General features: G+C 66.2%; 30 protein-coding genes and 2 other RNA genes (1 of these 32 running past the window's edge). 20 read left to right on the top strand and 12 right to left on the bottom strand.

Annotated elements, in window-relative coordinates; all coding sequences use genetic code 11:
• Positions 1–117 precede the first annotated feature (117 nt).
• A non-coding RNA gene (locus QRM60_RS13910) (sX9 sRNA) lies at positions 118–192 on the top strand.
• Between the two features lie 22 nt (positions 193–214).
• Here QRM60_RS13910 and QRM60_RS13905 read toward each other — a convergent pair.
• The 4 genes from QRM60_RS13905 to QRM60_RS13890 all read right to left on the bottom strand — a co-directional run bounded on the left by QRM60_RS13905 (position 215) and on the right by QRM60_RS13890 (position 3825).
• Positions 215–859, bottom strand: a complete 645-nt coding sequence (locus tag QRM60_RS13905) for an ABC-type transport auxiliary lipoprotein family protein (protein WP_115539609.1) — start codon at positions 857–859, stop codon at positions 215–217.
• Complete coding sequence (locus QRM60_RS13900; RefSeq protein ID WP_011035876.1) at positions 856–1782, bottom strand: MlaD family protein; 927 nt, start codon at positions 1780–1782, stop codon at positions 856–858. The genes QRM60_RS13905 and QRM60_RS13900 overlap by 4 nt, the downstream gene beginning before the upstream one ends.
• 2 nt (positions 1783–1784) lie before the next feature.
• On the bottom strand, positions 1785–2627 hold the full coding sequence (locus QRM60_RS13895; protein WP_042596446.1) for an ABC transporter ATP-binding protein: 843 nt from the start codon (positions 2625–2627) through the stop codon (positions 1785–1787).
• A gap of 85 nt (positions 2628–2712) precedes the next feature.
• Entirely contained in the window at positions 2713–3825 is a 1113-nt protein-coding gene (locus QRM60_RS13890; protein WP_042596444.1) for an ABC transporter permease, read from the bottom strand.
• Positions 3826–3990: 165 nt separating this feature from the next.
• Between QRM60_RS13890 and QRM60_RS13885 the strand changes: the two genes are divergently transcribed.
• Positions 3991–5250 carry a threonine/serine exporter family protein gene (locus QRM60_RS13885; protein ID WP_042596442.1) on the top strand — a complete coding sequence of 420 codons (1260 nt, stop codon included), beginning with the start codon at positions 3991–3993 and terminating at the stop codon, positions 5248–5250.
• A gap of 62 nt (positions 5251–5312) precedes the next feature.
• On the opposite strand, the gene QRM60_RS13880 is transcribed toward QRM60_RS13885, so the two are convergent.
• The 3 genes from QRM60_RS13880 to QRM60_RS13870 form a co-directional block, all read right to left on the bottom strand.
• The gene (locus QRM60_RS13880; protein WP_011035880.1) at positions 5313–5780 is read right to left on the bottom strand and encodes an H-NS family nucleoid-associated regulatory protein; all 468 of its coding nucleotides are present in this window, start codon (positions 5778–5780) and stop codon (positions 5313–5315) included.
• A gap of 277 nt (positions 5781–6057) precedes the next feature.
• The gene (locus QRM60_RS13875; RefSeq protein WP_285446405.1) at positions 6058–7752 is read right to left on the bottom strand and encodes a proline--tRNA ligase; all 1695 of its coding nucleotides are present in this window, start codon (positions 7750–7752) and stop codon (positions 6058–6060) included.
• Between the two features lie 113 nt (positions 7753–7865).
• Positions 7866–8264: a DUF4124 domain-containing protein gene (locus tag QRM60_RS13870; RefSeq protein ID WP_012439261.1), complete on the bottom strand. Its 399-nt coding sequence runs from the start codon at positions 8262–8264 to the stop codon at positions 7866–7868.
• Positions 8265–8399: 135 nt separating this feature from the next.
• Between QRM60_RS13870 and pssA the strand changes: the two genes are divergently transcribed.
• The 6 genes from pssA (at position 8400) to QRM60_RS13840 (ending at position 13774) form a co-directional block, all read left to right on the top strand.
• The gene (gene pssA / locus QRM60_RS13865; protein WP_042596438.1) at positions 8400–9173 is read left to right on the top strand and encodes a CDP-diacylglycerol--serine O-phosphatidyltransferase; all 774 of its coding nucleotides are present in this window, start codon (positions 8400–8402) and stop codon (positions 9171–9173) included.
• Positions 9170–9637: an alanine acetyltransferase gene (locus QRM60_RS13860; RefSeq protein WP_115555358.1), complete on the top strand. Its 468-nt coding sequence runs from the start codon at positions 9170–9172 to the stop codon at positions 9635–9637. The genes pssA and QRM60_RS13860 overlap by 4 nt, the downstream gene beginning before the upstream one ends.
• On the top strand, positions 9634–10116 hold the full coding sequence (gene rimI, locus QRM60_RS13855; RefSeq protein ID WP_164496916.1) for a ribosomal protein S18-alanine N-acetyltransferase: 483 nt from the start codon (positions 9634–9636) through the stop codon (positions 10114–10116). The genes QRM60_RS13860 and rimI overlap by 4 nt, the downstream gene beginning before the upstream one ends.
• Positions 10117–10816: 700 nt before the next feature.
• The gene (locus QRM60_RS13850; protein ID WP_076056659.1) at positions 10817–11950 is read left to right on the top strand and encodes a pectate lyase; all 1134 of its coding nucleotides are present in this window, start codon (positions 10817–10819) and stop codon (positions 11948–11950) included.
• A gap of 236 nt (positions 11951–12186) precedes the next feature.
• Complete coding sequence (locus QRM60_RS13845; protein ID WP_103702047.1) at positions 12187–13329, top strand: pectate lyase; 1143 nt, start codon at positions 12187–12189, stop codon at positions 13327–13329.
• Between the two features lie 196 nt (positions 13330–13525).
• On the top strand, positions 13526–13774 hold the full coding sequence (locus tag QRM60_RS13840; protein WP_238595348.1) for a hypothetical protein: 249 nt from the start codon (positions 13526–13528) through the stop codon (positions 13772–13774).
• 132 nt (positions 13775–13906) lie between these two features.
• On the opposite strand, the gene QRM60_RS13835 is transcribed toward QRM60_RS13840, so the two are convergent.
• The 4 genes from QRM60_RS13835 to QRM60_RS13820 form a co-directional block, all read right to left on the bottom strand.
• Positions 13907–16741, bottom strand: coding sequence for a valine--tRNA ligase (locus QRM60_RS13835; RefSeq protein WP_285446404.1), 2835 nt, complete (start codon positions 16739–16741; stop codon positions 13907–13909).
• Between the two features lie 222 nt (positions 16742–16963).
• Positions 16964–17389, bottom strand: coding sequence for a DNA polymerase III subunit chi (locus QRM60_RS13830; RefSeq protein ID WP_070691797.1), 426 nt, complete (start codon positions 17387–17389; stop codon positions 16964–16966).
• Positions 17390–17396: 7 nt separating this feature from the next.
• Complete coding sequence (locus QRM60_RS13825; protein WP_285446403.1) at positions 17397–17759, bottom strand: hypothetical protein; 363 nt, start codon at positions 17757–17759, stop codon at positions 17397–17399.
• Positions 17759–19231 carry a leucyl aminopeptidase gene (locus QRM60_RS13820; RefSeq protein WP_285446402.1) on the bottom strand — a complete coding sequence of 491 codons (1473 nt, stop codon included), beginning with the start codon at positions 19229–19231 and terminating at the stop codon, positions 17759–17761. Before QRM60_RS13820 ends, QRM60_RS13825 begins: the two co-directional genes overlap by 1 nt.
• A gap of 107 nt (positions 19232–19338) precedes the next feature.
• Here QRM60_RS13820 and lptF point away from each other — a divergent pair, with 107 nt between their 5' ends.
• From lptF to QRM60_RS13805, 3 genes are read left to right on the top strand one after another with little or no spacing between them, the layout of a single operon-like run.
• On the top strand, positions 19339–20421 hold the full coding sequence (gene lptF / locus QRM60_RS13815) for an LPS export ABC transporter permease LptF (RefSeq protein WP_012439255.1): 1083 nt from the start codon (positions 19339–19341) through the stop codon (positions 20419–20421).
• Positions 20418–21524, top strand: coding sequence for an LPS export ABC transporter permease LptG (lptG, locus tag QRM60_RS13810; protein ID WP_076039678.1), 1107 nt, complete (start codon positions 20418–20420; stop codon positions 21522–21524). The genes lptF and lptG overlap by 4 nt, the downstream gene beginning before the upstream one ends.
• A 41-nt stretch (positions 21525–21565) precedes the next feature.
• A complete protein-coding gene (locus tag QRM60_RS13805; RefSeq protein WP_285446401.1) occupies positions 21566–21859 on the top strand; it encodes a hypothetical protein in 294 nt (97 codons plus the stop codon).
• A gap of 202 nt (positions 21860–22061) precedes the next feature.
• On the opposite strand, the gene QRM60_RS13800 is transcribed toward QRM60_RS13805, so the two are convergent.
• Complete coding sequence (locus QRM60_RS13800) at positions 22062–22529, bottom strand: RDD family protein (RefSeq protein ID WP_228417654.1); 468 nt, start codon at positions 22527–22529, stop codon at positions 22062–22064.
• 87 nt (positions 22530–22616) lie between these two features.
• Here QRM60_RS13800 and xerD point away from each other — a divergent pair, with 87 nt between their 5' ends.
• The 9 genes from xerD to gspE form a co-directional block, all read left to right on the top strand.
• A complete protein-coding gene (xerD, locus tag QRM60_RS13795; RefSeq protein ID WP_285446400.1) occupies positions 22617–23588 on the top strand; it encodes a site-specific tyrosine recombinase XerD in 972 nt (323 codons plus the stop codon).
• A 251-nt stretch (positions 23589–23839) separates the two neighbouring features.
• Positions 23840–24634, top strand: a complete 795-nt coding sequence (locus QRM60_RS13790; RefSeq protein ID WP_011035896.1) for a DsbC family protein — start codon at positions 23840–23842, stop codon at positions 24632–24634.
• 333 nt (positions 24635–24967) lie between these two features.
• Positions 24968–29014, top strand: coding sequence for a phosphoribosylformylglycinamidine synthase (gene purL, locus QRM60_RS13785; protein WP_285446399.1), 4047 nt, complete (start codon positions 24968–24970; stop codon positions 29012–29014).
• 191 nt (positions 29015–29205) lie between these two features.
• Positions 29206–29274, top strand: a non-coding RNA gene (locus QRM60_RS13780) — sX9 sRNA.
• Between the two features lie 576 nt (positions 29275–29850).
• Positions 29851–33798, top strand: coding sequence for a YadA-like family protein (locus QRM60_RS13775; RefSeq protein ID WP_285446398.1), 3948 nt, complete (start codon positions 29851–29853; stop codon positions 33796–33798).
• A gap of 105 nt (positions 33799–33903) precedes the next feature.
• Positions 33904–35781, top strand: coding sequence for a S8 family peptidase (locus QRM60_RS13770; RefSeq protein ID WP_285446408.1), 1878 nt, complete (start codon positions 33904–33906; stop codon positions 35779–35781).
• Positions 35782–36313: 532 nt separating this feature from the next.
• A complete protein-coding gene (locus tag QRM60_RS13765; protein ID WP_285446397.1) occupies positions 36314–42835 on the top strand; it encodes an ESPR-type extended signal peptide-containing protein in 6522 nt (2173 codons plus the stop codon).
• Positions 42836–42993: 158 nt separating this feature from the next.
• Complete coding sequence (locus QRM60_RS13760) at positions 42994–44877, top strand: S8 family peptidase (protein WP_042595171.1); 1884 nt, start codon at positions 42994–42996, stop codon at positions 44875–44877.
• A gap of 131 nt (positions 44878–45008) precedes the next feature.
• Positions 45009–46536 carry the 5' portion of a type II secretion system ATPase GspE gene (gene gspE, locus QRM60_RS13755; RefSeq protein ID WP_192884101.1) on the top strand. The gene runs 200 nt beyond the window's last position, so only the first 1528 of its 1728 coding nucleotides appear in the window; the start codon lies at positions 45009–45011; its stop codon lies off the right edge, out of view.

Genomic DNA, 46536 nt, shown 5'->3' with positions numbered 1-46536 from the left:
AGGACGTACTTGCAGCGTGTCCCGCGATGGTGGGCGGGCAAGGGCCCTGCAGCCAGGCCGCAGATCAGTCGCTCTGCGGCAGCCCTCAGGCGGGCGCGGCCGGTGCTCGGAATCAGCATGTACCACTCATACACTCCGGTTTCTGCGCGCCGTCCGCGCCCACTTGGCGACTGCTCGCTACGTTTTTTAGCCGCTCTAAGTCTGTCGCTCGCGCTTACAACGCACGCGGCAGGTTCTGGCTGTCCTGTTGACCGGTGATCAAGGTCCAGCCCACCAGCTCGGTGGTGACCTGCGTCATCGCCTGCTCGAAGGCTGCGGCGACCGTCTCGGTGTCGGTACCCGTGGACGGGCGTGCAACCAGGAAGGTACGCGAGGCCACCACGCGCTGATCGGAGGAATGCAGCAGCTTGGCGTTGAGCTCGATGGTGGCAGCCGGCAGCGACTGGCCGGCATAGTCGGACTCGAAGCGGCGCACGTCGATCGCCAGTTTGTAGTCCGAGCGGATCCCGGCGCCGATGCGCGCAACCGCGGCGATCTTGCCGGAGTCTTCGAACGCACGCACCACGCTGTCTTCCAGCATGTCGGTGGCCGGTTGCGCCCAGCCGGCGCCGTGATAGACCTGCAATTCGCCGGGGGTCGGGCGCACATTGATGCGCGGGCTGTCGATGATACGCGCGGCGCTGGGCTTGGCCACCGAGAGCTGCCAGCTGACCTGCGGCCACGCCGGATTGGGCGTGACGCGCGCGGTGGGGGCGTAGATCGTGGCCGGTTTCTGGTCGCCACCGGTCAGGACCGAGCAGCCGCCCAGCGCCAGCAACGAGACGCACAGCAGGGGACGCAACAGGCGCATGGCAGTCATTTCGGTTCGAACTCCTTGGGTGCGTCGCGGCCGAGCAGGTAGCGCGCAGGGTTGTTGTCCAGTTTGTCGCTGACCCGGCGCAGATCGCGGATCAGGCCGCGCAACTCGGTGAGCGTGGGGCCCAGCTGACCCAGGCCGTCGTTGGCAAAACTATTGATGGCCGCGCGGTTCTCGCCAAGGATGTTGTCGGCGTTGCCGGCGGCCGAATCCAGCTTGACCAGGGTGGCGTCGAGTTTTTCCAGGATGCCGGGCAGCTGCTGCACCAGGTTCTGGTCCAGCCGCTTGATGGTGCCGTTGGTGGTAGTCAGGGTGGTGTCCAGATTGCGCGCGGCATCGCGCGCGCTGACGATCAGCGCCTGCATGCCCTCGTCGCGATCGGCGATGCCGCCGCTGATCTTTTCCAGGTTCTGCAGCGTGGCGGTGATGCTGGCCACGTTCTTGTCCGAGAGCATCTGGTCCATGCGCTCGACGATGCGGTTGGCGGTGTCGGTGATGTTCTGCAGCGCCGACGGCGTGGTCTGGATGATCGGCGCGTCGCTCTTGTCGATGGTGGTCAGCGACGGTGCTTCGGGCGTGCCGCCGGAGAGCTGGATGATCGACGGGCCGGTCAGGCTGGTGATGGCCAGCTTGGCGCGGGTGTCGCTCTTGATCGGCGTGGTGGAGTTCACCCGCACATGCGCCACGACCTGGCGCGGGTCGTTCGGCGCCAGTGTCAGCTCGGTGATCGAGCCCACCGCGATGCCGTTGTACTGCACCGGGCTTCCGACCGACAGGCCGGTCACCGCCTCGCGGAACACCACCCGGTATTGCTGCCAGGTGCGGTCGGAGGAGTATTTGGCGGCCCACAGCCCGAACAGCAGCAGGGCCAGGCCGGCCACGATGGTGAAGGCGCCGATCAGGACGTAATTGGCTTTGGTTTCCATGCTCAGGCGGTCTCGGTGGAGGCTGTCTTGGCCTGGCGCGCGGCACGCGCACGGGGGCCGTGAAAATATTCCTGGATCCAGGGGTGATCGACCTGTTCGATTTCGGCCAGCGGGGCGTTGGCGATCACCTTGCGATCGGCCAGCACCGCGATGCGGTCGCAGATGGCGTACAGCGTATCCAGGTCGTGGGTGATCAGGAACACGGTCAGGCCCAGGGCCTGCTGCAGGGTGCGGATCAGCCGGTCGAAGGCGGCCGCGCCGATTGGATCCAGCCCGGCGGTGGGCTCGTCCAGGAATAGCAGCGGCGGGTCCAGTGCCAGCGCCCGCGCCAGTCCGGCGCGCTTGCGCATGCCGCCGGACAATTGCGAGGGCAGCTTGTCCAGCGCGTCGGCGGGCAGGCCGGCCAGCTTGATCTTCAACAGCGCCAGTTCGAAATACCAGCGCTCGGGAAACTCGCCGTGATGCTCCTTTAGCGGCACCTGCACGTTCTCACCGACGGTCATCGACGAAAACAGCGCGCCGTCCTGAAACAGCACGCCGGTGTTGCGGGTGATGTGCTGGCGATCGACGAAACGGCCCGAGCGCGCATCCGCGCCCAGCACCTGGATGCTGCCGGCATCGGGTTCGCGCAGGCCCAGGATGCTGCGCATCAACACCGACTTGCCGGTGCCCGAGCCGCCGACCACGCCCAGGATCTCGCCGCGGCGCACGTCCAGGTCGAGCTCTTCGTGGACGACCTGGCTGCCGAACCGGTTGGTCAGCCCGCGCACGGAGATTGCCAGCTGGTCGTCGTCGGAGTCGGTCTCTGTGCCGGGATTTGGGATTTGGGATTCAGGATTGGTCACAGCACAGTTCTCCCGAGTGTCAGGGCGCTCGCTACGCCTCTGCTTTGTACGAATCCCGAATCCCCAATGTCGAATCCCGGCCTCATCACCACCCCATCTTCATGAACCACAACGCTGCAATCGCGTCGAGGATGATGACCAAGGAAATCGTCTGCACCACCGAAGAAGTGGTGCGTTCGCCCACCGACTGCGCGGTGCCGCTGACCTTCAAACCCTCCAGGCAGCCGATCAGGCCGATCACCAGCGCAAACAGCGGCGCCTTCGACAGGCCGACCAGGAAGTGCCGCAGCTGGATGGTGTCGTGCATGCGTGCCAGATACATCTGCGGCGGAATGTCCAGATCGAACGCGCCCACGGTGACGCCACCGGCCAGGCCGGCGATCATCGCGATGAAGGTCAGCAGCGGCAAGGTGAAGATCAGCGCGAGCAGGCGCGGGATCACCAGCAGGTCGATCGGGTCCAGCCCCAGGGTGCGGATGGCATCCACTTCTTCGCGCGATTTCATCGCGCCGATCTGCGCGGTGAACGCGCTGGCGGTGCGGCCGGCCAGGACAATGGCGGTGAGTAGTACGGCAAATTCGCGCAGGAACGCGATCGACACCAGTTCCACCACATAAATCTCCGCGCCGAAGTCGCGCAGGATCGTCGAGCCCAAAAACGCGATCACCGCGCCCACCAGATACGACAGCAGCACCACCAGCGGCACCGCATCCAGCCCCACCTGTTCCATGTGGTGCACGGTGGAGGTGAGCCGGAAGCGGCGCGGTTCGTGGATCAGTCGCGCGATCTTGACCAGGTTCTCGCCCAGGAAGCTGTTGAGCTCCAGGATGCCCTGGCCCACGCCGTGGGTGGTGCGGCCCAGGCGATCGAGCGCGGCGACAAAGCCGTAATCGCGCTTGGGCTTGGGGCGCTCGTCGTTGAGCTCCTCGATGGTGCACACCAGTGCCTGGTGCTCGTCGCGGAAATCGATGGCGTCTTCTTTCAGGCCCATGCGGCTGGCAAAGCGCAGCAGCTGCAGCACGCCGGCCGAATCCAGTTGCTGGATGCCACGCGCGTCGATGCGGCGCACCCCGTCGGGAACGGCTTGCAGCAGCTCGGCCTGGGGCAGGGCGGTGGCCAGGACCCAACTGCCGGCGAGGCGTACCTCGGCATGGTCCTGCGAGTCTTGTTCGATGCGTGGCGGTTGCGGTTTGATCATGGGCGGCCTGTCCGTGGCGTCAGCATACAGTGGCTGGCGTGAGCGAATGATGGGGAGTGACTGCGCGCATGGCGACAGCCACCGGCGATGGCGACCACGGGCCACGCGTGCTGCGCATACACTGGCGTCCTCGCCCAGGCGCCGCTTCGATCCGACCCGCCACGCATGTCTGCTGCCACCGTTGTTCCATCGTCCGCCGGCGCAACCTACGCGCAACGTGTCGCCTTCGTGTCGGAAATCGCCGGGCGCCTGCATTCCTATGGCACCACCGCGCAGCGGCTCGAGGCGGCGGTGATCGGCCTGTCGCAGAAACTGGGGCTGGATTGCGAGCCCTGGTCCAATCCCACCGGCATCATCCTGAGCTTCAGCGACCCGACCAAGTCGATCGGCTCCAGTGACATCACCCGCGTGATCCGCCTGGCGCCGGGCGAGAACGACCTCTACAAACTCAGCGTCGCCGACTACGTGGCCGACAGCGTCGCCAACGGGCGCATGAGTATTGCCCAGGGGCACACGGCCCTGCGCCGTCTTGACCGCGAAACCGACCGGCGCGGCAAGGCCCTGCAGGTGCTGGCGTTCGGCCTGGCCGCGGCCGGGGTGGCCGGGCTGTGGAAGCTGCCGTGGCTGGACATCGCCACCGCCGGGGTGATCGGCATGTCGATCGGGCTGCTCACCCAGTACACCGACAAGCGCCCGGCCACCAAGGAGGCCGGCGAAGCACTGGCCGGGCTGCTGGCCGGCGTGGTCGCTGCGCTGGTGGCGTCGCTGGTCGGCCCGCTCAATCTCAATACGGTGATCATTGCCTCGCTGGTGGTGCTGCTGCCCGGTATGTCGCTGACCAATGCGTTCAACGAGTTGGCCAGCCAGCATTGGGTGTCGGGCACGGCGCGCCTGGCCGGTGCGGTCACCACGGTGCTCAAGCTCACCGTGGGCGCGGTGATTGCGGTGACGTTGACCCAGCTGGTGGGCTTGAACCCGCAGGTCGCCGCGGTGCGCCCACAGGCCGGCTGGGTGGAATGGGCCTCGCTGCTGGTGGCCGCGTATGCGTTCGCGGTGCTGTTCAAGGCCAATCGCCGCGATTATCTGTGGATCATGGCGGCGGCCATGTCCGGGTATGTCATTGCGCGTTATGCCGGGCATGCCTGGGGCGGGCCGGCCGGCGTGTTCGCATCGGCGATGGCATTGACCGCTGCCGGAAATCTGTTTGGACGTGTGGTGCAAAAACCCGGTGCGCTGATCCGGTTGCCGGGCATCATCATGCTGGTGCCCGGTAGCACCAGTTTGCGCGGGTTTTTGACCCTGGTGCAGCAGCAGGACGTCACCGTCGGCCAAGCCGCGCTATTGGCGGTCACCAATATCGTGATGGCTTTGGTGGCCGGATTGCTGTTTGGCAATCTGCTGATCCCGGCCCGCAAGAATTTATGACAGGCCCGAACGGCGCCCAATAAAAAACGCCGGCAGTGCCGGCGTTTTTTATTTGCCTTGAATCACGCAGCCTTGGCTTTCTTGGTCGCGCGCTTGGTGGCAGTTTTGCGCGTGGCCTTCTTGGCGGTGGCCTTCTTTGCCGGCTTTGCGCCGCCGTCCTTCTTGATCAGGAAGTCTTCGACCTTCTTGCCGGCAGCGGTCAATTCAGCCAGCCAGCGCGGCTGCTTGCCGCGGCCGGTCCAGGTTTCCTGGGCATTGGCGGGATTGCGGTATTTCGGTGCAACCTTGCCCAGCTTGCGTCCGGCACGCGGACCCGGCTTGCCGGCGGCAGCCGGACGGCCCGGGCCGGCACTGGCGGCGGCGCCAAACAATTCTTCAATGGAATAACCCTGGGCTTTCGCGGCGCGGGTCAATTGGGTCCGCACCTTGGCAATCGGCGCGCGCTTGGCGACCACCGTCTGCTGCTTCTTTGCATTCTTGATCAGTGCGCCCAACTGCTTGGCCGACAGGCCGGTGAGATCGATCGACATCACTACTCCGGAAAATGAGAGGGAAATTAAGAGCAACTAACAAAACGGTGACATATTCGAATGGCAGGCGCGGCCTGCCATCGGTTTTCTCTGGAGCGCGTCCATGCGAAATCCTGCGCACCATCCCAAACCGCACGTCACGCTTTGTTAGTTGCTCTCGGAATGCCATTCCGTGGCAGCGCCGGCCATCATAATGACAGAAAACCCATATGACAAATGCGCCGAATTACTTCGGCGCAGTGCGTTCATCCAGCGGGAGGATATTGCCCGGGTTTGATCAGTGCCCAAGCCGGGAGAATAACCCGGCCTTATCCAGGTTTTCTGCCGATTCGGCGGTGCGGGCGCGATATTCAAAAGTCCCGGCCGCCAATCCACGCTCGGACACCACCACGCGGTGCGGAATGCCCAGCAGTTCCATATCGGCAAACATGGCGCCCGGGCGCAGGCCGCGATCGTCCAGCGCCGCCTCGATGCCGGCGGCGATCAATTCCTCCAGCAAGTCACCGGCCGCGGCAGCCACCTGCGCGTCCTGCTTGGGGTTGATCACGCACACCACCACCTTCCATGGCGCCATCGGCGCGGGCCAGACAATGCCGGCGTCGTCGTGGTTCTGTTCGATCGCCGCCGCCACGATGCGCGAGATGCCAATGCCGTAGCAGCCCATCTTCATCACCGCAGCCTTGCCGTTTTCGTCCAGCACGGTGGCCTGCAGCGCTTCGGCGTATTTGCTGCCGAGCTGGAACACATGGCCCACCTCGATGCCGCGGGTCAGGCGCAGCTCGCCGCCGTCGCTGGCACGGTCGCCGTCGACGACATTGCGCACGTCGGCCACGGTCTCCGGTTCGGGCAGGTCGCGGCCCCAGTTGACCCCGGTCAGGTGCACGCCCACCGCGTTGGCACCGACTACGAAATCGGCCATGGCGGCGACGTCGCGATCGGCAATGATGCGAATCGGCTGGACCGGCTGCACCGGCCCCAGGAAGCCGGGCTCGCTGCCCAGGTGCTCACGGATCTCGCTTTCATTGGCCAGCCGGTAGTCGGCCATGCCGGAAACCTTGGCCAGCTTGATCTCGTTGACGGCGTGATCGCCACGCACCAGCACCAGCACGAAGCCGGCGGCGGTCATCACCGCGATCGACTTCACCGTGCGCTGCAGCGGCAGGCCCAGCAACTGGGCCACGTCTTCGCAGGTCTTCTGGGTGGGCGTGTCCACGCGCTGCAGGGGCTCGCCGGCAGCCGGGCGCGGGGCGGGCAGGGCGGCGCTGGCGGTTTCCACATTGGCCGCGTAGTCCGAGCCGGTGGAGAACGCCAGCGAGTCCTCGCCCGATTCGGCGATGACATGGAATTCCTGCGAGGCATCGCCGCCGATTGCGCCGGAGTCGGCCTGCACCGCACGGAACTCCAGCCCCAGCCGGGTAAAGATGCGGATATAGGCGGCCCGCATGTTGTCGTACTCGCGCGCCATGTCCGCATCGGTGAGATGGAACGAATAGGCGTCCTTCATCAGGAACTCGCGTGCACGCATCACGCCGAAACGCGGGCGGATTTCATCGCGGAACTTGGTCTGGATCTGGTAGAAATTCAGCGGCAGCTGCTTGTAGCTGTTGATTTCCTGACGCGCGAACTCGGCCGCGGCTTCTTCGGCGGTCGGGGTGTAGCAGAACTCCTGTTCCTTGCGGTCCTTGATCTTCAGCAATTGCCCGCCGAACTTTTCCCAGCGGCCGGTCGCGTCCCACAGCTCGCGCGGCTGGATGGTGGGGAACAGCACTTCCACCGCCCCGGCGCGGTTCATTTCCTCGCGCACGATGGCCTCGACCTTGCGCAGCACGCGCAAGCCCAGCGGAGACCAGGTGTACAGCCCGGAGGCCAGCTTGCGGATCATGCCCGCGCGCAGCATCAGACGGTGGCTGACCAGCTCGGCGTCGGCCGGGGTTTCCTTGGTGGTGTGCAGGTGGAACTGGGAAAGACGCATCGGGCTTCGCTTGAGGCGGAAAGCCGATAGTTTGCCAGTGTCGTGCCCTGCAGGTCATCGGCGATGACCCGGCGGCGCGTTGCGTGCACCGGCGCGCGGCCGGTGCGCAGGGCTCAGGTGGTTGGGCCGCCGGCCGGTGCGGGCTTGCAATAGGCCTTGGCGGCGGCCTCGGCCAGGTTGCGCTGCGCGGCGCGCGCTTCCGGGTCCAGCGGGGTGCCAGGCTTGCCGTCGCCGGCGCCCATGGTCACTTCACCCTTGCCGCTGAGCAGTTCCAGGTTACGGCGTGCGGTGAGGCAGTCGGCCGATTCGGGCGCGGCCGTTTCCGGGGCGGCGATGGCGGCGGTGCCGCTGCGCGCGTCGATCCGGCGCGACTCGTAGCGCTGGCCGGTCGGGGGCGGGGTCTCGGTGTAGTGGGTCACGCCCTTGGCGTCCTTCCACTTGTATAGATCGGTGGCGCCGGCGGCGGCGCTGACCAGCATCAACAGGGCGCAGAGCCCGGACGACAGGTGCATGAGGCTTCCCCTAGATGATTCCCGCGGCGATTGCAGCATTCAGCGACCGCCGTGGCAAGTGATCGATGGGCCGGCAGGGCGCATCAGGCCGGGCCGCGCTACCGCCGGACGGACCTCAGGCCCTACACTTGCCGGATGGATGAAATGAGACCGCCCCCGCGTTCGCGCACGATCTACCTGCTGCCGAACCTGTTCACCACCGCCGGGTTGTTCTCCGGCTTCTACGCCATCATTGCTGCCGCCAACGGCCAGTTCGTGCAGGCCAGCATGGCGGTGTTCGTGGCCGCGGTGATGGACGGGCTGGACGGCCGCGTGGCGCGCCTGACCAACACCAGCAGCGAATTCGGCGTGCAGTACGACTCGCTGGCCGACCTGGTCAGCTTCGGCATGGCGCCGGCGCTGGTGATGTATCACTGGTCGCTGTCGGCGCTGAAGTTCGACAGCAGCGTGATGGGCCGGGTCGGCTGGTCGGCGGCGTTTCTGTATGCGGCCTGCGCCGCCCTGCGGCTGGCGCGCTTCAATACCCAGGTCGGTGTGGTCGACAAGCGCTGGTTCATCGGCCTGGCCAGCCCGGCCGCGGCCGGCTTGATGATGTCCTTCGTGTGGGCCTTCGCCGACGACAGCCTGGGCCTGGATGGCGAGCAGCTACGCTATGTGGCGCTGGGCGTCACCGTGGTGTCGGCGTTGCTGATGGTCAGCCGGATCCGGTTCTGGAGTTTCAAGGGCGGCGAACGCGGCCCGCGTGCCGACCGGGTGCCGTTCCTGGCGCTGGCGATCGCGGCGGTGGTCATCGCGCTGCTGGTCATCGACCCGGCACGCTCGCTGCTGGTGATCGGTGTGCTGTACGCCTTGTCCGGCCCGGTGATGTGGCTGTGGCGGCGCGGACGCAGGACGCCCGAGCTGCCATGAGCGAGATGGCCGTCGCGCCGGTGTGGTCGGACCTGCAGGTGAGCTGCCTGCAGGCGATGGGCCACACCGTGTATCTGGACCGCGACACGGTGGAGGCCGAACCGGCGCCTGCCGTGGCCGAGGCGTCGGCACCGGTGCGAGAACCAGCGCGCCCGCAACACGCCGCGCCTGCGCCCAGCGCAGCACCTGCCGCACGCCGCAACGCACCGGCTGCGCCGTCCGAGCCACCTGTCGATGTCAGCGTTCGTCCGTCCGCGCCTGCCACACCGCGGCGTGGCCGTGTGGGCATGCCCGACAGATTGCAGATTGCCTTGTTGCGTGCATCCGGCTGCAATCCCGGTGACCCACAAACCCAAGCCTTGATGGCCTCCTGGCCGCTGGCCGAATTGCGCGGCAACCCGGCCGCCAAGCGCGCGCTGTGGCCGCAGCTGCGCGCCCTGCGCCGGCGCCAGGGCCCGGCGTGAGCGCCATGAACGCGCCGATGCCCACTGCCCTGCGCGCCATGCGTGAGAGCGACCTGGACGCGGTGATGGAGATCGAGCGCCGCGCGTATCCGTTTCCGTGGACGCGCAGCATTTTTCGCGATTGCCTGCAGGCCGGGTATCCGGGCTGGGTGATGGAGCAGGCCGGGCAGATCATTGGCTACGGCGTGATCAGCATTGCTGCCGACGAGGCGCATGTGCTCAACGTCTGCATTGCACCGGAAGCACAGTCGCAAGGACACGGCCGTGTGTTGCTGCGCGCGCTGATCAAGGCGGCCTGCGACCGCGGCGCGCGGCGCGCGTTTCTGGAAGTGCGCCCGTCCAATCCGTCGGCGATTGCCTTGTACCACTCCGAAGGGTTCAACGAGATCGGGCGACGTCCGCGCTACTACCCCGCGCACACCGGGCGCGAAGATGCCCTGGTGATGGCGATCGAGCTGTTCTTCGAAGGCATCTCCTGACCGATCGTGTGGCGCGCAGACTCTGCGACGCCCTGGTGTGACTGACTGATTGAAAGCTGGCCGCGCGGTTGCGTGGCGGGCACGTGTGCGCTGACGCTCGGCACCATCATCGAACGTGCATGCATGGGTGCGCGCTTGCACGGCATGCGTGTGTGCATACGTCACAGCGGACGAAGCGAGCGCAACGTGCGCGCGGCCACCTTGGCTCATCATGCGACGCACGCGCTGATTGATACGCCGCGGTATTGGACGTGTGTGCGCATGATCGATCACTGCGCTGCACATCGCACAGAACTGCACGTCACCGGCAACGCGTGTTGCTGTGTTTGTGCGGTCTCCAGCGCTCAGTGATGTGTCCTGATCGCGCTGCTTGATGTGCCCTCTCACATGCGCGATCACACATCGTGCTTGCGCTGCTGCACGCCACCACGCGCTGCACGTCATGTTGCATTGCAGTGTCCTCGCTGCTGTCTCCGCGTGTCTGCGTCATCGCGTTTTGTCTTCTCTTGAATGTCCCGCATGCGTTTGCGTGACTGCGCGTGCACATCGACACATCGCCTAGATACAACCGATTGCGATGCTCCTAGTATCCGTGTCGCGGAAACTGAAAAGTACACAGCTGAAAAGTATGTTCCGCGCGCTCTAGTCGAGCGATGTGCCGCTGCGCGGTGCGTCGAACTTATCCGAGGGAGACATCAAGATGAAGCCGAAATTCTCAACGGCGGCCGCCGCGTCGCTGTTTGTCGGGTCGTTGCTGGTGATTGGCGTTGCCAGCGCCGATCCTGCACTGGAAGTTGCCACGACAGGCTGGGCCACGCAGAACGGTGGCACCAAGGGCGGCTCCAAAGCGGCGGCCGCCAATATCTATACGGTCAAGAACGCTGCCGAGCTGAAAGCTGCGTTGAAAGCCAGTGTTGGCAGCAACGGACGCATCATCAAGATCAGCGGCGTGATCGACGTCAGCGAAGGCAAGGCCTACAGCACCACGGCCGACATGAAGAGCCGCGCGCGTCTGGACATCCCCACCAAGACCACCTTGATCGGCATCACCAGTAACGCGGAAATCCGCGAAGGCTACATGTACGTCAAGGCGAACGACGTCATCATCCGCAACATCACCATCGAAAATCCGTGGGATCCGCAGCCGGTCTGGGATCCGGACGATGGCAGCGCGGGCAACTGGAACTCCGAGTACGACGGGTTGACCGTGGAAGGCGCCAGCAACGTGTGGGTGGACCACGTGACCTTCACCGATGGCCGCCGTACCGATGACCAGAACGGCACCGCCAACGGCCGCCCGAAGCAACACCACGATGGTGCGATGGACGTCAAGAAAGGCGCCAACTACGTGACCATTTCGTACTCGGTGTTCAAGCTGCACGAGAAGAACGATTTGATCGGCTCCAGCGACAGCGCCTCCAGCACCGACAGCGGCAAGCTCAAGGTGACCATCCACAACACCATGTTCCAGGACATCTCCGCACGTGCGCCGCGTGTGCGCTTCGGTCAGGTGCACCTGTACAACAACTACCACGTCGGCAGCACCAGCAATAAGGTGTATCCGTTCTCGCATGCGCATGGTGTCGGCAAGGAATCGAAGATCTTTTCCGAGCGCAACGCATTCGAAATCAGCGGCGTGAGCAGCTGCGACAAGATCGCTGCCGACTACGGCGGCAGCGTGTACCGCGATCAGGGCTCGTTGCTCAACGGCAAGGCGCTTTCTTGCTCGTGGAATACCAACATCGGTTGGACGCCGCCGTACACCTACAACCTGCTGTCGGCCGACAAGGTCGCCGCCGACGTCAAGGCAAAAGCAGGTGCCGGAAAGCTGTAAGCGTTACCACGTGCAGTGCCCGGCAACGGGCACTGCTGTGATGTGTTGCAGCTATGCCGAGGGTGCACGTGCAGCATATCGAAAATATACTTTTAAATAATTTACATAAAAGATAGCATCGGTCGGGTCCGCTAGGGGACTGGCCGATTCGGCCTGGGCGGATGCAGTGCTGTCACGGGGAGCGCGTCGCGCATGCGACGTGTCATTGCATCACTCATTCAAGAGAATTCAACACCATGTCGAATGCATCGACAGTTGTGGGTCGTACGGTTGTGGGCGTCGTTCTGGGCGCTGCGTTGTTGTCGGGTACCGCGTATGCGGCAGACCCTGCACTGGAAGTGGCCACCACCGGCTGGGCCACCCAGAACGGCGGCACCAAAGGCGGCTCCAAAGCGGCGGCGGCAGACATCTACACCGTCACCAACGCGGCCCAGCTCAAGGCGGCCTTGAAGGCCAAGGCCGGCAGCAACGGCCGCATCATCAAGATCAAGGGTGTCATCGACATCAGCGAAGGCAAGGCCTACACCAAGACCTCGGACATGAAGAGCCGTGGTCGCCTGGATGTGCCGACCAAGACCAGCCTGATCGGCGTCGGCACCAATGCCGAAATCCGCGAAGGCTTTTTCTACGTCAAGGCCAACGACGTCATCGTGCGCAATCTCACCATCGAGAATCCGTGGGATCCGGAGCCGGTGTGGGATGCCGACGACGGTGATGCAGGCAACTGGAATTCCGAGTACGACGGGTTGACCGTGGAAGGCGCCAGCAACGTGTGGGTGGACCATGTGACCTTCACCGATGGCCGCCGCACCGATGACCAGAACGGCACCGCCAACGGCCGCCCCAAGCAGCATCACGATGGTGCGATGGACGTCAAGAAGGGCGCCAACTACGTGACCATTTCGTATTCGGTGTTCAAGTCGCACGAGAAGAACAGCCTGATCGGCTCCAGCGACAGTGCATCGAGCACCGACTCCGGCAAGCTCAAGGTCACCATCCACAACACCTTGTTCCAGGACATTGCCGCACGTGCGCCGCGCGTACGCTTCGGCCAGGTGCATCTGTACAACAACTACCACGTCGGCAGCACCAGCAATAAGGTGTACCCGTTCTCGCATGCACATGGCGTGGGCAAGGAATCGAAGATCTTCTCCGAGAACAATGCCTTCGACATCAGCGGCGTGAGCAGCTGCACCAAGATTGCTGGCGACTACAAGGGCAGCGTGTACCGTGACCAGGGCTCGTTGATCAACGGCAAGGCACTGACCTGCAGCTGGAACAGCAACATCGGCTGGAAGCCGCCGTATACCTACAACATCCTGCCGGCCAACAAGGTGGCAGCGGACGTCAAGGCCAAGGCTGGCGCCGGCAAGCTGTAACGCCCGGCGCATCCTGCACCGCTGCGTCATGCAGCGGTGCGAACGCAGCACACAACGCCTGCAGCGATGCAGGCGTTGTGCGTTGTGTGCACTGGCGTGTGTGCTGTGCTGATGGTTTGCGTGGCAGGCCGCGCAGCGTGGGTGACAAGGCCGATCCGGATGCTCGTTTAACGACGCGCACGGCCTGGCGATTCAGTTGGCGCTGTTGTCGGAGCGCCACGTGTTCCGGATCGGCGGGACCTGTGATTGCAAGGATGGAGTGCAGGGCATCGGTGGCCGCACCGATCTCGATCGCGTGGAGCAGATCAACGGCGCGCCGATGGTGTGCATGCTCACTACCGCGATCGGTTGGAAGCCGCGTGATGCGTATAGCCGGTTGCCGAGCGCGGCCGTGGCTGCGGCGGTGCTGGCGTATAGGGGCGCCGGAGGACCTTGGAGCGGCTAACAAAACGTCGCGCCTGCCCGGCGGTTGCGTAGTCCTTTTGATTGCTGCTCTTAACCGGTAAGTGCCGCAGCCGAATGGCTGCGGATAGCGCATGCATCAAACGCCTGCGCCATGTGGCGCAGGCGTCGTGCTTCAGAGCTTGGCGCGCTGCTCACGCAGACCGGTCAGCTGGGTGGTCCAGTCGTTCAAGCGTGCGCGTTCCTGCTCGACCACCGCCGCTGGTGCGTTCTGCACGAAGGTGGCGTTGCCGAGCTTGCCGTTGCACTTGCCGATCTCGCTCTCCACGCGCTTGATCTCCTTGTCCAGGCGGGTGCGTTCGGCATCCATGTCGACCAGGCCTTCCAGCGGCACCAGCAAGGTGAGCTCGCCAACAATGGCCGTGGCGGCTGGCGGAGCTTCCTGGCCGGGGGCCAGCCAGTCGATGGCTTCCAGCTTCAGCAGGAATGCCAGCTGCGAGGCGAAACGCGCCACGCGCGCACGGTCGTCGCTGCTGCCGGCCTGCAGCCACAGGCGCACCTGCTTGGATGGCGGCACGTTCAATTCGCTGCGCACGCGGCGCAGTGCCGAGACCATCGCCTTGAGCCATTCGATATCGGCTTCTGCACCGGCGTAACCGCTGGTGTCGACATCGCCGCGCTGCGGGAAGGCTTGCAGCGAGATCGTGTCACCGGTGATGCCTAGGCGCGGCGCCACTTGCTGCCACAGTTCTTCGGTCACAAACGGGGTGAGCGGATGCAGCAGCCGCAGTAGCGCTTCCAGCACGTAGAGCAGCGTGTGGCGGGTGCTGTCGGCGGCGTCCTGCACCGCGCCGTTGAGCGCAGGCTTGGCCAGTTCGACGAACCAATCGCAGAACGCATTCCAGGCGAATTCGTACAGCGTTTGTGCGAGCAGGTCGAACCGGTAGTTGGCGTAATGCACCTGCGCTTCTGCGGCTACCGCGTCCAGACGCGCCAGGATCCACCGTTCGGTTTCGGTCTGCGGCTGCGGCACGCCGCTGAACTGTGCGCCTTCGGTGTTCATCAGTACGAAGCGCGTGGCATTCCACAGCTTGTTGCAGAAATTCTTGTAACCCTCGGCGCGGCCCAGATCGAACTTGATGTCGCGGCCATGCGTGGCGAGTGCGGCAATGGTGAAGCGCAGCGCGTCGGCGCCGTGGGCGATGATGCCGTCCGGGAATTCCTTGCGTGTGGCCTTTTCGATCTTTTCGGCCATGCGCGGCTGCATCAGACCGCTGGTGCGCTTGGCCACCAGGTCTTCGATGCTGATGCCGTCGATGATGTCCAGCGGGTCGAGCACGTTGCCCTTGGACTTGGACATCTTCTGGCCCTGCGCATCGCGGATCAGGCCGGTGATGTAGACATCGCGGAACGGCACCTGGCCGGTGAAGCTGTCGGTGGCCATGATCATGCGCGCCACCCAGAAAAAGATGATGTCGAACCCGGTGACCAGTACCGACGACGGCAAGTAGCGCGCGAAACCGCGCTCATCCATCGCCTGCGCATCCGGCCAGCCCAATGTGGAGAACGGCCACAGCTGCGAGGAGAACCAGGTTTCCAGCACGTCGCTGTCCTGATGCAAGGCAACCTCCGCACCCAGACCATGCGTGGCGCGCACCTGCGCTTCGTCGTGGCCGACATAGCACTTGCCCGCCTCGTCGAACCACGCCGGAATGCGGTGGCCCCACCACAGCTGACGGCTGATGCACCAATCCTGGATGTTTTCCATCCAGTGGCGATAGGTGTTGATCCAGTTCGGCGGCACGAACTTGACCTGGCCGCTTTCGACCAGCTCCAGGCCGCGCTTGGCCAGCGCATCCATCTTCACGAACCACTGGTCGGTGAGATACGGCTCGATCACCTGGCCAGTACGGTCGCCGCGCGGCACCTGTAGCTTGTGAGGTTTGGTTTCCACCAACAGCCCGAGGTCTTCCAGCTCGGACAGCACCAGCTTGCGCGCGTCGTAACGATCCAGACCGCGGTAGCTCTCCGGTGCGTTGTCGTTGATGGCGGCGGTGACGGTGAACAGGTTGATCATCGGCAAGTCATGCCGCACACCCACCTGGTAATCGTTGAAGTCATGCGCCGGCGTGACCTTGACCACGCCGGTGCCGAACGCGCGGTCCACGTAATCGTCGGTGATCACCGGCACCAGACGGCCGGTCAGCGGCAGCACGATCTGTGCGGCATGCAGCGTGGCGTAGCGCGCATCGTCCGGGTGCACCATCACCGCGGTATCGCCGAGCATGGTTTCCGGGCGCGTGGTGGCCACCACCAGGTAATCGCGGGTTTCGCGCAGGGTCTCGACGCCATCGACATCGTGCTCGACGTGTTCGTAGGTCACACCGTCGGCGAGCGGGTAGCGGATCGACCACAAAAAGCCGTCTTCTTCGACGTTTTCCACTTCCAGATCGGAGATGGCGGTCTTCAGCACCGGGTCCCAGTTGACCAGGCGTTGGCCGCGGTAGATCAGGCCCTGTTCGTACCAGCGCACGAACGCCTCGGTGACCGCGGCCGAGGGCTGCGGGTCCATGGTGAAGGTGCTGCGCGACCAATCGCTGGAGGTGCCCAGCCGGCGCATCTGGCGCTCGATGGTGTCGCCGGATTGCGCCTTCCATTCCCACACCTTGGCGATGAAGCCCTCACGCCCCAGCGTGTCGCGCGTTTCGCCCTTGCCTTCCAGCGCGAGGTTGCGCGAGACCACCATTTCCGTGGCGATGCCGGCATGGTCGGTGCCCACCTGCCACAAGGTGTCGTAGCCGCGCATTCGGTGGTAACGCACCAGCGCATCCATCAAGGTCTGCTGGAACGCATGCCCCATGTGCAGCGTGCCGGTCACGTTCGGCGGCGGCAGCAACACGGTGTAAGGCTCACCGCTGCCGGACGGCTTGAAATGCCCGGCCGACTCCCACTGTGCGTACAAGCGCGATTCGAACGAGGAGGGGTCGTAGCTGGAGGCGAGGGTGGTCATAGAGGGGCTGGGATTCGTTGATTCGGGATTCGGGATTCGGGATTCGGGATTTGTTGAGTCATGGGGCCGGCAGAGATCGCTGGCAAGCCATTGCATCAACCTCAGCGGTGGCGCTGTGGAACGGAGATTGGCTGTGGGGATGCGTCGTTGGAAAGGACGTGTGGATGCGCGCAAAACCGCTCCTGCAAATCTCCAATCCCAACTCCCCAATCCCCGCCCCTCTCACATGTCGTACTTGGTCAGCTCCAGGCCCAGCGCCTTGTACTGCTTCCAGCGTTCGCGCAGTGGTTCGCGGGCGGCGGGGTCGGCGGGGACCACTTCCAGCACGCGGTCGCAGGCGCCCAGGTACGGGTCGTCGCGCAGGTTGATCACCAGCGGGCGGGAGGGGGCGTCGAAGTCGGGTGCGGCGATCAGGACCGGTGCCAGCTCGTCTTCCTCGTCGGTGCCGCCGATCTGGTGCGGGATGTAGGCCTCGTCGTCGAAGGACCACAACAGATCGTCCAGTGCCTCGGCCTGGTCGGCGTCGCGTGCCAGGATCAGCGTGGAGAGATTGGCGTCGTAGGCCTTGCGCGCCAGCTCGCAGACCAGCCGCAGCGGTTCGTTGAGGAAGCGCGGCTTGGCGATCAGATAAAAGTCGGCACGGGGCATGGTCAGGTCACGAAACGGAAGGGAAAACGGATTCGGCAATGATGCTGCCGAGTGTGAACAGCACGCCGGACGCCAGTATCGCCAGCAGGAACCCGCCGGTGGCGCGCAGGCGTCGGCCCGCAGGCCGCGAGCGATACAGATAGATGGGGATGAAGATCAGCCAGGCCAGCACCATCCCGATGTTGAGCCACATCGGGCGACGGAAGCCCTGCCGGCGGCTGTCGGCCGCCAGCCACACGAAGATCAACGCCAGCAGCAGCGCGAACCGCACCAGGTCGCTGCCGGGGCCGGTCCAGCCGGGGAGCGCGCTGGTGGCCCCGTCCGCCAGGGCGAACCCGGCGAGCAGGGCCAGTGCAGCGCGCGGCGACATCAGGCCGTGCGGTCCAGCAACCACTGGGTCAGCAGGCCGACCGGGCGGCCGGTGGCCATGCCGCGCTTGCCTTCGTCGCTGGCCACGCCGGCGATGTCCAGATGCGCCCAGCGCTGGTTTTCGGTGAAGCGCGACAGGAAGCAGCCGGCGGTGATCGCGCCACCCCAGCGGCCGCCGATGTTGTAGACGTCGGCGAAGGTGGAATCCAGCAGGCCCTGGTATTCGTCCCACAGCGGCAGGCGCCAGGCGCGGTCGAACACGTGCTCGCCGGCGGCCAGCAGTTCATTGGCCAGATCGTCGTGCTTGCTCATCAAGCCGGCGGTCTGGTGGCCCAGGGCCACCATGCAGGCGCCGGTCAGCGTGGCCACGTCCACCAGCGCTTCCGGGTTGAAGCGCTCGGCGTAGGTCAGCGCATCGCACAGGATCAGGCGGCCTTCGGCGTCGGTATTGCCGACCTCGATGGTCTTGCCGGACATGCTGGTGATCACGTCCGAGGGACGATAGGCATTGCCGTCGATGGCGTTTTCCACCGCCGGCACCACCACCACCAGGTTGATCGGCAGCTCGGCCTTGACCGTGGCCACGAAGGTGCCGATGACGTTGGCGCCACCGCACATGTCGTACTTCATTTCCTCGATGCCACCCTGGGTCTTCAGGTTGACGCCACCGGTATCGAAGGTGATGCCCTTGCCGACCAGCACGTACGGGCGCGCCTCGCCGCCGCCGTTCCACTTCAGCACGATCAGGCGCGGGCGGTTGGCCGAGCCACGCGCCACAGACAGCAGCGAGCCCATGCCCAGCGCTTCCATCTGCTGCTCGTCCAGGATCTCGGCCTCGGCGCCCGGGAACTTGCCGGCGAAGGTGGCCGCCGTGTCGGCCAGGTAGGCCGGGGTGCAGTAGTTCGGCGGCAGGTTGCCCAGCTCGCGGGCGAACTCCACGCCTTCAGCGGTGGCGATGCCCACGGCCAGGGCGCGGGCATCGTCGCCGGCGATCGCCAGGGTAGTCAGGCCGGTGTCGTCGACCTTCTTCTTGCCCAGCGTGGCGGTGTAGCGGTAGGCGGCATGGTCGCTGACGATGACGGCCTGGCGGATGTTCCAGGCTGCGTCGCGTGCCTTGACGGGCAGTTCGGTCAGGGTGAGCAGGGCGCTGCCGATCGGGCCGGTCTTCAGTGCGCGGGCCGCATCGCCGATCGCCTTGAGGTAGGGCGCCACGCCGAACTTGGCGGCATCGCCCAGGCCCACTACCAGCACGCGCGGGGCCTGCACGCCCGGCAGGTCATGCACCAGGGTGGTGGTGCCGGTCTTGGTGGCCACATCGCCCCGTGCCACCAGCGCCGTCAGGCGGCCCTGGCTGGCGCTGTCCAGCGCCTGGGCAGCGGGCGAAAGGGTCTTGTCGGCGAACGCGCCAACCACGATGCAGTCGACGTGGGCGCTTGCCGGCGCGTCTTGGTTCAGGGTGAATTGCAGGGCCATTGATCAGATTCCGTAGGCAAATCCGTACAATCGCGGGCTGTTTACGCCAACCTGACTAGGCTGGCGGCGCCGCGAACGAATCCGAGAGTTTAAAACAAGCCCACCCTATGCCGAAGCTCGATCGATATCTGCTTAGCGATTTCACCCAGAGCTTCCTGGCAACCCTCATCGTGCTGCTGGTCGTGAGCGTGGGCGGGGTGCTAGTGGATATCCTCGGCAATATTGCCGATGGCCGTATCCCCGCGCGGTTGCTGCTGTCCCAGGTGGGTCTGCAATTCGTTGCCTACCTGCCGATCATCCTGCCGCTGGCGCTGATGCTGGGCCTGCTGCTGGCGCTGGCGCGGCTGTACCGCGATTCAGAAATGGCGGTCATCACGGCGATCGGCATCGGCCCGCGGCGCATGCTGCGCCCGATCCTGTGGCTGGTGGTGCCGGTGGTGGTGGTGATCGGCGCCTGCTCGTTGTGGCTGGGCCCCTGGGCCAGCCGCACCGCCGAGCTGATGCTGGAAGACGCCAACCGCAGCGTGGTGATGGCCGGCCTGGAATCGGGCAAGTTCACCCCATTGTCCGGCGGTGGCGTGGTCTACCTGACCACCATCTCCCCCGACGGCAAGGGCCTGGGCAAGGTCTTCATGCAGCGCCAGAAGGATGACCGCATCGACGTGGTCACCGCCGAGCGGGGCGCCATGTTCTTCGAGGGCAAGACCGACCGCTACCTGCGCCTGGAAGATGGCCATCGCATCGAAGGGCCGGCCGGTGCGCAAGGCCTGGACTACCGCTTGATGACCTTCGCCAGCAACGATGTGGCCCTGCCGGACCGCACCAAGGCGCACGACGCCAACGACCCGGAAGTGATGTCCACGTTCAAGCTCATCGGGGATGCGCGGCCGATCGCGCGTGCCGAGTTGCACCGGCGCCTTGCCCCGCCGCTGCTGGCGCTGGCATTCGCGCTGCTGACCCTGCCGCTGTCGCGCAGTGCGCCGCGGCAGCAGCGCTACGGCCGCATCATGTTGGCGTTCCTGGCCTACCTGGTCGGCACCAACCTGATGATCGTCGGCACCCAGTGGATCGCCAACGGCAAGGTGCCGGGCGCGGTTGGGCTGTGGTGGCTTACGCTGCCGCTGCTGGCGGTATCGATCTGGGCCTACGCCCGCGATGGCCGGTTGTCGCGGCCGAGGGCGCGCGCATGAAGCTGATGCCGCGGGTCCATGACTGGTATGTGGGGCGCGCCGTGCTGTTCACGGTGCTGCTGACCTGGGCCGTGCTGCTGGGCCTGGACGTAGTGAACGCCTTCGCCAGCGAGGCAAAGAGCATCGGCCAGGGCAGTTACAGCTTTGGCCATGCCATCGCCTTTGTCGCCTACACGGTGCCGCGCCGGGCCTACACCTTGTTCCCGACCGCAGCGGTGATCGGCGCGCTGATGGGCTTGGGCCAGCTGGCGGCGACCTCCGAGCTGACCGCGTTGCGGGCGCTGGGCGTGTCGCGCAAACGCATGTCTGCCTCGGTGGTGGTGGCGATGGCCTTGCTCACCGCGACCATGGTGATCAGCGGCGAGACCTTGGGCCCGTGGGCACAGGGCCAGGCCGACACGCTCAAGACCAGCGCCAAATACGAAAGCAATATGGCCTCGGCGCGTTATTCGGGGCTGTGGGCACGCGAGGGCGACACCTTCCTCAATGCGCAAAGCGGCGAAGAACAATTGCTGGATGGTGGCGGCACCGCATTGGCGCTGCACGATGTACGGCTCTACCATCTGGATACCGCTGGCCGGCTGCAGCAACTGACCTACGCCGCGGTCGCCGAGCACCGTGATGGCCGCTGGACGCTGCGCCAGGTGCGCCGCGATACCTTCCAGGAACGTTCCGTGCAACGCGAGACCTTCCCCGAATTGCCGTGGCAGTCGCAGCTCAATCCCAAGGCGCTGGCGGCCGGCCTGGCCAAGCCGCGCAATCTGTCGGTGCATGATCTGGGGCAGAGCATCGAGTACCGCCGTCGCAACGGCCTGGATGCCAGCGATTACGAAGATCAGTACTGGAGCCGCTGGTTCTACCCGCTCAACGTGCTGGCGCTGTGTCTGGCGGCGATCCCGTTCTCGTTCGGTTCGTTGCGCAGCGGCGGCCTGGGCAAGCGCCTGTTCCTGGGCATCCTGTTCGCGCTGGGCTTCTGGCTGCTGCAGCTATTCTTCGGGCGCATGGCCGGCGCGCTCAAGCTCGACTACCGCATCGCCTATGCCTTGCCGCCCATGGTGATGCTGGGAGTCTCGGCGTGGTTGTTCCGGCGGCGCAGTAGCTGATGCGCCGCCGCCGGCTGAGTGTCTTCGGCCTGGTGCTGTGTATGCCGTACGCTGTCCTGATCGTGCAGTGCCTGCGTTGGGCACACGATCCGCAGGTCGATTACAAAAGCCGGTTGGTGTGGAAGCAGTTACCGGTGCTGCTGCAGTCGATGGTTGCAGAAGGCCTGGGGCTGACAGTGCTGCTGGGTTGGCTCCCCTGGGCAATGGCGTATGTGCTGATGGCGGCGCCCATGTTCGTGGTGCTCTACCTGTTGGGTAAGGTGGTGGAAGACACCATCAGAGGTCATCACCCGTTTTGGAAGGATGCTTCCAACCCCGGTGCAGACAAGCAGTGAGTTGGGCGCCTCGTTGCCGTGCTTATGCGGAAATGCAGCTGCGCTGGGTCGACACGGTGCAGTCCCGGGCCATGCGCCTTGATCGGGTAGTCGGGCCGTCGAACTGGCACGGTCTTACCCACCGGCAAGTCTCGTTGCGCGGCTGCGGCGTCTCGCCACGAGGGCACCCAGGCGTCACCTAACCTCACGCTGCCCGGGAACGTCAGGTCGGTTTTTTTGCGATCCGTTGCAGCGTGGTGCCACTCGCGCGGTCATGCCAGGTCAGCCGGTCGCGATCCAGCCATGCCCACCAGAATCCCGCACCGCCCAGGGCCAGCGACAGCGTGCCGACGGCGTAGCGGATCCACAGCGCGCGCCAGGAGGCTTGCGGGCCGGTCAATGACAGTCGCCACGGGCGCATGCCCAGCGTCTGGCCCCCACGGCGCCAACTCACCGTGGCGTATACACCCGCCGCGATCCAGCAGCACAGCCACAACAGCCATTGCCAGCCGCTGAAAGGGGCGATGTTCTCGCGCGCCGGATGCCCGGCCAGGGTGAACCCCAGCGTGAAGCCGGCCGAGAGCAGCATCCACAGTGCCAGCACCGGCCAGGCGTCGTAGCACAGCGCCAGCAGCCGCCAGCCGACCAGGGCAGGTGCGCGTGCGGTCAGCGGGGCAGGGATCGAGGTCATGCCCGCGAGCATAGCCGGCGCTGGCGATCGGGCAAGCGGGCGATGCGGGGCTACCGTCAGCGTGGCGGCAGGCCCTAAGCTTGGTTGATGTCTGCCAGCAGTCCCGCCGAACGCCGCCAACGTGCCCAGCAACTGCCGCCCCTGCGGACAGAGGACGATCAGGCCATCCAGCGCTTCCTGGATCGGTTGTGGGCCGAACAGGGCGTGGCGCGCCAGACCCTGGACAGCTATCGGCGCGATCTGGAAGGGCTGGCGCGGTGGCGCGATGGCGCCGGCGGTGGCCTGCAGGGCGCCGACCGCAGCGCGCTATTCGACTATCTGCGCTGGCGCACCGAGGCGCGCTACGCGCCGCGCAGCAATGCGCGCCTGCTCTCGACCCTGCGCGGCTTTTACGCGCTGTGCCTGCGCGATGGCGTGCGCAGCGACGACCCCACCGCACTGCTGGATCCGCCACGCTTGCCGCGCTCGCTGCCCAAGGCCCTGACCGAAAGCCAGATCGATGCGCTGCTGGCGGCCCCGGAGATCGGCACGCCGCTGGGCCTGCGCGATCGCGCCATGCTCGAACTGATGTATGCGGCCGGCCTGCGCGTCAGCGAGCTGGTCACGCTGCCGGCCGTGGCGATCAACCTGCGCCAGGGCGTGCTGCGGGTCACCGGCAAGGGCAGCAAGGAACGGCTGGTGCCGCTGGGCGAGGAGTCCCAGCACTGGCTGGAACGTTATCTGGAGACCGCGCGGCCCACGCTGTCCGAGCGCAAGGCGGTGCCAGCGGTGGACGGGCAGGTTCCGCTGTTCATCGACGCCGCGCGCCGGCCGCTGAGCCGCCAGCAGTTCTGGGGCCTGGTCAAACGCTATGCGGCGGTTGCCGGCATCGACCCGGACACGGTCAGCCCGCATGGTTTGCGGCACAGTTTTGCCACCCATCTGCTCAATCACGGCGCCGACTTGCGCGCGCTGCAGATGCTGCTGGGGCACAGTTCGCTCTCCACCACCCAGATCTACACGCTGGTGGCGCGCCAGCATCTGCAGACCTTGCACGCCCGGCATCATCCGCGCGGCTGATGCCGCGATTGCGAGCGGTGCGGTGGCTGCGAGCGGTTGCCGCAGCCAGCTAGGCCTTCCCGATGCTCCCGACCGTTGCGGCACTTACGCTTCGCTCCGGCCGCGTCGCAGTTCGCCTCTGGGCGCTTCGATCCGCCCGCCATTGCATCGGGCGCATGCACGGCGCCTGCAACGAAGCGGTCCAGCGAACGCGGCCAAGCTTCATCCGCGCTGTGCGAGAATCGCGCCATCCCACTGCACTGGATGCGTGAATGTATCGTCTTGCCATCGCCGCATTGCTCGGCGCGATCAGCCTTACCGCCTGCGCGCAGTCTTCGCAGCCGGCCGCGAGCAACACCGCCGCCAAGCCTGCCGCCGCACCGGCCACGGGCAATGTGGACCAGCGCGTGGGCGCCGCGCTCAAGGCGTTGGACCCGGACTTCAAGCCGGACTACATCGGCGCGGCCCCGTTTCCGGGGTTCCGCGAAGTGGTGGTGGGCGGGCAGGTGCTGTACGTCAGCGATGACGGCCGGTACCTGATCCAGGCGCAGCCGTTCGACATCCAGAACAAGCAGTTCGCCGCCAGCGAGGGCCTGCTGGCCTACCGCCGCAAGCAGCTGCAGACCGTTCCCAAGGCTGACCGCATCGTGTTCGCGCCGGCCAACCCGAAGTACACCGTGACGGTGTTCACCGATGTGGAATGCGGCTACTGCCGCAAGCTGCACAGCGAGATCGGTGAACTCAACAAGCAGGGCATCGCGGTGGAATATCTGGCCTTCCCGCGCATGGGCCTGGGCAGCCAGGACCACAAGGAAATGATCGCGGTGTGGTGCGCAGCCGACCGCAAGCAGGCGCTTACCGCGGCCAAGTCCGGCCAGCCGGTCAACGCCAAGGACTGCAAGAACCCGGTGTCGATGGAGTACACCCTGGGCCAGCGCCTGGGCGTCAACGGTACCCCGGCGATCTTCGCGCCCGACGGCACCCAGCTGGGTGGCTACCTGCCGCCGGCACAGCTGCGCGAGGCGCTGGAAAAGCGCGCGGTCACCACGGCAGGCGGCAGCCGCTAAGGGCGCTCATGCCGGGCCAGGCCCGGTAGCGCACGACCGCGGTCTCTGGCCGCGGGACATCAACGAAGGCCGGGATGCGCGAGTGTCCCGGCCTTTGTGCTGTCTGGGCTGCACGCATGTCCACTTGCCCACTGCGTGTTGTGTAGGGCATGGGCTGAGGCCAGGTTGAGACCAAGCTTCGCCTGGCCGGCCACAACAGGCCGCGGCGACGCGGTCCAAAGAAACACCGCAGCCCGCCTGATTGGCCGGAACGCGGCAACGGCGCCCGATCGGCGCCGGCCGGCCAACCTCCGTTACAATAATCGGCCCCGTTTCTGACACGGTTCCCCGGACATGATGGTCCTCGAGGGCGCTTCCGCCCTTTCGCCGTTCCGCCGCGCTCGGCTCGAAACCCGCCTGCAAACCCTCGTCCCCGCGCTGCGCCTCACTGGCGCCTGGCACGTGTACTTCATCCGTGCCGATGCCGGGCGCACGCCCGACCAGGCCACCTTGCAGCGCATCCTGCAGGCCGAGCCGGCGCCTGCGCCGCGCGATGAGGCCGCCTCCTCGCGCTACGTGGTGCCACGGCTCGGCACGCTGTCGCCGTGGTCGAGCAAGGCCACCGAGCTGATGCGCGGAGCCGGGCAGCCGATCCAGCGCGTGGAGCGCGGCACCCGGATCGATCTGGCCGGGTGGCCGGAAGGTCAGGCCGATCAGGCCGCGGTGGCCAAGCTGTTGCACGACCCGATGACGCAATCGTTGCTCGGCTCGGCCGCAGCGGCCGAAGCGCTGTTCAACGTGCCCGATCCGGGCCAGCTGGAACGCATCCCGCTGGATGCGCTGGAACAGGCCAATGGCGATCTGGGCCTAGCGCTGGCGCAGGACGAGATCGACTACCTGCGCGAGCGCTTTGCCGCGCTCGGCCGCGACCCGGCCGACGTCGAACTGATGATGTTCGCGCAGGCCAACTCCGAGCATTGCCGGCACAAGATCTTCAACGCCAGCTGGACCATCGACGGCAAGCCGCAGGAGCGCTCGCTGTTCCGGATGATCAAGCACACCCACCAGCAGACCCCGCAGCACACCTTGTCGGCCTATAGCGACAACGCGGCGGTGGTGGAAGGCGTGCCGGCGGCGCGGTTCCGCCCCGATCCGGTCACCGGCGAATACCGCAGCGAAGCGGTGGTGCCCTCGGCCTTCGCCATCAAGGTGGAAACCCATAACCATCCCACCGCGATTGCGCCATTCCCGGGCGCGGCCACCGGTGCCGGCGGCGAGATCCGCGACGAAGGCGCCACCGGCCGCGGTGGCAAGCCCAAGGCCGGCCTGACCGGGTTTTCGGTGTCGCATCTGCGCATCCCGACGTTGCCGCAGCCGTGGGAAGCGCCGCGCGCGCTGAATCCGCGCATGGCGCCGGCGCTGGACATCATGCTCGACGGCCCGCTCGGCGGCGCGGCATTCAACAACGAGTTCGGCCGGCCGAACCTGCTCGGTTACTTCCGCAGTTTTGAGCTGGCCGAAGGCCAGGGCCTGACCCGCGCCTATGACAAGCCGATCATGCTGGCCGGCGGCCTGGGCGCGATCGACCGCAACCAGGTCGAAAAGCTGCGCCTGCAACCGGGCGATGCGGTGATCGTGCTGGGTGGCCCGGCGATGCTGATCGGTCTGGGCGGCGGCGCCGCCAGTTCGGTGGCCGCCGGCGACAGCGCCGAGGCGCTGGACTTTGCCAGCGTGCAGCGCGAGAACCCGGAGATGGAACGCCGCTGCCAGGAGGTCATCGACCACTGCGTGGCACTGGGCACCGACAACCCGATCCGCTGGTTCCACGACGTGGGCGCCGGTGGCCTGTCCAACGCGATCCCCGAGTTGCTGCACGACTCCGGCGTGGGCGGGGTGATCGACCTGGCCAGGGTGCCGAGCGACGACCCGTCGCTGTCGCCGCTGGAGTTGTGGTGCAACGAATCGCAGGAACGCTACGTGCTCGGCGTACCACAGGCGCGCCTGGACGAATTCGCCGCGATCTGCGCACGCGAACGCTGCCCGTTCGCTGCCGTCGGCGTGGCCACGGCCGAGGAACGGCTGGTGGTGGGGTATGGCGTTTTTGACGCAGCGAATGGGGAATCGGGAATCGGGAATCGCAACAGCGCGTTGCCGGCTGCCCAGGCCGCTTCTGCCCATTCCCTATTCCCCACTCCCGATTCTCCGCTCCCCATCAACCTGCCCATGGACGTGCTGTTCGGCAAGGCGCCGAAGATGCACCGCGATGCCGTGCATCCGGCGGCGCCGCAGTGGCCGGTGCTGCAGACCGGGACGCTGGATCTGCAGGAGGCCGGGTTGCGCGTGTTGGCGCATCCGACCGTGGCGTCCAAGAGTTTTCTGGTCACCATCGGCGATCGCAGCGTGGGTGGCCTGACCGCGCGTGAGCAGATGATCGGCCCGTGGCAGCTGCCGTTGGCCGATTGCGCGATCACGCTGGCCGGGTTCGAGACCTTCGATGGCGAAGCGATGTCGATCGGCGAGCGCACGCCGCTGGCGCTGCTGAACGCTGCGGCCTCGGCGCGCATGGCGGTGGGCGAGGCGATCACCAACCTGTGTGCGGCGCCGGTGCAGACGCTGGACAGCATCAAGCTCTCCGCCAACTGGATGGCTGCCGCCGGACACGCCGGCGAAGACGCCTTGCTGTACGACGCAGTGCGCGCGGTCGGCATGGAACTGTGCCCGGCGCTGGAGCTCAGCATCCCGGTGGGCAAGGACTCGCTGTCGATGCAGGCGCAGTGGCAGGTCGGGAATGGAGAATCGGGAATCGGGAATGGTGAAACGCCAGCACCGTCCGCTTCTGGCATTCCCGATTCCCGACTCCCGATTCCCGGTGCAACGCTGAAAAGCGTTTCACCGGTGTCGTTGATCATCAGTGCATTCGCGCCGGTCAGCGATGTGCGTACGCAGCTCACTCCGTTGCTGCAGCGCGAGGATGAGAGCGAGCTGTGGTTGATCGGCCTGGGTGGCGGCAAGCAGCGTCTGGGTGGGTCGGTGCTGGCGCAGGTGTACGCCGATGACAGTGCGTTGCCGGCCTTCGGTGGTGAAACACCGGACCTGGATGACCCGCAGCGGCTGCGCCAGTTCTTTGAACTGATCTGCGATGCACGCGAGGGTGGGTTGTTGCTGGCGTATCACGATCGCAGCGATGGCGGTGCGTTTGCCGCGCTGTGCGAAATGGCGTTTGCCTCGCGCCAGGGCCTGGATATCACGCTCGATGCCTGGGGCGATGATGCCTTCCGCAGCCTGTTCAACGAAGAATTGGGCGCGGTGGTGCAGATCGCCAATGAAGACCGCGCCGCGTTTGCCGATCTGGTCGAGCGGCATGCACTGACCGAATGCGCGCAACGCATCGCGCGCCCCACCGGCACGCCGCGCGTGCGTGTCAGCGGTCAAGGGCGGGTGCTGGCCGAATGGCGCTGGGAAGCGCTGTTCGATGCCTGGTGGTCGGTGACGCACGCCATGCAGAAGTTGCGCGACAACCCGGATAGTGCCGACGAAGAACGCGCGGTGGCGCGCAACTTCCAGGCACCGGGGCTGCGCCCGAAGCTGGTATTCGACCCGTCCGAGGATGTGGCCGCGCCATTCGTGGCGACCGGTGCACGGCCGAAGGTGGCGATCCTGCGCGAGCAGGGCGTCAACGGTCAGATCGAGATGGCGTACAACTTCGAGCGTGCCGGGTTCCGTGCGTTCGACGTGCACATGAGCGATCTGATCGAAGGCCGCGTGGACCTGGCGCAGTTCGCAGGGTTTGCAGCCTGCGGCGGCTTCAGCTACGGCGATGTGCTGGGTGCCGGCCGCGGGTGGGCCACCTCGATCCTGGAGCGTGCAGCACTGCGCGATGCGTTCGCCGCGTTCTTTGCGCGCAGCGATACCTTTGCGCTGGGCGTGTGCAACGGTTGCCAGATGCTGAGCCAGCTCAAGGACATCATTCCCGGTGCCGAGCACTGGCCGCGCTTCCTGCGCAACCGCAGCGAGCAGTTCGAAGCACGCACGGCGCTGCTGGAAGTGGTGGAGTCGCCGTCGATCCTGCTGCGGGGCATGGCCGGTTCGCGTATTCCGGTGGCAGTGGCGCATGGCGAAGGCCGCGCCGAATTCGACACGGCGGTGGATCAGGCCGCGGCGCGCGTGGCACTGCGCTTCATCGACGGTGACGGCGCGGTGGCTAGTCAGTACCCGCTCAATCCGAACGGCTCGCCCGACGGCATCACCGGCCTGACCAGCACCGACGGGCGCGCTACCATCTTGATGCCGCATCCGGAGCGCACGCCGCGCTCGGTCAATCTGAGCTGGCATCCGGCGGGCTGGGGCGACGATTCGCCGTGGCTGCGCATGTTCCGCAATGCGCGGGTGTGGTGTGGTTGAGTGATGTGACGCGACATCGGGTGATGCCGCGTTGAGAGCGTCGACGAACGGCCGTGTGCAGCAATGCACACGGTCGTTGTTGTGTGTGCCAATGGGATTGCACGAACGCTGCACTTGGCCCATCGCTTTAGAGCAGCGATCAAAACGATTGCGCAGCCGCCAGGCGGGCGCGGCCGGTGCTCTGAATCAGCATGCCCCAGACGCTCCGGTTCTTCGCGCCGTCCACCCACCTAATGGCTGCCCGCTACGTTTTGTCAGCCGCGCTGAGTCGGCGTTGACACCGTTGCGTTGGTACGCGCAGCCGCAACTTTGGCGACCCGCTTAACACGGCATCTCACTTTAGGCGGACCGAGCCAGGCTCGCAGGTAGGAAGCGGCGCGTGGCGGTGGCGAGCAAAAAGTGCGGTTCGGTTGCGGCACTTCAGGCGGATAGATGCAAGCAGTTGAATCTGGATTCGGCTTGCCGGTGATGTGTCTGGTCAATGGCAGCGCGGATGCATTGCATACTTTTTAAATTTAAAAAATCCGATACTTGGTTTACTTCTGGTAACTAGAAGAACTACTAGTTATTTACTCGCGCATTACAAAAATGTCGCATGTGTGACGTCAATATCATCTAGATGTTTTGTGTTTCACTAGATTCATCAAGCGTTGTGAATTACTAAATTCCTGCGGTCTTTTCGGGGCAATCCATCTTTTTCTGTTGACGCTTCTGCACGGTTTTCCCGTTGCAGAAGACGGGCGAGTGCGTTCACTAAATACCTCAGGGGGACCACGCGATCTCACGTGCGTGGTGGTCGGTTTCTTCATACCAGACCAATGGGGAGTAAGGCGTCAATGAAGCAGATTCAATTGAATAACGGTCGTGAGCGGCGTGCTCATGACCGAACGGAGCGGCATGCCTGCACGTTGGGAAATGCACGCGGCGATCACGCACGATTGCCCGGTAACGGCCTGGCCGTTGCGGTGGTCTTGGCGTTGTTCGGCCTGAGCGGGATTGCGGCGGCAGCCGCACCCGCGGCGGCGTTGCAATCTTGCCGTGTGGTCGAGGGACGCCAGCAGTGCGATGACCCGGCAACAGCCGCATCGGTCTCTACGGATGCAGGCATCCAGGCAGCAGCCGCCCCCACCGCTGATGCCGACGTGCCGGCCTTTGCAGACGGCGTGGATGCCTTGGCGCTGGGCAACGCGAGCAATGCCTTGGGCGATGGCACCAGCGCGCTCGGTGGCGGCAGCCTGGCGTTGGAGCGCGATGCGACCGCGATCGGGCATAACGCATCAGCGGCGGGCGAATCTGCGGTCGCAATCGGCGGTGTGGCCACCGTTTACGATTACGACGCATCAGGTTTCATCATTGGCGAACGTGAGCAAGCGACGCAGGCTTCCGGGGTGGGCGCGATCGCCGTTGGTGGTGGAGCTTCTGCGGCGAGCCCGTTCTCCAGTGCACTCGGCAGCGGTGCGAGTGCCACCGGCGTGCAGAGTACTGCGTTGGGCTATCGCGCGCAGACCTTCAACGACGGTGCCACTGCGATCGGTGGGTTGTCGACTGCGGGCGCATTTCTCTCCACTGCAGGCGGTTACTTATCGAACGCCAGCGGCGACGGTTCCACCGCGTTTGGCTTCCGCGCGCGCGCCCAAGCCAGCAGCAGCATTGCAGTAGGCGACACTGCATTGGCCAGTGGCGTGCAGAGCGTCGTGGTAGGTGGTATCAGCAATTTTGGTGCGATTACGGCGGCCACCGGGCAGGGTGGTATCGCCCTGGGTGCGGGCGCGCAGAGCCAGTCTGATTACGCCATCGCGATTGGCTACGATTCCAATGTGTTTCCGAATGCGCCGGGCAACACCGACGCGGTCGCGATCGGCCACAGTGCCGGGTCGTTCGCGCCACGCACGGTGTCATTGGGTGGTTTTTCATTGGCCAGCGGAGACGGCGCAATTGCGGTCGGGCACAACAGCACGGCCTATCTTGAAAACAGCATTGCCCTGGGCGCGCGCGCCGAGACCTCGTGGTTCAACGGCAACAGCACGGCCATCGGCGCAGATGCGCAGAGCAATGGCGTCAATGCGGTGGCCATCGGAGCTGGTGCGCGCGTGGGCGATTGGGTGGACGATGCATGGAACCGGTCGGCTGCCAATGCGGTGGCGTTGGGTGCCAATTCCTATGCATTCCGCGACAACACGGTGTCCATCGGTGATGTGGGCGCGGGCCTGACACGGCAACTGACCAGTGTGGCCGCCGGCACCGAGGCGACCGACGCGGTCAATGTCGCTCAACTCGACACAGTACGTGCCGCCACGACGCGTATCGATGGCTATCTGGCGGTCGCCCCCGGTGAGGCGGATGGCGTTACCGCATTCGCGCAGGGGCAGGATGCAATTGCCCTGGGCAGTGCCAGCAACGCGCTGGGCGATGGCGCCAATGCGCTGGGCGCGGGCAGTCTGGCACTCGGGCGCGACACCGTTGCGCTGGGTCGCAACGCCAGTGCCGCCGATGCGTCGGCCGTTGCGGTCGGTGGTATTGCCACGGTGCCGGTGTTCGATGCCACCGGTTCTCTGATCGGTTCACAGGAGCAGGCGACGCAGGCACAGGCGCGCGGTGCGGTGGCACTGGGCAGCGGCGCGGTGGCCGCGCGTATATTCGCCACTGCAGTTGGCACCGGTGCCGCGGCCAGCGGCGAGCAGTCGCTGGCCGCTGGATTCAGTGCACGGGCGCAGGATGACGCGGCCACCACGGTGGGCGCGTTCTCCACCGCACGTGGTTCGGCATCGTCGGCATTCGGCTTCGGGGCACTGGCCGATGCGACGTTCACCACAGCGGTGGGCTTCAATGCCTCCAGCCTTGGCGAAAGCAGTGTAGCGGTAGGCAGTCTTGCGGTGGCTGCGGGCGAGCGCAGCGTGACCGTTGGCGGCATCGCGCTGGTCAGCTCGACGCTGCGGCCTGCAGGTGCCTTCGGGGTTGGTAGCGTGGCCGTCGGCGCCGGTGCACGCAGCAGCGGCGATTACGCTATCGCGCTTGGCTACAACGCCAATGTGTTTCCCAACGGCAACAATGCCGACGCGGTGGCGATCGGCCATAGCGCCGCATCGTTTGCGCCGCGCACGGTGGCGGTGGGGACACTGGCGTCGGGGGAGGGCGAGGAAGCCATCGCCATCGGGTACGACGCGCGTGCGGTCTCACGCAGAAGCATCGCGATCGGCAGTGGCGCCGATACCTCGATCGTCTACGGCGACAACATCGCACTGGGAACCAACGCCAGGGCCGATGCGCCCGATGCGATCGCGATCGGGCGCAATGCCAGCGTGGGTGTGTTCGTCGGCGAGTTGGGCAGCGCGGCAATGGCAGTGGGCGTGCAATCCACAGCGCTGGGCAACAACAGCGTGGCGATGGGCTACAACGCCTTTACACGCGAAAGCGGCGGGAATGCGGTGGCGCTTGGTGCCAATGCCGGTGCCAGCGGTGCCGATTCGGTGGCACTGGGCTCCGGTTCGCGCACCTACGACGCCAATGTGGTGTCGGTGGGCAACGGCAACGGACGCGGTGGCCCGGCCACGCGGCGCATCGTCAATGTAGGCGCGGGCACGCTCAGCGCGGTCAGCAGCGATGCGATCAACGGCGGGCAATTGTTCGGCGCGCTGAGCAGTGCGGCCAGCTTCCTTGGCGGCGGTGCGGCGATGGGAGCGCAGGGCGTTTTCATCGCGCCCACCTACGTGATCCAGGGCAGCAGCTACAGCAATGTGGGTGCGGCGTTGACGGCGTTGGACAGCAAGGTCAGCGAGCTGGATGGGCGTGGTCAAACGACAACGGTCGCTGCGGCGCGTGCTTCCGCAGCGCGTGTCGCAACGGCAACCGCTGCAGCTTCGGCTATCGCCAGCACGGCGGATGGGCTGTCAGACGCGAGTCTGCAGACGACGTTGGCAACCGCCGATGCAACCGCCGATAGCGTGGCGACGTCAGCGCCCGTACCTGTGGGCAGCCTTGCAGCAAGCCAGGCGGTGCAAGGCACGCCAACAGTCGCCGCAACCGGCAGCAGTACCGCAGCCGCAACAGCGACGGCGGTGGGCAATGCGGCAGTGGCCAACCACGTCACCGGCACCGCGATCGGCGGCAGCGCGTATGCGCACGGCCCCAACGACACCGCGATTGGCAGCAATGCACGCGTCAATGCCGATGGCAGCACCGCAGTGGGCGCGAATACGCAAATTGCTGCTGTGGCGACCAATGCAGTGGCGATGGGCGAAGGTGCGCAGGTCACCTCCGCGTCCGGCACCGCACTGGGCCAGGGCGCGCGGGTCAGCGCACAAGGTGCGGTGGCATTGGGCCAGGGTTCGGTTGCCGATCAAGCCAACACGGTCTCGGTGGGCAGCGTGGGTGGCGAGCGTCAGGTGGCCAATGTGGCCGCCGGTGTACGCGCCACCGATGCGGTCAACAAGGGCCAGTTGGACAGCGGCGTCGCCGCAGCCAACAGCTACACCGACAGCCGTTACAGCGCGATGGCCGACAGCTTCGAAACCTATCAGGGCGATATCGAAGACCGCCTGCGCCGGCAGAACCGTCGCCTCGATCGCCAGGGTGCGATGGGCTCTGCGATGTTGAACATGTCCGCCAGCGTGGCCGGTATCGCCTCGCAAAACCGCATCGGTGCCGGTGTCGGTTTCCAGAACGGCGAGTCGGCGTTGTCGGTGGGCTATCAGCGGGCGATCAGTCCACGCGCCACGGTGACCGTGGGCGGTGCGCTCAGTGGGGATGACCGCTCGATCGGTGTGGGTGCCGGCTTCGGCTGGTGACTGCCCGCAATCACACACGCTCTCGCAGGCAGGCCGCGCGGCCTGCCACCGAGCGGCGCACGTTTCTCCGTCATGGCGTTTCGCACTACCTTGAAGGAACTCATCGTGATCCAGACTTCTTTTTATCGAACCCTCCTGCTGGCGTGCTGCGTTGCCGCGTTGCCATTCGGCGTTGGCACCGCAACCGCCGCCAGCCCCGGCCCGGCGGCGGCAAGCGCCAGGCAGCAACAAGCCGCGGCCAATGCGCCGGTCGAGCGACTCATCGTGACGTACCGCAGCGGCCGGGTGACCACACGCGATGCCGGGCGGACCGCAGCGGCTGCCATCACCACCGCCGCTGCCCGTGCATCGGTGCGTTTGGCACCGGCAACGCGTGCCGGTAACGCGGCTGCACCGGTGTATCTGCGCACGCTGGCAGTGGGCGGCGAACTGGTGAAGTTACCCGCACGGCTCAGCCGCGCCGACGCCGACCGCCTGGTGAAGGAACTGGCAGCCGATCCTGCGGTGGCATCGGTGCAGATCGATCCGCGGATGTACCCACTGCAAAGCAGCGGCGGTGCGCTGCCGAATGATCCGCTGTTGCAGAGCAATCAATGGCATCTCATCGACCCGGTCGGCGGCATCAATGCGGCGCAAGCCTGGGCCACGACGCAGGGCGAAGGCGTGGTGGTGGCGGTACTGGATACCGGCATCCTGCCGGGCCATCCCGATCTGGCTGGCAATCTGCTCGCCGGCTATGACTTCATTACCGATCCGTTCTTTTCGCGGCGCCCCACTGCCGAGCGGGTGGCTGGCGCGCTCGATATGGGCGACTGGATCGCAGAGGACGGCGAGTGTGGCCTGTTCTCGGTGGCCGACGACAGCACCTGGCACGGCACACATGTGGCCGGCACGGTGGCAGAAGCCACCAACAACGGCATCGGTGGCGCGGGCGTGGCCTACCGGGCAAAGGTGCTGCCGGTTCGTGTGCTCGGGCATTGCGGTGGTTTTGGTTCCGATATCGCCGACGCCATCGTCTGGGCATCGGGTGGCCATGTCGACGGCGTGCCGGACAACCGCGACCCGGCCGAAGTGATCAACATGAGCCTGGGTGGCGGCGGTGCCTGCGATGCGGTCACGCAGGCAGCGATCAACGGTGCGGTTTCGCGCGGCACCACCGTGGTGGTGGCGGCAGGCAATGCAGGCTCGGACGTGTCGACCTCAAGCCCTGCCAATTGCGCCAATGTCATCGCCGTGGCCGCAACCCGCGCGACGGGCGGGCTGACCGACTACAGCAATTTTGGCCGTCTGGTCGACCTGGCTGGGCCGGGTGGCAGTTCGATGTTCTTTGCCACCGACGATGGCCCGATCCGCAGCTTCATCTGGCAGACCTTCTACACCGGCCGGACCACGCCGACCTCCGGGCAGTTCACCTATGGCGGCAACACGTTCGCCGGTACGTCGATGGCAGCGCCACACGTGGCAGGCACCGCAGCCCTGGTGCAGAGTGCGTTGATCGCCGACGGCAAACCGCCGTTGTCGCCAGCGGCCCTGGAAACCCTGCTCAAGCGCACTGCACGCGCATTCCCGGTCGCCATTCCCGATGCAACGCCTGCGGGCAGCGGCATTGTGGATGCCGGTGCCGCTGTTGCCCGCGCCCTGCAGGAATGTGGCGCAGGCGATGTGACCTGCAACGTGGACGCGCAACCGCTGCGCAATGGTGTGGTGGAGCGCGGGATCTCCAATTTGGCCGGCGATCCAGGGGTGTTTACCTTCGACGCGGCCGCTGGTGCGGTGCTCAGCTTCATCAGCTTCGGTGGCAGCGGGCAGGCGGCGCTGTATGTAGCCCTGGACCGTCAGCCAACTGCCACCGACAACGACGGCATGTCCACCCGCAGCGGCACCAGCCAGACCGTGCGCTTCACCGCGCCGCGTGCCGGCACCTACATCGTCAAATTCGATGGCGCCAGCTTCGACGGGGTCAGCCTACTCGCCCGTCAGTGATCCGACACGCCGTGCTGCGCAACGCGCACGGCGACGATTTGTTGGCGCCCGCGACGCATCCGGGCCCGGCTGATTCCGGCAGCGGCCAACGTGGGGAGCGTTGGCCGCCGCCCTGACCGATTTCCTGCCCATCTTTTGCGCAACCAAGCCTGCTGGCGTCCTGCCAGCGGGTTTTTTTGTCTTGCCCGGACACGCCTATTCAGCGTGGCGGCGTGCGGCATGGCGTGACCTAGGTGGCTGTTTTCCAAAGATTTATCGAAAAACTAATAAAACCAGCCTGAAGCGTGACGATCATCACGGTTATGCACGTGGCGTGTCAAAAACTTGACGCCCGATTTGAGCGCTGTTAACACTTCGCCCAGTTCTATGGTTGGGTAGCGTTCATTTTTTGACTATCCCAAGGTGCGGGGAATTCCGCGCACCGCCACCCGGCCCATGGCGCCAGTAACCACAGGGGGATCGCATTGGCTGGAAGGCTTTTGCGGTGGTGGGGAATCGCTAAAAACCAGTCCACTTCAGGAGCAGGACGTCGATGAATCGGATTTATCGCAAGGTCTGGAACAAATCGTTGGGTGTGTGGGCCGTGGCATCGGAATTGGCCAGCGGCGACAGCCCGGGAAGCGTGGCATCGGCCGCGCTGATTGACCGCCGTCAGGGACTCTCCCTGGCTGCCGCGATCGCCCTGGCGCTGGGTAGCGCCGGGATCGCCATTCCCCTTTCCGCCAGTGCGCAGTCGGTCGAAGTTGGCCGTGGCGCGTCGGCACCCGCCGCCCATGCCACCGCGATCGGTGCAGGCAGCAACGCCAGCGCCACCGGCGCGGTGGCCACCGGCGCCGATAGCAGCGCCAGTGGCGTCAACAGCAGCGCGATCGGCCGCCAGACCAACGCCATCGGCGAGAACGCAGTGGCTATCGGCTACAACAGTTTCGTGCGCCAGGCCGGCGAAAATGGGGTGGCACTCGGCGCCAATGCCGGCGTGACCGGCGCCAATTCGGTGGCACTGGGCGCCGGTTCGCGCACCCACGAAGACGACGTGGTGTCGGTCGGTAGCGGCAATGGCCGCGGCGGCCCGGCAACGCGCCGCATCACCAACGTGTCCGCCGGTGTCAACGCCAGCGACGCGGTCAACGTGGCGCAACTGCAAGCCGTGTCCGAGGTGGCCGAAGACACCGCCACGTTCTTCAAGGCACAGCCGGGTGACGACAGCATCGGCGCGTATGCCGATGGTGCTGGTGCGGTGGCTGCCGGCGATGCCGCCAACGCCTTCGGCAGCGGCGCGCTCGCCGTGGGCAGCGGCGCCAATGCACTGGCCGACAATGCCACCGCCGTGGGTGCCAACGCACTTGCGGTAGGGCAGAACAGCGCCGCATTCGGCTACAACGCGCAGGCCAACGGGCCGGGCAGCGTTGCGGTGGGCGGAGCTGCCGTGGACGAAGACGGCAACCCGCTGATCACCAATGGCGGTGTGCCGGTTGACACCGGTGCCACCAGCGCCGGCGTGGGCGGCACCGCGGTGGGCGCCAGCGCCAGCGCGGATGGTTTCGCTGCCTCGTCGTATGGCGTGGGCGCTTACGCGGCCGGCGCGCAGTCGTCGGCATTCGGCGCGGTGTCCAACGCCACCGGCGACTACTCCACGGCCGTGGGCACGCAGACCAGCGCCAGCGGCACCAGCAGCACCGCCGTCGGCGGCCCGGTGGATCTGATTCCGGGGCTAGGGTTCTTCGTGCAGACCCAGGCCAGTGGCGAAGCCGCCACTGCGCTTGGCGCCGGCGCGATTGCCTCGGGCACCTACACCACGGCAGTCGGCACGCTCAGCGAAGCCTCGGGCACTGAAGCCACTGCAGTGGGTTACTTCGCCTATGCACCGGGCGAAGGCGCCACCGCAGTGGGCCCGGAGTCGTGGGCCAGCGGTGAACTCAGCACCGCGCTCGGGTATTACAGCACCGCACGCGGCGCGAACTCGGTGGCCTTGGGCGCCAACTCGGTGGCCACGCGCGCCGATACGGTGTCAGTGGGCGCAGCCGGTGCGGAGCGCCAGATCACCAGCGTCGCCGCCGGCACCGAAGGCACCGATGCGGTGAATCTCAACCAGCTCGCTGCGGTTTCGGATGTGGCCTCGACGACGGCACGCACGTTCGTGGCGACCGGTGACGGCAGCGCCCTGGCCGAGGGCGTGGACAGCGTTGCGGCAGGCGCCAATGCCTCTGCATTGAGCGACTACAGCACCGCGCTGGGCTCCAGCAGTCTCGCATCGGATATCAACACCACTGCGGTGGGCAGCGGTGCAGTGGCGAATTTCAACAACGCCACCGCCGTGGGCTTCAACAGCATCGCCAGCGATCGCTATGCAACCGCGCTGGGCGCGGACAGCACTGCGTCGGGTTTTTATGGCACTGCCGTGGGCAGCACCAGCGTAGCCAATGGCCGTGGCGCCACCGCGATCGGTTTTGAAAGCATCGGCAACGGGCTTGAATCCACCGCGCTGGGTTTTGCCAGCGTGGCGTTCGGCGATACCAGCACTGCGATCGGTGCTGAAAGCACCGCGTATGGCAGAGGGAGCGTGGCGATCGGCATCACGTCGGTCGCATCTGGCGACGCGTCCATTGGCATCGGTAACAACGCCTGGGGCGGCGGTGGACGCTCAATCGCCATCGGTTCGCAGGCAGTCGGATACGGCGATCGCAGCATCGCGCTCGGCGCCGAGGCCTTCGTTGAAGGCACTGACAGCATCGCGATCGGCGACAGTGCGCAAGTTGCCGTGAACAACAGCGTCGCGCTTGGCGTTGGCGCAGTGGCCGATCGTGCCAACACGGTGTCGGTAGGCACGGTTGGCGGCGAGCGGCAGATCACCAACGTCGCGGCCGGTACCGAAGGCACCGACGCAGTAAATCTGGATCAGCTCACGGCCGTGTCCGACGGCGCCGCCAACACCGCACGCACCTTTGTCGCCAGCGGTGACGGCATTGCAATTGCCGATGGCGCCGACAGCGTTGCCGCAGGTTCCAATGCATCGGCGCTTGCCGACAACAGCACGGCATTGGGTGCCAGCAGTGCCGCCAGCGGGCGCGGCGCCACCGCACTCGGCTTCGAAAGCATTGCCAACGGTGCTGCTTCCACGGCAGTGGGTCAGGCCAGCGTGGCGTGGGGTGAAGGCAGCACGGCACTGGGCACCGACAGCGTGGCGTACGCCGACAACAGCGTCGCACTCGGCGCCAATGCGTTTGCCGATCGCGACAACACGGTATCGGTAGGCAGCGCGAGGAGCGAACGGCAGATCACCAACGTGGCCGCCGGTACCGAAGGCACCGATGCGGTGAACCTGGACCAACTCAACGCCGTGGCCGGCACTGCCGAGACCACCGCGCGTCTGTATGCGGGCACCGGTGACGGCACCGCGTTCGCACAGGGCGAAGACGCCACGGCTGCCGGCTCCAATGCCACCGCCGATGCCGACTACAGCAGCGCATTCGGCGCCAGCAGCCAGGCCACTGCGATCGGTGCGGTTGCCATCGGCAGCGGTGCCAGTGCCACGGCGCAGTACGCCAATGCGTCCGGCTACAACGCCGCCGCCAGCGGCTACGGCAGCGTGTCGACCGGCGCTTTCAGCCAGGCCAGCGGTGATTACGGCGTGGCCCTGGGCGGCGAAAGCGAAGCTTCCGGTGCGCAGAGCACGGCAGTGGGCGCAGCGGCAGGGGCGTCCGGTGATGGTGCATTTGCCGGTGGTGCGCTGAGCGTGGCCGAAGGCACCGAAAGCACCGCACTGGGCTATTTCGCCAGTGCCACGGGCGAGTCCGCCACGGCGGTCGGTGCAGAAAGCGTGGCCGATGGCACCAGCGCGGCCGCATTCGGCTTTGGCGCCGAAGCCACCTCCAACTACTCCACCGCGCTGGGTGGCTATTCCACCGCCAGCGGTTTCAACAGCACCGCGCTAGGTAACTTCAGCACCGCCAGCGGCTCCAGCAGCGTGGCCGTCGGTGGCGATGCCACTGCCTCCGGTGCGTACAGCATCGCAGCCGGCCAGGCCAGCGTTGCCAGCGGCTACAACAGCGTGGCGGTGGGTGGTGCCTTGCTCGGCCTGTTGCCGACCGAGGCCTCTGGCGATTTCTCCACCGCGCTGGGCGGCGCGGCGTGGGCTCCGGGTTTGAACAGCACCGCGCTGGGTAACTTCGCCGAATCCACCGGCGAAAGCAGCGTGGCGCTGGGTGCCGATTCGGTCGCCGATCGCGACTTTGCGGTGTCGGTGGGTAGTGCCGGCAACGAGCGCCAGATCACCAATGTCGCGGCCGGTACGCAAGGCACCGATGCGGTGAATCTGGACCAGCTCACCGCGGTGGCTGAAACCGCGCAGGGCACCAGCAAATACTTCAAGGCCAGCGGCAGCGACGACAGCGACGCCGGTGCCTACATCGAAGGCGACAACGCGCTGGCCGCCGGCGAAGGTGCCAATGCCAGCAGCGATAACAGCACCGCCTTGGGTGCAGGTGCGCAGGCGGTTGCCGAGAGCGCAACCGCAGTCGGCATGGATGCGCTGGCCAGCGGCATCGGCGCCGCAGCGGTGGGTAACAACGCCCAGGCGCTGGGCGAAAACAGCAGCGCGGTGGGCAGCAACGCGCTGGCCAGCGATATCGGTGCCACCGCCAACGGTGCCGGCGCGCAGGCCATTTCGACCTACACCACTGCACTGGGCAGCGAAGCGGTAGCCTCGGACAACCAGGCCACGGCGGTCGGCTTCCGCAGCGCTGCGTCCAACGTGGGCAGTGCCGCCTTCGGTGGCTACAGCGAATCCAGCGGCCGCTTGTCGTCGGCACTGGGCTACGGCGCAGTGGCATCCAGCGACTACAGCACCGCAGTGGGTGCCGCGTCGCTGGCCTCCGGCGCCAGCGCGGTGGCCGTGGGTGAATTCAGCGAAGCCACCGGCGATGAAAGCGTGGCGGTGGGCGGCAGCACGTTCTTCGGCTTCATCCCGGCACGTGCGTCGGGCACCGGTGCAGCGGCCTTCGGTGCCGGCGCATGGGCCACGGCCGATTACACCACCGCGATCGGCTGGAACTCCTATGCCGACGGCGTCAACGCCAGTGCGTTGGGCCAGAGCGCGGCCGCACTTGCGGATAACACGCTGGCGATCGGCGGCAACAGCCGCGCCGATGCGATTGGTGCAAGCGTGGTCGGCGTGGATGCCTCGGCCACCGGCATCAACAGCACCGGTGTCGGCCGCCAGGTCAACGTAATCGGCGAAAACGCGGTCTCGGTGGGCTACAACTCGTTCGTGCGCGAAAGCGCGGTCAACGGTGTTGCACTCGGTGCCAATGCCGGTGCCACCGGCGCCGATTCGGTGGCGTTGGGCTCGGGCTCGCGCACCTACGAAGCCAATACGGTGTCGGTCGGTAGCGGCAATGGCCGCGGTGGCCCGGCAACGCGTCGGATCGTCAATGTCAGCGACGGCGAAGTCGCCACCGATGCGGTCAACAAGGGCCAGCTGGATGCATTGGCGGCCGATGTGCAGACCACCAGCGGCATGGTGCAGACCACCGGCGAGGGCGTGGCCCGTGCAACGGGCGATCGCGCCACCGCCGCCGGTGCCGGCGCCACCGCCAGCGGTGCACGCAGCGTGGCGGTAGCCGCAGGCAGCACTGCCTCGGCCACCGGCGCCAGCGCGATGGGTGTGGACAGCAGCGCCAGCGGCGTGAACAGCACGGCGATGGGGCGGCAGACCAACTCCATCGGCGAGAACGGCGTTGCGCTGGGTTACAACTCCTTTGTGCGCCAGAGCGGCGCCAATGCCGTCGCCCTCGGTGCCAATGCGGGTGCGAGCGGCGCCGATTCGGTGGCGTTGGGTTCCGGTTCGCGCACCTATGAAGCCAACGTGGTGTCGGTGGGCAGCGGCAACGGCCGCGGTGGCCCGGCGACGCGTCGCATCGTCAATGTGGGTGCCGGCGCGATTGCCGATGCCAGCACCGATGCGATCAACGGTGGCCAGTTCTTCCAGTCGCTCAGCAATACCGCCAGCTTCCTCGGCGGTGGTGCGGCGATCGGCGCGCAAGGCGTGTTCGTTGCGCCGACCTACGTCATTCAAGGTGCCAGCTACAACAACGTCGGTGCCGCATTGACCGCGTTGGACAGCAAGGTCACCGAGCTGGATGCACGTGGCGGCACCGCAACGGCTACTGCTGCACGCACGGTTTCGCTGCGCACCGCAGCGGTTCCGGCGGTGGCTGCATCAGCGACGGTCGCGAGCAGCGATGTCACTGACAGCAGCGCAAGCGTGCAGGGCACGCCGACCGCTGCGGTCGTTGGCACGGCCACGCCGGCAGCGACCTCGACGGCGGTTGGCAACGCCGCTGTGGCCAACCACATCACCGGCACCGCGATCGGTGGTAGCGCGTATGCGCACGGCCCCAACGACACCGCGATTGGCAGCAATGCACGCGTCAATGCCGATGGCAGCACCGCAGTGGGCGCCAACACGCAGATTGCTGCGGTGGCGACCAATGCAGTGGCGATGGGCGAAGGCGCACAGGTGAGTGCGGCCTCGGGCACGGCGATCGGGCAGGGTGCCCGCGCCAGTGCGCAGGGTGCGGTGGCACTCGGCCAGGGCTCGGTTGCCGACCGCGCCAACACGGTCTCGGTGGGCAGCGTGGGCGGTGAGCGTCAGGTGGCCAATGTGGCCGCCGGTACGCGCGCCACCGATGCGGTCAACAAGGGCCAGTTGGACAGCGGCGTGGCCGCGGCCAACAGCTACACCGACAGCCGCTACAGCGCGATGGCCGACAGCTTCGAAACCTACCAGGGCGATATCGAAGACCGCCTGCGCCGGCAGAACCGTCGCCTCGACCGTCAAGGTGCGATGGGCTCGGCGATGTTGAACATGTCCGCCAGCGTGGCCGGTATTGCCTCGCAAAACCGCATCGGTGCCGGTGTCGGTTTCCAGAACGGCGAGTCGGCGTTGTCGGTGGGTTATCAGCGGGCAATCAGCCCGCGCGCCACGGTGACCATCGGTGGCGCATTGAGCGGCGACGACAGCTCGATCGGCGTAGGTGCCGGTTTCGGTTGGTAACGCACGGTTGAAAACAGCGACGGCGCCGTCGTGCGCCGTCGCGACAGAGCAAGGCCTGAGGGGGCGGGCGAGGACCGTGGCTTGGCCGGCCAACGGATTCGCAGGGAGTGATGGCCGTACTGACGCCTGATCCACGAAAAACTGAAGAGGACTTCACCGTGATCGACAAGAATTTCCGTCTCAACCCGCTGACTGGCGCCATCTTGATGATGGCCCTGGGTGCTTCGGGCACCCTCGTTGCTGCCCCCGCGTTGCAGGTCAAGGAACCGACCCAAGCCGCGCCGGCCGCCAGCGATTTCAGCAGCCGGTTGATCGTGCGTTACAAGGACGGCACGGCCGCCGCGAGCGATCGCAGCAGCAAGCTGGGCGTGGTGCAATCGGCCGTGGGCCGTGCCGCACCGGTGACCGGTGCGCGCGCTGGCGCCACCGCCGCCAAGGCGACCTACCTGCGCAAGCTGGGCATTGGCTCGGACCTGATCAAGCTGTCCGGCACGCTGACCGCCGCACAGGTGGACAAGGTGGTGGTCGAGCTGAAGAACGACCCGTCCGTGGCCGAGGTGCAGATCGATCGCATGCTGCGTCCGGTCGAGATCAAGAAGAGCGTTGCCGCGACCGACGTAACCCCACAGCTGGTCCCCAACGACCCGCTGTATGCGCAGTACCAGTGGCACCTGAGCAACCCCAACGGCGGTATCAACGCGCCGGCCGCATGGGATCTCTCGCAAGGTGCCGGCGTGGTGGTGGCGGTGTTGGATACCGGCATCTTGCCGGGCCATCCGGACTTCGCCGGCAACCTGCTGCAGGGCTATGACTTCATCACCGACGCCGAAGTCTCGCGTCGCCCCACCGACGCCCGCGTCCCGGGCGCCCTGGATTACGGTGACTGGGAAGAGGCCGACAACGTCTGCTACGACGGGTCGGTGGCACAGGAAAGCTCCTGGCACGGCACCCATGTCTCGGGCACCGTGGCCGAGGCAACCAATAACGGTGTGGGCATGGCCGGCGTGGCGCCGAAGGCCACCATCCTGCCGGTGCGCGTGCTCGGCCGCTGTGGCGGCTACACCTCCGACATCGCCGATGCGATCGTGTGGGCCTCCGGCGGTACGGTCGATGGCGTCCCCGCCAATACCAACCCGGCCGAAGTGATCAACATGAGCCTGGGCGGCGGCGAGCCCTGCGATCCGGCCACCCAGGTCGCGATCAATGGCGCGGTGTCGCGCGGCACCACCGTGGTGGTGGCGGCTGGCAACAGCGGCGAAGATGCGGCCAACCATTCACCGGCGAGCTGCAACAACACCATCACCGTCGGCGCCACCCGCATCACCGGCGGCATCACCTACTACTCCAACTACGGCAGCAAGGTGGACCTGTCCGGTCCCGGCGGCGGCGGCAGCGTGGACGGCAACCCGGGTGGTTACATCTGGCAGGCCGGCTACGACGGCGCCACCACCCCGACCTCCGGTAGCTATAGCTACATGGGTATGGGCGGCACCTCGATGGCGTCCCCGCACGTGGCCGGTGTCGTGGCCCTGGTGCAGAGCGCGTCGATCGGCCTGGGCGATGGCCCGCTGACCCCGGCGGCGATGGAAGCCCTGCTCAAGCAGACCAGCCGCCGCTTCCCGGTGACCCCGCCGACCAGCACCCCGATCGGCAGCGGCATCGTCGACGCCAAGGCCGCGCTGGAAGCGGTATTGGTGGAGCCCTGCGACCCGGACACCGAGACCTGCGCGCCGGCCGCCATTGCCCTGACCAACAAGGCCCCGCTGACCGGCCTGAGCGGTGAGTACAACAGCTCCACGTTGTACAGCTTCGAAGCCAAGGCCGGTGCGGTGCTGAGCTTCATGACCTACGGCGGCACCGGTAACGTGTCGGTCTACGTGAGCTTCGAAGCCGAGCCCACCGCAACCGATTACGACGCCAAGTCCACCCGTCCGGGCAACAGCGAAACGGTGCGCTTCACCGCACCCAAGGCTGGTACCTACTACATCAAGCTGGTGGGTGCAGGGGACTACGCGAAGCTGACGCTCGTCGCGCGACAGTAATCGCTGCAATAGTGTGACCGAATGCCCCCGGCCAATCACCGGGGGCATTCGTTTTTCAGGGCCTTTCGCAGTGGTGCGGTCGATCGTCGCGGCAAACTGCTACAGTCGGCGCCGGACTTGTGGAGACGAGTGTGAACGCGGTTGCCGTCGATCCAATTGAGCAGCGAAGTGCAGAAACGCGCATCGTCGAAGCACTGCTTGAACGCCGTCGTCTGAAGGACACCGACCTGCTGCGCGCGCGCCAGCTGCAGGCCGAATCCGGCATGGGCCTGTTGGCGCTGCTGGGCCGGTTGGGGCTGGTGTCCGAGCGCGATCACGCCGAGACCTGCGCCGAGGTACTCGGCCTGCCGCTGGTGGATGCACGCCAGCTCGGCGACACCCCGCCGGAAATGCTGCCTGAAGTGCAGGGCCTGTCGCTGCGCTTTCTCAAGCAATTTCATCTGTGCCCGGTCGGCGAGCGCGATGGCCGGCTCGACCTGTGGATTGCCGATCCCTACGACGATTACGCGATCGATGCGGTGCGCCTGGCCACCGGCCTGCCGCTGCTGCTGCAAGTGGGCCTGCGCTCGGAAATCGACGACCTGATCGAGCGCTGGTACGGGCAGGGCCGCAGCGCAATGGGCACGATCGTGGAAACCGCCGACGGCGATGCCAGCAACACCGACGACATCGAAGCGCTACGCGATCTCGCTTCCGAAGCGCCGGTGATCCGCCTGGTGAATCTGGTGATCCAGCACGCGGTGGAGTTGCGCGCCTCGGACATCCATATCGAACCGTTCGAAAGCCGGCTCAAGGTGCGTTACCGCGTGGACGGTGTGCTGGTGGAAGGCGAAAGCCCGCCGGCCAAGCTCACCGCCGCGGTGATCAGCCGCATCAAGATCATGGCCAAGCTCAACATCGCCGAGCGCCGGCTGCCGCAGGATGGCCGCATCATGCTGCGCGTGCAGGGCAAGGAGCTGGATCTGCGTGTCAGCACCGTGCCCACCGCGCATGGCGAGAGCGTGGTGATGCGTCTGCTCGATCGTGAAACGGTGGTGTTCGATTTCTACAAGCTCGGCTTCACCGAAGACTTCCTGCCGCAATTTCGCAAGGTGCTCGAGCAACCACACGGCATCATGCTGGTCACCGGGCCCACCGGCTCGGGCAAGACCACCACGCTGTACACCGCGCTGAGCCAGCTCAACACCTCCGACGTCAAGATCATCACTGTCGAAGACCCGGTGGAATACCAGATCGAAGGCATCAACCAGATCCAGGCCAAGCCGCAGATCGGGCTGGATTTCGCCAACGCGCTGCGCAGCATCGTGCGCCAGGATCCGGACATCATCATGATCGGCGAGATGCGCGATCTGGAAACCGCGCGCATCGCGATCCAGTCCGCGCTCACCGGCCACTTGGTGCTCTCCACACTGCACACCAACAACGCCGCTGGCGGTATCACGCGTCTGCTCGACATGGGCGTGGAAGACTATCTGCTGACCTCCACCATCAACGGCATCCTGGCCCAGCGCCTGGTGCGCAAACTCGACCTGGCCAACGCCGAACGCTATGCCGCATCGCCGGAAGAGATCGAACGCTTCGACCTGCGCCGGCTGCAGCCAGACGGCGAGATCTTCCTGTACCGCCCGCGTGCCACGGCGGCGGCGCCCACCGGTTACC

Source organism: Xanthomonas sp. fls2-241-TYG-148 (assembly GCF_030208815.1).
GTDB lineage: Bacteria > Pseudomonadota > Gammaproteobacteria > Xanthomonadales > Xanthomonadaceae > Xanthomonas > Xanthomonas campestris.
Note: the sequence above shows the minus strand (reverse complement) of the source record. Positions and strands in the feature narration are given on the sequence as shown.

Excerpts from the sequence above, each read along its gene's own strand:
- QRM60_RS13765 (WP_285446397.1), top strand. The coding sequence starts at position 36,314 with ATGAATCGGATTTATCGCAAGGTCTGGAACAAATCGTTGGGTGTGTGG.
- QRM60_RS13880 (WP_011035880.1), bottom strand. The coding sequence starts at position 5,780 with ATGTCGATCGATCTCACCGGCCTGTCGGCCAAGCAGTTGGGCGCACTG.
- QRM60_RS13835 (WP_285446404.1), bottom strand. The coding sequence starts at position 16,741 with ATGACCACCCTCGCCTCCAGCTACGACCCCTCCTCGTTCGAATCGCGC.
- QRM60_RS13905 (WP_115539609.1), bottom strand. The coding sequence starts at position 859 with ATGACTGCCATGCGCCTGTTGCGTCCCCTGCTGTGCGTCTCGTTGCTG.
- QRM60_RS13820 (WP_285446402.1), bottom strand. The coding sequence starts at position 19,231 with ATGGCCCTGCAATTCACCCTGAACCAAGACGCGCCGGCAAGCGCCCAC.
- purL (WP_285446399.1), top strand. The coding sequence starts at position 24,968 with ATGATGGTCCTCGAGGGCGCTTCCGCCCTTTCGCCGTTCCGCCGCGCT.
- pssA (WP_042596438.1), top strand. The coding sequence starts at position 8,400 with ATGGATGAAATGAGACCGCCCCCGCGTTCGCGCACGATCTACCTGCTG.
- QRM60_RS13900 (WP_011035876.1), bottom strand. The coding sequence starts at position 1,782 with ATGGAAACCAAAGCCAATTACGTCCTGATCGGCGCCTTCACCATCGTG.
- QRM60_RS13860 (WP_115555358.1), top strand. The coding sequence starts at position 9,170 with ATGAGCGAGATGGCCGTCGCGCCGGTGTGGTCGGACCTGCAGGTGAGC.
- lptG (WP_076039678.1), top strand. The coding sequence starts at position 20,418 with ATGAAGCTGATGCCGCGGGTCCATGACTGGTATGTGGGGCGCGCCGTG.
- QRM60_RS13805 (WP_285446401.1), top strand. The coding sequence starts at position 21,566 with ATGCCGTACGCTGTCCTGATCGTGCAGTGCCTGCGTTGGGCACACGAT.
- QRM60_RS13825 (WP_285446403.1), bottom strand. The coding sequence starts at position 17,759 with ATGTCGCCGCGCGCTGCACTGGCCCTGCTCGCCGGGTTCGCCCTGGCG.
- QRM60_RS13890 (WP_042596444.1), bottom strand. The coding sequence starts at position 3,825 with ATGATCAAACCGCAACCGCCACGCATCGAACAAGACTCGCAGGACCAT.
- QRM60_RS13790 (WP_011035896.1), top strand. The coding sequence starts at position 23,840 with ATGTATCGTCTTGCCATCGCCGCATTGCTCGGCGCGATCAGCCTTACC.
- QRM60_RS13775 (WP_285446398.1), top strand. The coding sequence starts at position 29,851 with ATGAAGCAGATTCAATTGAATAACGGTCGTGAGCGGCGTGCTCATGAC.
- QRM60_RS13875 (WP_285446405.1), bottom strand. The coding sequence starts at position 7,752 with ATGCGTCTTTCCCAGTTCCACCTGCACACCACCAAGGAAACCCCGGCC.
- QRM60_RS13830 (WP_070691797.1), bottom strand. The coding sequence starts at position 17,389 with ATGCCCCGTGCCGACTTTTATCTGATCGCCAAGCCGCGCTTCCTCAAC.
- QRM60_RS13885 (WP_042596442.1), top strand. The coding sequence starts at position 3,991 with ATGTCTGCTGCCACCGTTGTTCCATCGTCCGCCGGCGCAACCTACGCG.
- QRM60_RS13850 (WP_076056659.1), top strand. The coding sequence starts at position 10,817 with ATGAAGCCGAAATTCTCAACGGCGGCCGCCGCGTCGCTGTTTGTCGGG.
- QRM60_RS13845 (WP_103702047.1), top strand. The coding sequence starts at position 12,187 with ATGTCGAATGCATCGACAGTTGTGGGTCGTACGGTTGTGGGCGTCGTT.
- lptF (WP_012439255.1), top strand. The coding sequence starts at position 19,339 with ATGCCGAAGCTCGATCGATATCTGCTTAGCGATTTCACCCAGAGCTTC.
- QRM60_RS13870 (WP_012439261.1), bottom strand. The coding sequence starts at position 8,264 with ATGCACCTGTCGTCCGGGCTCTGCGCCCTGTTGATGCTGGTCAGCGCC.
- QRM60_RS13800 (WP_228417654.1), bottom strand. The coding sequence starts at position 22,529 with ATGACCTCGATCCCTGCCCCGCTGACCGCACGCGCACCTGCCCTGGTC.
- xerD (WP_285446400.1), top strand. The coding sequence starts at position 22,617 with ATGTCTGCCAGCAGTCCCGCCGAACGCCGCCAACGTGCCCAGCAACTG.